48 protein-coding genes and 5 pseudogenes (1 of these 53 only partly in view) are annotated in these 57,384 nt (G+C 69.1%); 23 read left to right on the top strand and 30 right to left on the bottom strand.

Annotation, left to right across the window (positions count from 1 at the left end):
* The first annotated feature begins 503 nt into the window (after positions 1 to 503).
* From AB0D53_RS38430 to AB0D53_RS38445, 4 genes are all read left to right on the top strand, one after another.
* A complete protein-coding gene (locus tag AB0D53_RS38430; protein WP_362454012.1) occupies positions 504 to 1,067 on the top strand; it encodes an N-acetyltransferase in 564 nt (187 codons plus the stop codon).
* Positions 1,068 to 1,717: 650 nt separating this feature from the next.
* A complete protein-coding gene (locus tag AB0D53_RS38435; protein ID WP_362454013.1) occupies positions 1,718 to 4,681 on the top strand; it encodes an aminotransferase in 2,964 nt (987 codons plus the stop codon).
* A 619-nt stretch (positions 4,682 to 5,300) separates the two neighbouring features.
* A complete protein-coding gene (locus AB0D53_RS38440) occupies positions 5,301 to 6,635 on the top strand; it encodes an FAD-dependent oxidoreductase (protein ID WP_362454014.1) in 1,335 nt (444 codons plus the stop codon).
* Between the two features lie 442 nt (positions 6,636 to 7,077).
* Positions 7,078 to 7,518 carry an Lrp/AsnC family transcriptional regulator gene (locus AB0D53_RS38445; RefSeq protein WP_362454015.1) on the top strand — a complete coding sequence of 147 codons (441 nt, stop codon included), beginning with the start codon at positions 7,078 to 7,080 and terminating at the stop codon, positions 7,516 to 7,518.
* A gap of 43 nt (positions 7,519 to 7,561) precedes the next feature.
* Here AB0D53_RS38445 and AB0D53_RS38450 read toward each other — a convergent pair.
* Positions 7,562 to 8,839: pseudogene (locus AB0D53_RS38450) on the bottom strand (transposase); the annotation flags it as partial.
* Positions 8,840 to 9,004: 165 nt separating this feature from the next.
* A complete protein-coding gene (locus AB0D53_RS38455) occupies positions 9,005 to 9,874 on the bottom strand; it encodes an alpha/beta hydrolase (protein WP_362454016.1) in 870 nt (289 codons plus the stop codon).
* 366 nt (positions 9,875 to 10,240) lie between these two features.
* Between AB0D53_RS38455 and AB0D53_RS38460 the strand changes: the two genes are divergently transcribed.
* Positions 10,241 to 10,804, top strand: a complete 564-nt coding sequence (locus tag AB0D53_RS38460) for a DinB family protein (RefSeq protein WP_362454017.1) — start codon at positions 10,241 to 10,243, stop codon at positions 10,802 to 10,804.
* 176 nt (positions 10,805 to 10,980) lie between these two features.
* Here AB0D53_RS38460 and AB0D53_RS38465 read toward each other — a convergent pair whose 3' ends face one another.
* From AB0D53_RS38465 to AB0D53_RS38475, 3 genes are read right to left on the bottom strand one after another with little or no spacing between them, the layout of a single operon-like run.
* Positions 10,981 to 11,505 (bottom strand): transposase family protein, encoded by a 525-nt coding sequence (locus AB0D53_RS38465; protein ID WP_362454062.1) that lies wholly within the window; start codon positions 11,503 to 11,505, stop codon positions 10,981 to 10,983.
* Positions 11,397 to 11,753 (bottom strand): hypothetical protein, encoded by a 357-nt coding sequence (locus AB0D53_RS38470; protein WP_362454069.1) that lies wholly within the window; start codon positions 11,751 to 11,753, stop codon positions 11,397 to 11,399. Before AB0D53_RS38470 ends, AB0D53_RS38465 begins: the two co-directional genes overlap by 109 nt.
* A 59-nt stretch (positions 11,754 to 11,812) precedes the next feature.
* Entirely contained in the window at positions 11,813 to 12,040 is a 228-nt protein-coding gene (locus tag AB0D53_RS38475) for a hypothetical protein (protein WP_362454018.1), read from the bottom strand.
* A 27-nt stretch (positions 12,041 to 12,067) separates the two neighbouring features.
* On the opposite strand from AB0D53_RS38475, the gene AB0D53_RS38480 reads away from it, so the two are divergent.
* Entirely contained in the window at positions 12,068 to 12,205 is a 138-nt protein-coding gene (locus AB0D53_RS38480; RefSeq protein ID WP_362454070.1) for a hypothetical protein, read from the top strand.
* Positions 12,206 to 12,414: 209 nt separating this feature from the next.
* On the opposite strand, the gene AB0D53_RS38485 is transcribed toward AB0D53_RS38480, so the two are convergent.
* The 3 genes from AB0D53_RS38485 to AB0D53_RS38495 form a co-directional block, all read right to left on the bottom strand.
* Complete coding sequence (locus tag AB0D53_RS38485; RefSeq protein WP_362454019.1) at positions 12,415 to 12,933, bottom strand: GNAT family N-acetyltransferase; 519 nt, start codon at positions 12,931 to 12,933, stop codon at positions 12,415 to 12,417.
* A gap of 208 nt (positions 12,934 to 13,141) precedes the next feature.
* Complete coding sequence (locus tag AB0D53_RS38490) at positions 13,142 to 13,498, bottom strand: hypothetical protein (protein WP_362454020.1); 357 nt, start codon at positions 13,496 to 13,498, stop codon at positions 13,142 to 13,144.
* Positions 13,495 to 13,650, bottom strand: coding sequence for a hypothetical protein (locus AB0D53_RS38495; RefSeq protein ID WP_362454021.1), 156 nt, complete (start codon positions 13,648 to 13,650; stop codon positions 13,495 to 13,497). Before AB0D53_RS38495 ends, AB0D53_RS38490 begins: the two co-directional genes overlap by 4 nt.
* A 678-nt stretch (positions 13,651 to 14,328) precedes the next feature.
* Between AB0D53_RS38495 and AB0D53_RS38500 the strand changes: the two genes are divergently transcribed.
* On the top strand, positions 14,329 to 14,742 hold the full coding sequence (locus AB0D53_RS38500) for a hypothetical protein (protein ID WP_362454022.1): 414 nt from the start codon (positions 14,329 to 14,331) through the stop codon (positions 14,740 to 14,742).
* Between the two features lie 1,106 nt (positions 14,743 to 15,848).
* Here AB0D53_RS38500 and AB0D53_RS38505 read toward each other — a convergent pair.
* Both AB0D53_RS38505 and AB0D53_RS38510 read right to left on the bottom strand, forming a co-directional pair.
* Positions 15,849 to 16,448, bottom strand: a complete 600-nt coding sequence (locus tag AB0D53_RS38505; RefSeq protein ID WP_362454023.1) for a GPP34 family phosphoprotein — start codon at positions 16,446 to 16,448, stop codon at positions 15,849 to 15,851.
* Positions 16,449 to 17,066: 618 nt separating this feature from the next.
* Positions 17,067 to 18,233, bottom strand: coding sequence for an MFS transporter (locus tag AB0D53_RS38510; protein ID WP_362454024.1), 1,167 nt, complete (start codon positions 18,231 to 18,233; stop codon positions 17,067 to 17,069).
* 100 nt (positions 18,234 to 18,333) lie between these two features.
* Here AB0D53_RS38510 and AB0D53_RS38515 point away from each other — a divergent pair, with 100 nt between their 5' ends.
* Positions 18,334 to 19,266 (top strand): LysR family transcriptional regulator, encoded by a 933-nt coding sequence (locus AB0D53_RS38515; RefSeq protein ID WP_362454025.1) that lies wholly within the window; start codon positions 18,334 to 18,336, stop codon positions 19,264 to 19,266.
* Positions 19,267 to 19,543: 277 nt separating this feature from the next.
* Here AB0D53_RS38515 and AB0D53_RS38520 read toward each other — a convergent pair whose 3' ends face one another.
* The 7 genes from AB0D53_RS38520 to AB0D53_RS38550 form a co-directional block, all read right to left on the bottom strand.
* A complete protein-coding gene (locus AB0D53_RS38520; protein ID WP_362454063.1) occupies positions 19,544 to 20,824 on the bottom strand; it encodes a GNAT family N-acetyltransferase in 1,281 nt (426 codons plus the stop codon).
* Positions 20,825 to 21,325: 501 nt separating this feature from the next.
* A complete protein-coding gene (locus AB0D53_RS38525; protein ID WP_362454026.1) occupies positions 21,326 to 22,486 on the bottom strand; it encodes an NAD(P)/FAD-dependent oxidoreductase in 1,161 nt (386 codons plus the stop codon).
* Between the two features lie 287 nt (positions 22,487 to 22,773).
* Positions 22,774 to 22,932 (bottom strand): hypothetical protein, encoded by a 159-nt coding sequence (locus AB0D53_RS38530; RefSeq protein ID WP_362454027.1) that lies wholly within the window; start codon positions 22,930 to 22,932, stop codon positions 22,774 to 22,776.
* 59 nt (positions 22,933 to 22,991) lie between these two features.
* Positions 22,992 to 24,632, bottom strand: a complete 1,641-nt coding sequence (locus AB0D53_RS38535; RefSeq protein ID WP_362454028.1) for an APC family permease — start codon at positions 24,630 to 24,632, stop codon at positions 22,992 to 22,994.
* Between the two features lie 198 nt (positions 24,633 to 24,830).
* Positions 24,831 to 25,529: a hypothetical protein gene (locus AB0D53_RS38540; RefSeq protein ID WP_362454029.1), complete on the bottom strand. Its 699-nt coding sequence runs from the start codon at positions 25,527 to 25,529 to the stop codon at positions 24,831 to 24,833.
* A gap of 2 nt (positions 25,530 to 25,531) precedes the next feature.
* Positions 25,532 to 27,298, bottom strand: a complete 1,767-nt coding sequence (locus tag AB0D53_RS38545; protein WP_362454030.1) for a phosphatidylglycerol lysyltransferase domain-containing protein — start codon at positions 27,296 to 27,298, stop codon at positions 25,532 to 25,534.
* Positions 27,299 to 27,751: 453 nt separating this feature from the next.
* A complete protein-coding gene (locus AB0D53_RS38550; protein WP_362454031.1) occupies positions 27,752 to 28,000 on the bottom strand; it encodes a hypothetical protein in 249 nt (82 codons plus the stop codon).
* Between the two features lie 288 nt (positions 28,001 to 28,288).
* Here AB0D53_RS38550 and AB0D53_RS38555 point away from each other — a divergent pair, with 288 nt between their 5' ends.
* Positions 28,289 to 28,426, top strand: coding sequence for a hypothetical protein (locus tag AB0D53_RS38555; RefSeq protein ID WP_362454032.1), 138 nt, complete (start codon positions 28,289 to 28,291; stop codon positions 28,424 to 28,426).
* Positions 28,427 to 28,705: 279 nt separating this feature from the next.
* A complete protein-coding gene (locus tag AB0D53_RS38560) occupies positions 28,706 to 29,353 on the top strand; it encodes a dihydrofolate reductase family protein (protein ID WP_362454033.1) in 648 nt (215 codons plus the stop codon).
* A gap of 109 nt (positions 29,354 to 29,462) precedes the next feature.
* Here the strand turns inward: AB0D53_RS38560 and AB0D53_RS38565 are convergent, their stop codons facing one another.
* Positions 29,463 to 29,588, bottom strand: coding sequence for a hypothetical protein (locus tag AB0D53_RS38565; RefSeq protein WP_362454034.1), 126 nt, complete (start codon positions 29,586 to 29,588; stop codon positions 29,463 to 29,465).
* 501 nt (positions 29,589 to 30,089) lie between these two features.
* A complete protein-coding gene (locus tag AB0D53_RS38570) occupies positions 30,090 to 30,551 on the bottom strand; it encodes a GNAT family N-acetyltransferase (protein WP_362454035.1) in 462 nt (153 codons plus the stop codon).
* Between the two features lie 382 nt (positions 30,552 to 30,933).
* Here AB0D53_RS38570 and AB0D53_RS38575 point away from each other — a divergent pair, with 382 nt between their 5' ends.
* Both AB0D53_RS38575 and AB0D53_RS38580 read left to right on the top strand, forming a co-directional pair.
* Positions 30,934 to 32,079 (top strand): PP2C family protein-serine/threonine phosphatase, encoded by a 1,146-nt coding sequence (locus AB0D53_RS38575; protein WP_362454036.1) that lies wholly within the window; start codon positions 30,934 to 30,936, stop codon positions 32,077 to 32,079.
* Between the two features lie 1,742 nt (positions 32,080 to 33,821).
* Positions 33,822 to 33,974: pseudogene (locus AB0D53_RS38580) on the top strand (IS110 family transposase); the annotation flags it as partial.
* Positions 33,975 to 34,018: 44 nt separating this feature from the next.
* Here the strand turns inward: AB0D53_RS38580 and AB0D53_RS38585 are convergent.
* Both AB0D53_RS38585 and AB0D53_RS38590 read right to left on the bottom strand, forming a co-directional pair.
* Positions 34,019 to 34,582 (bottom strand): DUF4383 domain-containing protein, encoded by a 564-nt coding sequence (locus AB0D53_RS38585; RefSeq protein ID WP_362454037.1) that lies wholly within the window; start codon positions 34,580 to 34,582, stop codon positions 34,019 to 34,021.
* Positions 34,583 to 34,665: 83 nt separating this feature from the next.
* Positions 34,666 to 35,166, bottom strand: a complete 501-nt coding sequence (locus tag AB0D53_RS38590; RefSeq protein ID WP_362454038.1) for a MarR family winged helix-turn-helix transcriptional regulator — start codon at positions 35,164 to 35,166, stop codon at positions 34,666 to 34,668.
* An 82-nt stretch (positions 35,167 to 35,248) separates the two neighbouring features.
* Between AB0D53_RS38590 and AB0D53_RS38595 the strand changes: the two genes are divergently transcribed.
* The 9 genes and pseudogenes from AB0D53_RS38595 (at position 35,249) to AB0D53_RS38635 (ending at position 45,166) form a co-directional block, all read left to right on the top strand.
* Positions 35,249 to 37,375 (top strand): MMPL family transporter, encoded by a 2,127-nt coding sequence (locus tag AB0D53_RS38595; protein ID WP_362454039.1) that lies wholly within the window; start codon positions 35,249 to 35,251, stop codon positions 37,373 to 37,375.
* Between the two features lie 70 nt (positions 37,376 to 37,445).
* On the top strand, positions 37,446 to 38,177 hold the full coding sequence (locus AB0D53_RS38600) for a hypothetical protein (protein ID WP_362454040.1): 732 nt from the start codon (positions 37,446 to 37,448) through the stop codon (positions 38,175 to 38,177).
* Complete coding sequence (locus AB0D53_RS38605) at positions 38,071 to 39,543, top strand: SDR family oxidoreductase (RefSeq protein WP_362454064.1); 1,473 nt, start codon at positions 38,071 to 38,073, stop codon at positions 39,541 to 39,543. The genes AB0D53_RS38600 and AB0D53_RS38605 overlap by 107 nt, the downstream gene beginning before the upstream one ends.
* A 73-nt stretch (positions 39,544 to 39,616) precedes the next feature.
* Positions 39,617 to 39,793: pseudogene (locus AB0D53_RS38610) on the top strand (deoxyribodipyrimidine photo-lyase); the annotation flags it as partial.
* A gap of 164 nt (positions 39,794 to 39,957) precedes the next feature.
* A pseudogene (locus AB0D53_RS38615) lies at positions 39,958 to 40,340 on the top strand (cryptochrome/photolyase family protein); the annotation flags it as partial.
* A gap of 135 nt (positions 40,341 to 40,475) precedes the next feature.
* Complete coding sequence (locus tag AB0D53_RS38620) at positions 40,476 to 41,615, top strand: polyprenyl synthetase family protein (RefSeq protein ID WP_362454041.1); 1,140 nt, start codon at positions 40,476 to 40,478, stop codon at positions 41,613 to 41,615.
* Complete coding sequence (crtI, locus tag AB0D53_RS38625; protein WP_362454042.1) at positions 41,612 to 43,180, top strand: phytoene desaturase family protein; 1,569 nt, start codon at positions 41,612 to 41,614, stop codon at positions 43,178 to 43,180. Before AB0D53_RS38620 ends, crtI begins: the two co-directional genes overlap by 4 nt.
* Entirely contained in the window at positions 43,167 to 44,162 is a 996-nt protein-coding gene (locus tag AB0D53_RS38630) for a phytoene/squalene synthase family protein (RefSeq protein WP_362454043.1), read from the top strand. Before crtI ends, AB0D53_RS38630 begins: the two co-directional genes overlap by 14 nt.
* Positions 44,159 to 45,166 (top strand): DUF5914 domain-containing protein, encoded by a 1,008-nt coding sequence (locus tag AB0D53_RS38635; RefSeq protein WP_362454044.1) that lies wholly within the window; start codon positions 44,159 to 44,161, stop codon positions 45,164 to 45,166. The genes AB0D53_RS38630 and AB0D53_RS38635 overlap by 4 nt, the downstream gene beginning before the upstream one ends.
* A 97-nt stretch (positions 45,167 to 45,263) precedes the next feature.
* Here the strand turns inward: AB0D53_RS38635 and AB0D53_RS38640 are convergent, their stop codons facing one another.
* The 6 genes and pseudogenes from AB0D53_RS38640 to AB0D53_RS38665 all read right to left on the bottom strand — a co-directional run bounded on the left by AB0D53_RS38640 (position 45,264) and on the right by AB0D53_RS38665 (position 52,031).
* Positions 45,264 to 46,817 carry an FAD-dependent oxidoreductase gene (locus AB0D53_RS38640; RefSeq protein ID WP_362454045.1) on the bottom strand — a complete coding sequence of 518 codons (1,554 nt, stop codon included), beginning with the start codon at positions 46,815 to 46,817 and terminating at the stop codon, positions 45,264 to 45,266.
* Positions 46,814 to 47,554 carry a class I SAM-dependent methyltransferase gene (locus AB0D53_RS38645; RefSeq protein ID WP_362454046.1) on the bottom strand — a complete coding sequence of 247 codons (741 nt, stop codon included), beginning with the start codon at positions 47,552 to 47,554 and terminating at the stop codon, positions 46,814 to 46,816. Before AB0D53_RS38645 ends, AB0D53_RS38640 begins: the two co-directional genes overlap by 4 nt.
* Positions 47,551 to 48,765, bottom strand: a complete 1,215-nt coding sequence (locus tag AB0D53_RS38650) for a lycopene cyclase family protein (protein ID WP_362454065.1) — start codon at positions 48,763 to 48,765, stop codon at positions 47,551 to 47,553. The genes AB0D53_RS38645 and AB0D53_RS38650 overlap by 4 nt, the downstream gene beginning before the upstream one ends.
* A 2-nt stretch (positions 48,766 to 48,767) precedes the next feature.
* On the bottom strand, positions 48,768 to 49,199 hold the full coding sequence (locus AB0D53_RS38655; protein ID WP_362454047.1) for a hypothetical protein: 432 nt from the start codon (positions 49,197 to 49,199) through the stop codon (positions 48,768 to 48,770).
* Positions 49,200 to 49,598: 399 nt separating this feature from the next.
* Positions 49,599 to 50,848, bottom strand: a pseudogene (locus AB0D53_RS38660) (NAD(P)/FAD-dependent oxidoreductase).
* 196 nt (positions 50,849 to 51,044) lie between these two features.
* Entirely contained in the window at positions 51,045 to 52,031 is a 987-nt protein-coding gene (locus AB0D53_RS38665) for a MerR family transcriptional regulator (protein ID WP_362454048.1), read from the bottom strand.
* A gap of 162 nt (positions 52,032 to 52,193) precedes the next feature.
* Between AB0D53_RS38665 and AB0D53_RS38670 the strand changes: the two genes are divergently transcribed.
* Both AB0D53_RS38670 and AB0D53_RS38675 read left to right on the top strand, forming a co-directional pair.
* On the top strand, positions 52,194 to 52,802 hold the full coding sequence (locus tag AB0D53_RS38670; RefSeq protein ID WP_362454066.1) for a sigma-70 family RNA polymerase sigma factor: 609 nt from the start codon (positions 52,194 to 52,196) through the stop codon (positions 52,800 to 52,802).
* 284 nt (positions 52,803 to 53,086) lie between these two features.
* A complete protein-coding gene (locus tag AB0D53_RS38675) occupies positions 53,087 to 53,728 on the top strand; it encodes a carbonic anhydrase (protein WP_362454049.1) in 642 nt (213 codons plus the stop codon).
* A gap of 463 nt (positions 53,729 to 54,191) precedes the next feature.
* Here AB0D53_RS38675 and AB0D53_RS38680 read toward each other — a convergent pair whose 3' ends face one another.
* From AB0D53_RS38680 to AB0D53_RS38690, 3 genes are all read right to left on the bottom strand, one after another.
* A complete protein-coding gene (locus tag AB0D53_RS38680) occupies positions 54,192 to 55,205 on the bottom strand; it encodes a BtrH N-terminal domain-containing protein (protein WP_362454050.1) in 1,014 nt (337 codons plus the stop codon).
* Complete coding sequence (locus AB0D53_RS38685; RefSeq protein ID WP_362454051.1) at positions 55,202 to 56,008, bottom strand: MerR family transcriptional regulator; 807 nt, start codon at positions 56,006 to 56,008, stop codon at positions 55,202 to 55,204. The genes AB0D53_RS38680 and AB0D53_RS38685 overlap by 4 nt, the downstream gene beginning before the upstream one ends.
* Positions 56,009 to 56,878: 870 nt before the next feature.
* Positions 56,879 to 57,384 carry the 3' portion of a helix-turn-helix domain-containing protein gene (locus AB0D53_RS38690; RefSeq protein WP_362454067.1) on the bottom strand. Its footprint extends 370 nt past the window's final position, so only the last 506 of its 876 coding nucleotides appear in the window; the start codon falls outside the window, past its right edge — the gene reads right to left on this strand; its stop codon occupies positions 56,879 to 56,881.

The following is a 57,384-nucleotide window of genomic DNA, read 5'->3' on the forward strand; positions in this document are numbered from 1 at the left end:
TCCCGCGAGTGTCCAGGTTCTGTCTCAGCGATCCGGTTCCATGAAACGGCGTTGGATTTCACAAACCCCAGCTCAGAAGCCTGTACCTGACCAGGTGCCAAGAGCACTGGTCGGCAGCGGCAACCAAGGGACAACCTTGTGATCACCGCTTCCACCAAGGTGATCGGCGCAGACCGTGGGCACACTCTTCAACGGGCTCACGGCAGGTCACGTGCTGCGGCTCCGTGCTCCACCATGGCGGCACCCCGAGCCCTGACGCGTTCCGCAAACTCTTCGGCGGGGGACGTCCCGTCGTCAGCGACATCTTCGGTCGTGAGAGCGAAACGGAGCGGCTACTGCGCCGGCTGCAGTTCCTTCATCGGCCGACGACCTCGCTCGCCACACCCCGCGCTGTGCGGTGAAGCCGCCGGTCCACTGGTACGGCGCTGGACCGGCAGTGCGGTCACGGCGCGGGGCCTCGTCCGGATCTTGGGCTGGCTAGGCTGCTGGTCATGAATCCGGTCATGACCGGCGGTGCGACCGCTGAGCCAGCCGTCCTTGACGCCATGGAGCTGACTTCCGATCCGGGGCTGGAGGCCCGGTTCGCGGAGTCGGCCCACCAGATCCTGTCGCACCTGGTCAGCGGAGGTGCCGCACTGGGCTGGGTCGAACCACCCTCGCGCGATGAGGTGACGGAACTTCTCGACCACGTCTTCTCTGCGGCGCGGGCCGGGGACGCGGCCCTGCGTGCCGCATACCTCAGCCGTCGGCTTGTCGGGTTCGGCTACTGGCTCCGTTACGCCCGACCGACCCATCGGCCACACGCCGATCTGGAGAAGATCGCGGTAGATGCTGGTGCCCATGGTCGTGGCGTCGGTCGGGCGTTGACCGCCGCCTTGATCGCTGATGCCCGGCAGGCGGGTATCGAGGTCCTCACCCTGGACGCCCGTGGCGACAACACCAATGCCCTGCATCTCTACCGGTCGCTGGGCTTCACCGAATACGGTCGTCTGCCCGACTTCGTCGCCGTCGGCGAACGCCGCTACGACAAGGTCTTCTGCATGCTGGACCTCCGCCGACAGGGCTGACCGCTGCCACACACAAAGCCCCGGAGGCAACTCGCCAGTACTTCGCGACCTTTCGTACGCGGTGATCGCGATATGCGTGGCGGGATGGCCTGCTCCAGGTCGAGCCGGTCGAGGAGAAGCGGTCCCGGGGCCGTCAGAACTCTGTCGATCAAGGGGTTGGAAGCGATACACAAGGCGCGCCTGTAGCAGGCGGGAGCGTGGCATTGGACGTCCGCAGCGACCCCGCGGGCGGGACCGATGAGCCGACGAGCCGATGAGCTGGCGGACGATCTGCTCGTGGTCGCGAGGTTCGAGGTGCGGGCTCGTCCATGCGGGGGCGGCGATGACGAGCGCCGTGCAGGGGGCGCGGTCCAAGGGAAGGCCGCCATCTTCCGCCTTGCCGAGGACGAGCAGCCCGCCGCCTCCCCGCTCGGCGCCGATTCGCGGGCGATCTGCTGCGCGAGGACCTGCCGACCGACGCCGCCGCGAACGCCGGGAACCTGATGCTGCAAGGCCGCACGAGAACAATGTCGCAGCTCGTGATTCGACAGATTCTGTCGTCACGACGGTTGATTCAAGCGTGCGAGTCGGCCATTGTGCTTGAAACGCCTTCCTGGGTCGCTGTTCAAGCAGAGGACTTCCGCGCCGTCGCCCGTACCCGAGGACCCCGCATGCCGCACGACGAGTACCGAACGATCGACTTCTTCGCCGAGGACGCGCTTCCCGCACCGCGGGTGACGCCTGCCGAGGCGGAGCGCGTTGGCACCGAACTCCTCGGCCGCTCCGCCCACGCGGAAGCATTGGGCAGCCAGCAGGATGCCAACTTCCTGCTCCGCGCCGACGACGGGAAGGCCCTGGCGATCCTGAAGATCGCCAACCCTGCCTTCGGTGCCCTGGAGACCGAGGCCCAGGACACAGCGGCGGATCTCATCGCGTCGGCCCACCCGGAGCTGCGCGTCGCCACGGTCCTGCGCCACCCCGACGGCTCCCCCCGCCGGACGACGATGGACACCGACGGCGGACCGGCCGTGGTACGGCTGTTGCGCTACCTGCCCGGTGGCCCCCTGTCGGGGCCCCGGCATCTGTCCCCGGGCACCGTTGCGGCCATGGGCACGATCGCCGCGAAGGTCAGCACCGCCCTGCGCCACTACCGGCACCCGGGCCTCGACCGCGTCCTCCAGTGGGACCTGCGCCACGCCGACCGCGTGGTTGCCGGGCTCGCCGAGCACATCGACGGGCACGAACAACGGACCGCCGTGCGAACCGCGACCACCGAGGCCTGGGCTCGGATCCAGCGGCTCGCCGACGTGCTGCCGTCGCAGGCCGTGCACCTGGACCTCACCGACGACAATCTGATCCGCCGACCCTACGCCCCCCTGCCCGTACCCGACGGCATCATCGACTTCGGTGACCTGACCACGAGCTGGGCGATCGGCGAACTGGCCGTATGCCTCTCGTCCGTGCTCCACCACGACGGGGCCGAGCCGCATCACGTGCTGCCCGCTGTCCGCGCCTTCCACGCGATCCGGCCGCTCTCCGCGGCGGAGGCGGAGGCGTTGTGGCCGCTGGTGGTCCTGCGCGCCGCCGGTCTGGTCGTCAGCGGGCGGCACCAGGCCGCCGTCGACGCCGACAACGCCTACGCCACGGCCGCGCTCGCTCGTGAATGGCGCATATTCGAGCAGGCCACCGGGACCCCGCTGCCCGTGATGACCCTCCTCGTCAAGACCGCGATCGGCCTGGACGAGGCGCCCGGGGAGGCCGATGCGCCCGTGTGCCCCCTGCTACGAGACCTCCCGGCCGACCGCGTCGCTCTCTGTGACCTGTCCATCGATGCGGACTCCATGGACCACGGGGCCTGGCTCGACGCCGACGCCGAGGACCGGCTGGTGGCCGACGCGCTCGCCGGCGGTGCGTTCGCGGCCGCCACCGGCTACGCCCGTGCGAGGCTCACACGGACTCCGGCACTCTCGGCCGTCTCCGCCGCCACGGTGCCCACCGGCGTCGACCTGAGGCTGGGCCGGGACACCGTGGCGCAGGCCCCCGTAGAGGGAAAGGTCCTCACCGCGGCGCCGGGCCGGGTGGAGATCGCACACGGCCCGCGGGTACTTACGCTGTCCTTCCCCCGTACGATCCCTCCGCTGGTCTCCTCCGGCACATCGATTCGGGCCGGTGAGGAAATCGCCCACCTCCCTTCCGGGTCCTCGGTCCACGTCGCGCTCCGCGACGCCGGCGGCCCCGATGTCCCTCCCCTCGTCCGCCCGGAGTACGCCGCCGGCTGGCTTGCGCTCACCGCCGACCCCGCGCCGCTCCTGGGCCTCCCGGCCTCCGGCGGAACCGACCGGAACGACCTGCTCGGCCGACGCGGCGCCGTGTTCGCCACCGTGCAGGAGCACTACTACGCCAACCCTCCCCGTATGGAGCGTGGTTGGCGCCACCACCTGCTGTCCGCCGACGGCCGCTCGTACCTCGACATCGTCAACAACGTCACCCCGCTGGGCCACGCCCACCCCCACGTCGAGCGGGCTGTCTCCCACCAGCTGCGCCGGCTCAACACCAACTCGCGATTCCACTACGCCTCGGTGGTGGAGTTCACCGAACGCCTCGCGGCCCTCCTCCCCGATCCTCTGGACACGGTGTTCCTCGTCAACTCCGGTTCCGAAGCGGTGGATCTGGGCCTCCGGCTGGCCATCGGCGCCTCGGGGCGGCACGACGTCGTCGCGCTGCGCGAGGCGTACCACGGCTGGACGTATGCCTCGGACGCGGTCTCCACCTCGCTCCAGGACAACCCGAACGCGCTGGCCACCCGCCCGGGCTGGGTCCACACGGTGGACTCGCCCAACTCCTACCGCGGCCGGCACCGCGGGCCGGACGCCGCACGCTACGCGCCCGAGGCCGTCGCGGTGATCGACGAACTGGCCGCCTCCGGCCGCCCTGCAGCGGCGTTCATCGGTGAGACCTTCTACGGCAACGCCGGTGGCGTCGCCCTGCCCGACGGCTATCTGGCCGAGGTGTACGCGGCGGTGCGCCGTCACGGCGGTCTGGCCGTCGCCGATGAGGTCCAGGTCGGCTACGGCCGCCTGGGGCACTGGTTCTGGGGCTTTGAGCAGCAGCACGTCGTACCCGACATCGTCTGCGTCGCCAAGGCCATGGGCAATGGGCATCCGCTCGGCGCCGTCATCACGTCCAAGGCGGTCGCCGACCGGTACCGCGACCAGGGCTATTTCTTCTCCTCCACCGGCGGCAGCCCGGTCTCCAGCATCGTGGGCCTCACCGTCCTGGACACCTTGCGCGACGAGGACCTCCAGGGCAACGCGGTACGCGTCGGCAGGCACTTGAAGCGCCGACTCGAAGCTCTGGCCGACCGCTACGGCGTCATCGGCGCCGTCCACGGATCGGGCCTGTACCTCGGCCTCGAACTCGTCAGGGACCGCACCACTCTGGAACCCGCGGCGGAGGAGACCGCCGAACTCTGCGACCGCATGCTCGACCTCGGCGTGGTCGTCCAGCCCACGGGGGACCACCTCAACATCCTGAAGATCAAGCCCCCACTGTGCATCGACACCGCCGCGGCCGATTTCTTCGCCGACATGCTCGACCTGGCCCTCGTCCAGCTCGGCCACGGCCCCACCCGGTGACACCGGACTCGATGTCGGCGCTTCGCGATGCGGAGCCGAGGCGATGCTCGGTCTGCCGGCCGGCGACCCTGCCGAACCACCGTCCCCGACCTCGTACGCCGGCCGCCCGCGTCGCCGACCCCCGCTCACCCTCCATCGCATCGGCCGAGCTCTGCAAGGGCATCAGCACTCTGCTGCTCGACGAGGTGGACGCCGAGCTGGGCAGGCTCGACAACGACGATCTCCTCGCCGCGGCTCGCGCCGCCGACAGCGGCGCCCGGACGAGAGCAGGGGCTGTACCAAGTCCTCACGTACTACACATCCGCGACCTGGTGGTCGAGTTCACGGGCGGCACGACCGTGCACACCCTCACTCAGGGCCTCATGGCCCCGACCGCGACCGTCGCCGCGGACCAACCCTCCGTGCGGCACCGGCCCCGCGGGCCTCGCACCGGCTCCCGCTCGGGCTCCTGTCGGCGGAAGCACGTCGCGCCGACCGGAGAGGAGTCGTCAGCGGTGGGTATAGCTGCGCGGTGGCGTTCTCGGCCTGTCCGGGTGAGCGGCTTCGCCGTCGGCGGCACGCCTGCCTCCGACAGCTGACATGCAGATCCAACCTTGAGCACCCTGGAGAAAAAGGGAACATGATGGACACCATTGTCGTCGGCGCGGGTATCGCCGGCATCACCGCAGCTCGACTGCTCCACGCCGCAGGACGACGAGTGGTCGTGCTTGAGGCGCGAGACCGCGTCGGCGGGCGGGTCTGGACGGACCGCACTGCAGGGTTCTCCGTCGACCGTGGAGCCTCATGGATCCATGGCCTCACCGGCAACCCACTCACGGAAGTTGTCACCGCGCTGGGCATGGAGACACGCGAGTTCACCGTGGGGAGCTTCCAGGCCGGTGGGCGGCCGATCGCCGACCACGACGAATCGCAGCGCCTGCTGGACGACGACGCGACACAGAGGTGGACGGTCGACGTCGACACGGCAGATGACCTCTTGCAGCGCACCGTCGCGACGTCCGGCCCCGACGAGAGTTACGCCACCGTGGCCGAGCGTGCCCTTGCCGCGACCGGATGGGAGCCAGAACGCGCTGAAAGGGTCCGTGCGTTCTATCGGCATCGCACGGAGGAACAATGCGGCGCGGAGATCGAGCAGGTCGCCGCTCACGCCCTCGACGAAGACGCCATCGAAGGTGAGGAAGTGATCTTCCCGGGTGGCTACGATGTGCTTCCCCGGGTCCTCGCGGAAGGCCTCGACGTGCGTTTGGGAATGACCGTGACCGCCATCACCAGGTCGGCTACGGGGGTGCGGGTCGACACGGAGGACGAGTCCTTCGACGCCGCCCAGGTGATCGTCACAGTGCCGTTGGGCGTGCTCAAAGCAGGGACGATCGAGTTCACGCCCACGCTGCCCGAGGCCATTGCGGGACCGGTCGCTCGGCTCGGAATGGGCGTGTTCAACAAGGTCTTCCTTCAGTTTCCGGACCGGTTCTGGCAGGACGACGTCTACGCGATCCGACAGCACGGCCGCGCCGGGGTCCCCTGGCACTCCTGGTACGACGTCTCCGTGGTGAGCGGCAAGCCGATGCTGCTGACCTTCGCCGGCGGTGCTTGGGGGCGGGAGATCGAGCAGATGACCGACGAAGAGGTGGTCTCGTCGGTGCTCGGCTCCCTCCGCGAGATCTACGGCGACTCCGTCCCCGAGCCCGTGGCGCACTGGATCACACGCTGGGGTACCGACCCTCTCGCCCTCGGCTCATACTCCTACGTCGCCGTCGGCTCCTCGCACGACGATCACGATGCGATGGCAGGACCGGTCGACGGCGTTCTCCACTTTGCGGGAGAAGCAACCTGGGGGCGCGATCCAGCCACCGTCCACGGCGCGCTCCAGTCAGGGTGTCGCGTGGCTGAGCGTATCCTCGGCTCACCGATCTCCCTTGCCGAGCTCACACGGGGCGTGAACCCTTCGAGGTGACGCAGCAGGGTCCGGCGGCAGGACTCGCGATCACGGCTCCTCGGGCTCGACGCCCCGTCAAGTCTCGGTGCCCGGGGGCGGACCGCCGGCACCCGTGACAGCAGACACGCTCCTCGGCAGCTCGTACCTTCAGGCGTGCAGGGCAACCGGTCCCACGGCAGCTGCACGGGTGCCGAACGCCGTCCGCGGTATGGATTGCACCAGCCCCTGGCTCGTCGCGGGGGCGTGTGCCGACTCGCAGTGGGGGCAGTGTGACCCGTCCACGGTCCGGCGGCGGTTGCACGAAGGGCACAGTGGCCGGACGGCGCACTCGGCAATCGGCTTTGGCTTCGGCCCCGGTACTCGACGGAGGGCAGGCCGCCTTTGATTCGAGCGCATGGATGCATCATTGTGCTCGAAACAGCTGTACGGCTTGCCGCCTACGCAAAGAGAGAGGTGCTTCGTGGACGAAATCGACCAGGCGATCCTGCGGGAGCTACAGGTCGACGGCCGCATTCCCTACTCCGATCTCGGGCCGAAGGTGGGACTGTCGCCCTCGGCCGCGAGGCTACGGCTGCAGCGGCTGGTCGACAGCAAGGCGGTCCAGGTCGTCGGAGTGACCGATCCGATGACCATGGGGCAGCAGACCATGGCTCTTCTGGGCCTGCGCGTCGACGGCGATCCCCGAGCGGTCGCCGATGAACTGTCCCGGCACGACGAAGTCGTGTACACGGTTCTGACCGCAGGGAGCTTCGACCTGTTCGCCGAGGTGGTGTGCGGCCGGCCCCACGATCTCCTCGACTTCATCAACGACGTCGTACGCGCCGTCGAGGGCGTCGCGTCCGTGGAGAACTTCCCCTACTTCGCGATTCACACCCACCGCTTCTTGTGGCACAGCAACTGAGCTTATTCGTTAACTCTTCAACTGTTTTAGAGTGATGAGGGTCTTTATCGCGACGGACGGTTCTACCCACGTCGTAGCGTGGTGCCCGGCATCTGTCCCTCGTGCCGGAAGGCCCTCCGGGGCCGGGCCCGCGCGGGTGTGAGCCGGTGCGGTGCAGCCGACTTCTGGCGGGCGAGCCGGAGCCAGGTGTAGGTGGTGATGATCAGCCACGTCCACCGGTCCGCGGCCTCCGACTCCCGCAGCCGGGGCCGGGCCAGCCCAGGGTCTGCTTGAACATCCGGAATGTGTGCTCCAGGCCGAACCTGCGCAGGAATGCCCGCCAGACACGGTCGACGTCCACGCCCGTGGCGCCGGGCTTCGAGAACCACAACCACGCCGCCGGGGCCACCCGGTCCTTCGACAGGTGCTCGCCCGCCAGGCGGATCAACGTACCCTCGACAGGCGGAAGTTCGCGCTCGTGGTCCAGCGAGGCAGCCCGATGGGTCAGCCGCGGGTGGACCCGCCCCATGCCTGCGCGGTGGACTTGCCGTAGTTCGCCGTGGCCGTGCGAGTGGTGACGGCCGGCTCGGGCCGATCCCTGGGCTCGGCAAAGCGGAACTCCGACCCGTGCTTCGGCGACCGGCCGCCCTTCGGTCGTAGACGCGAGGCGGCTTCGGCAGCCGCATCGCCCGGTTCCCGCGGACGCGGCCGACCAACTCGCCGGGCAAGTCCCGCAGCCCCCAGACCAGGCGGGTGGTGTCGTAACCGGCATCGGTCACGACGGTGATGTCCGGTTCTCCAGGAGCCCGCTGGCCTGCTTCGGTGACCGCTCGACGACACCCCGGAGCTGGGCGCCGGTCACCGCGGGTGGCATCACCGGTAGGACCGAGCCGGACGGCTTCCAGGATCTTCGTCCAGGACGTGGCGCCCATCTCCGGCACGGCAACGAAGGAGTACGGCCAGCCGTGAACAGACTGCGGTGCCGTTCTGGCCCGGCCGTAGACGTGACAGAACAGCCGGTCCGGAGAACATGGCGTATCCGACCGCAGCCACGGCGACACATCCATGGCCGGCACCAGACACCCCTCCCGGAACCGCGGTAACGGCAGCCCGGCCGATGTCGATCCGCCCCGCCTTGAGGCCGTCGCACATCGCCCCGTGCCCACGCCGGTGCTCGGCCGGCAATGTCGGCTCAACCTCCAGCTCCAGGAGCACACAACACCGCGTCCGCCAGCTCGAAAAGCTCATCACCTCGTGCGGTCTGACACGATTACAACTCGTTCCGGAAGATGGACAATTCAGCGAAAACCTCCCCTGAAGCAGTTTCAGGCAGCAGACTCATCCTCACGGCCTTCGTCGTAGTCAGTGCACCTTGATCGGAGCGCGTGATCAGATGAAGGCCGCCTCAGCGTCCGGAAAATACCCAGGTGAGCGGCCCAGTTCGACACCGAACCCGCCCCGATGCCAACAGCCGGGGATGAAGCCGGCCAACCAACTGGCCGAAACCCTATGCATCCACAGCGCCTTGCACGAATCGCCGGAGGTGCACTCGCACGGCGTCGGGCCGCTCCAACCAGGGCTCGTGCCCGGCACCATCAATCCGCGTCAGCGGAAGATCGAGCCGAAGCGCGAGTGTTTCAAGAGCCGACACAGGACGGGGATCGTCAGCCCCGCCGAGGAGTTCTGCTCGCGCGGGAAGACACGCACGCAGCTCGGCAAGGTGATCACCAAGCGGGTCCGCGCGTCTCTCCTTGCCGAGTTCACCGTTCATGGCCCAGTTGATGGGACGACGCCGCCGGGCACCCTGCGCGGCCCAGTGCCACCCGCGTTCGGGATCGGCATGGTCGGTGAACCATGCCAGCGTAAGCAACTCGACTTCCTGCTCCTCCGAGCGGCACGGCAACTCCTCCAGCAGGCGAAGCCGCTTCTGTTGTGCTGCAGACATGCGGCGATCGCGCTCCGCCCGGTCCCCAGTACGCCAATCACCGACGAACGGCCCGCACATCAGCAGCATCGCGGCAACTCGGTCAGAGTGCGCCAGGCAGAACCGGCTTGCCAGGTCGGTGCCGTAGGAATGCCCAATCAGCACGGCGCTGGGCACGTCCCATGAGTCGAGCAGCTCGGCGAGATCGTCAACATGCCGGGCGAAGGAATGGTGGCCCCGCCACGGGGATTGGCCCGTGCCGCGCTGGTCGTACCGATACACAGGCACGAGGTCCGCGACCATGGGGGCCACATCGCCCAGATAGTCCGGCAGACCCGGACCGCCATGGAGCATGACCACGGCCGGCTGCCGAGTCGTGTCCCCCATCGCTGTCCAACGCAACTGCGTCTCGTCGGTCATCGACACAAGACCCTGCGTCTCCATTAATGTCATCGCGAAGAGCCTACTTGCGCCACCGAGACTCCACCAAAGGTTAAAGAGCAAGCTGAGTGCCGCGAGCTCGCCGGACCGCTCGTTCTGTCACACCTACAAGCAGGGGATGAACGAGCGCTGGATGATCCCAGCCGACCGTACTCGTTCGTCGCCGCTCTGAAGACTGGCCACACTTCCTGGACCGCGGCCCTGGACGCCGTCTGCCAGCCGGGTTGTCAAAGTCAAACAATGGCTCGCGACGGCGCGGCCCGAAGGCTACATCAGCCCCAGCAATATCTCCCGGTGCGGTACGCTCTCGCGGCCCACGGCCGGTGACGGCGTCCGCGAGGGGCGCAGCCAGGTTTCCGTTGTATGTAGTGTGCGGAAATGACAAGAAGCGAACGACTTGCGGACCAGCTGGACTGGCACTGGCACAAGAACCTGCGGCCTCGGCTGCACGGTCTTGCCGATGAGGAGTACTTCTGGGAGCCGGTGCGCGGCTGCTGGAGCATCCGCCCACGAGGTACGTCGGCCGCACCGATGTCGGCAGGTTCGGGGGAATGGACGATGGACTCCGCGTCCCCTGCGCCGACGCCGGCGCCGGTGACCACGATTGCTTGGCGGCTGGCGCACATCATCGTCTCCTGCCTGGGCTATCGGGTCGGATGGCACTTCGGTGGCCAGGACGTCGACTCCCAGACATTCGCCTACGCGGGGACCGCTGACGAGGCGCTAAATCAACTCGATGAGATGTATGGGAGATGGAACGCGGGGGTCCGCGAGCTCTCGGACGCTGACCTGGAGAATCCGCCCACGGTGGGTCCCGAGCGGTTTCCCATGGAGGGCATCGTTCTGCACGTCAACAGGGAATTGATCCATCACGGCGCCGAGATTTCCCTGCTGCGCGACCTCTACCGCTGGCAGGACGGAGCCGTACCGCGCCGAATATGACTCTCCGGTAACCGGCTATCGCGCTTGGGAGACCTACGTGGACTCCGTGACGCTCCATGGCTGCGAGCTTCAGTGAAGCTGCGCCCTCTTGAAGTAGCTGGTCAGGATGGTGGCGTGAGAGTCGTTCGGGGTGGTCATGCTGGTGTTGGGCGGAGGTCTCGGGTCTAGGTCATCTGTCAGCGGGCTCCTTCGAGGTTCGTCAGGACGAACAGGGCGCGCAGCAGGCCGGTCGCGCGGGCGGGGTCGGTGCGGAGCTTGGTGAGGATCTGCCAGTTCTCGAAATGGGCGAAGTCGTGCTCGACTTGGGCGCGGGTGGCCTTGAAGCCAGTGACGACCACGGGGTCATCCGGGTCGCCGTCCGGGCCGCGGAGGCCGAGATCGGCCAGGGCGCCGAGACCGACGGCGCGCGGGTAGGACAGAATGCCGTCACGGCGGGCGGCGGTGATGTCGCGAGTGCGGCCGAGCCGAGCCGCGGAGATCCAGATCATCCGGCCCCGTTCATCGGTCAGGGCGAGGACGTGCAGGCCGTGGCGGTGGTGTTTGCCGGAGTAGTTCGGCCGGTTCGCCGTCCCGGTGCGGCGCTGGGTGGGGATCAGGGTGCCGTCGGTCGAGACGACCTCGCCGCCCCGCCGGGCAATCTTCTGGCGCGGTCCAGCCGTGGGGCCTTGGCGGCCAGCAAGGTGATCTGCTCGTCGCGCCAGCGCCGGATGGTGGTGGCAGAGACGTCGTTGCCGCCGGCCATGTCGGCCAGGCGCTGATCGTGCCGCAGCACGGCCAACACGATGGTCGCGATCCTCCCGGCCGGCAGTGCCCGCCACCTGGACCGTATCGACTTCAGGTGGCCGCGCAGCAGATCGGCGAGGTAGTTCGCGGCGCGCGTGGACAGCGGCAGGCCGCGCTGGTAGACCAGGGACACGGTGTCCCCGGCATGCTTATTGGTTTTCGTCACACAATTCCAACAGCCGCCGGGAGCACCTTGGTTACGCCCCTGCCGTCCGTGCGGGCCGGTCACGGGCGGACGGTGAACTTCCCGTCGGGCCGTTTGTGCAGCCAGCCGCAGTCGGCCGGCTTCCCGCGCAGTGGCTCCACCTTGCCCCGCACCCCGGTGTCCACGCCCAGCGCCTCGCCGATCTGCCGGGTAGTGACCGGATTGCTGGCCGCCTGCACGGCAGCCAGGATGCGCTGATACTCCGCCGGCAACGCGGACTCCAAAACCAGCACCCGAACGACCCTCACGCCACCACCCTGATCAGCTACTTCAAGATGGCGCAGCTTGAGTGGACTTCGGGTGACCACGACGTCCTGATCGTGCTGGACACCGGATATGACGCACCGTGCATCGCCCACCTCCTGAGCGGGCTGCCGTCGAAGTTCTCGGACGGACACGCTCGGAGCGTGTGATGCGTCGGCCGATCCCGCCCTGCGTCTGCGACCCCGTCACCGCATATTGCGTAGCTACTGCCGCAAGGACGGTCCCGGCCTCGCGGGCAAAGAGGACAGTTGCGTGATTCGTCGCCGAAGGACACGTCGACGAGATCAGGATGCTCAAACGCCATATGTTCGGCCGAGCCGACTTCCAACTTCTCGGAAGAGAATACTGCTGTCCGGACTCAGTGTTTCTGACGCTCGGATGACAAGGTGGCTGGACGATTCAACGCGTACACGGTGACAGGGCTGCCGTCCAGCTTGTCTTGCCGACGCGGTGAGAAGCCGAGTCGCTCAGCCACCTTCACCGAAGGCAAGTTTCCCGGCCGCATGAGCGCAGTGAAGTACTCGACTTCGAGCGTGGCAAAGCCCCAGTCCAAGCAGGCTTGAGCTGCTTCGGTTGCGTATCCGTGCCCCCATTGCTCTGCTCTGAGGGTCCATCCCAACTCGATTTCGTCGAACTGCTGCCAGTACTGCAGGCCGCTTCGGCCGATGAACTCGCCGCTCGACCGAAGCTCCACGGCACACAGGCCATGACCCCGTTCAGCCCACTGCCGCTCGACTTCGGCGAGCCGTTCCAGTGCCTGCCGCTGAGAGAAGCTTCCAACGAATCGATTGACTCTCGGATCGGCATGGAGTTCGACGAACGCACGAACGTCCGAGGTCTCAAGAGGTCGCAGAGAGAGTCGCTCTGTCTGAATCACGCCTCCGAGCATAGATCTTGCTGCTATTCGGACTGAAGAAGTTCAGTCGAGTCACACAGAATGTCCTCGTCACGGAATGTGTGCCAGAACCTGAGTTCTGAAGTCACCGGGACCCTTGCCTGAGCAGCCCTCACAGCGGGTGCTGGATGTGTGCCGCCGGACGGCGCCCGGCTCGGACTGCAGGATGAGGTGGTGGCCAACGAGGGGGTCAGTGTGCCGCGTCACGACGATGTCCCGTTCCGCGGCCGACCAGGGTGAAGATGACCAGGGCAACCGTCGCCGCGGCCCCCGTGGCCAGCGCGTCCGCGACGTACCGGTCCATGCCGGGACGTAGGGCGTCGACGAGCCCGAACAGTACGACAGCCCCAGCGAGGCCGGCCGCGACCGCGGCCTGCCAAAAGCGGTGGCGCGCCCAGAACCACTGGACAAGCCCCATGCCGATGAGGGGCGCAACGGGCAGGCGCGGCTCGTCGAGGACGGCGAGCACGCCGTACCCCAGAACGCTGACCACCCAGCAGGCAACGGCCACGAGCGCCGCCTCACTCCATGGGACGGCTCGGTTCACGCCTGCCTCCCCTCATTCATGGCCCGGGCCCGACGCCGCTCCCACCGCCAGGACACGAACGCCGCCAGGATCGAGCCGACCACCAGCGGTCCGGCGACCCAGCGGATCGCGCCCGCCGACCGGCCCGGCTCGCCGCCGACCATCAGGGTCACGGACTGGATGGTGAGGCAGATCCCCAACAGCACATAACCGAGCCCCCACGCACGGACCGCCCATGCAGGTCCATGGATCGGCTGCGGTGACCGGCGCGGCCGGAGCACGGCCCGCCATCCCAACCACATGCAGCCCAGTCCCAAAGCCACGGTAAGCACGTCCACGGCCCTGTCGAACACCTCTGTCACGCTCACGAGCACCCTCGCCTTCCTCCCCTCGCATCCGGCGGACCCCAGAATGCCAGGCCCCGGCTCATCATGATGACCACCCGGACGCGGCCCCTCACCTGCCGGGCACGGCAGACGGCCTGCACGACTGCTTTCCGGCATCCGGCAATATGACCACCCTCACGTCACTGCTCAGGTCTCGATGTTCGCGTCGACCGACAGCACCACGACGTCCGCAATCGACGGGAACAACAACTCCTCCAGCCGGATCCGGATCTCATTCACAGCCACGAACTATCGGCGCAGCAGTGGCCGTTGCCGTCGCGGCCGTCGGCCCGGAGACCGGGTTCGTCGACGGCTCCGACGCGCTCTACCGGATCATGAGCAGGGCAGCCAAAAGTTGTCCCGTAAGTGATGGTCGAGGCAGGTAGGGCATGACCGTCCCGTGTCCGCTGTAGCGAAGTCGCAGTGGCAAGATGACGGCTTCGACCATCCTGAGAGGCCATCCTCGTGCCCACGCCTGCCGACTACCTCGTACTGGCGCACGCCGAGAAGGACAGCTTTGTCCTGCAGCGTCTCGTGCGGTGTCCGTACCCGTTCGTCTGGCAAGCCCTGGCCGCCAATCCCTACACTCCGCCCGAAGCTCTCCAGGAACTGAGTACGGCCCGGGACAGTGTCTGGAACGACAACAGGCTTCTTCGCCTGCTGGCAGAACACCCCGGCGCGAACTCCGTGGTTCTTCGAGCTGTCCTCGAAGCCGTTGCAGCGAAGCTCGAGGAGGGCGAACGACCCTACGCCGCCGTACTCGCTCTCGCCGACCGGCTGGAACTTGAGGTGAACGAGGTGCGCAGGCTCGGAACCCTTCGGGGTGCCTCTGCTCGTCTGCGCCACCGGCTCAACCTGCGGCTGAGCGTCCGCATCTGAGTCAACCCTCCGGCATGGTTGAGATGATCTCGGAATGACTGGTGCGATCTCGGCGTGGGAGTATTCCTGGATAGCTCCGTTCACTGGGCTTTGCCCCGCGCTTCTTCGGTAAGTACAGGTACTGGGACTACGGCAACCGGGCCGCCTCCGGCCGCACCTCAACGGCCTGATGCGACCTCGACGCGAAGGTCATCGCAGCCCAGCGCCGCACGTCATGAACCTTCCCCCGAGGGGTCCAAATGCCGCGAGCCGACGAGTCGCGGCGGCCATTCGCAGCGGCAGCGGCGGACCGAGGAAAGGCCGGATCGTGGAAGGGGGCGACCATGCAGCGGTCGGGCACAGCCCCTGCGCCGCCGTTCCCCGCCGGTGCTGTGCCTCATCAGGATCGCATGCGCTATAGTCGATCTTGAAAGTTCGCCGCAACTCGCGGTGACTCTCACTGCGTTGGTGGTCCAAGGAAAGACGCCCCGCTTCCCGCGGGGAAATGCAGGTGCAAGGCCTGCCCAGCGCTCACTCACGAGGCCCTTCCCTCCGCCAGGGAAGGGCCTCGTCACGTTCCCCTGATGCAGCCTTCGAAGAGCGTTGCCGACAAGGCCGGCCTGGATCGGCGCCTCGACATGGGCGAGGAGTTCCAGGGGGAAGGCGCGGCGCTCGATGTGCGGGCGACTTCGGCAGTCGCCGGTCGCCGGGTCCGGGTGCCGCAGAACGTCCCAGCAGATGCAGGAGACCAAGTACCGGCCCCCGGGGCGCGGGCCCGGGTCACGGGTGATGCGGCCCGTGACTGCGCGGCCGCGGAAATCGAGTCGGTCATCCCACCAGATCACCGCCTCCCCGTCCAAAACCGTGCCGGGGCGCAGTGCCATGCCGGCTGCGGCCGGGTCCTTCCAGTGCGGGGTGACGAATCCGCCGGACCGGGCGCACAGCACGACGTTGTCGTCGGCACGGCGCACAGCACGGTTCTGCGACCTTCCTTCTCCAGACTTGGCGGTGTCTCATGAGACACCGTGATCAGACTGCGGGCCGGACGCACACCCATTTCCAGGTGGGGCCGTGCGACCGGTCACCGTCTTCGTCGTACTCGACCGCACCCCCGAGGACGGGTCGGCTCATGGCCCGCGCCAGATGTTGGCGAAGGCTGCGTTCTCGATGGTCCGCCTCTGGCGTACGGCTTCCAGTTCCATCACCGCGTCGTGAACCGCAGCCACCACGGTCGTCACCGCCTCGTCATCGAGGCCGGTCTCATCGTCGGATCGTTCGTCGTCGATGCCCACGACCGAAGCGAGTGCGGCCAGGACGGGTTCCTTCTCTTCCCAGCGGTCGGCTGCGCGGCGGCGCGCGGGCGTATCGACCGGTTCCACGCGTTCCGCGCCGAAGGGCAAGCGGCCGCTTCGCTGCGGCTTCAGCTCACCGTTCTCCTCCAGGGCGGCCTGGTACGCGGCCGAGAGGTCTCGGCCCCGGCGCCACAGCCAGTCCTCGATCCGCTCGTAGGGCGCCTGCCGGGTCAGCCCTGCCGCAGCCTCGCCCATGAACCGGTCGTCCAGCGTCGGCGGTCCACCCGGCACGATGCGGTCACCGTCCACGGCGACCGCCCCCGCGCCGATGAGATCGATCAGCTCGGCTCCCGCGAGTGCGAGGGACAGGTCGCCCTGTCCCACGGGATGCTTCAGGTCCATGACGGTGATGAACAGGTCTTTCGCCGTGGTCATGAACGGCTCCCCTCGGAGACGTCGACGAGGTGCGTCCCCACCGACCGTGCCCGCGACCGAGGCCTGCCCGGCGGCGGGGTGACTGTCACGACCAGTATCGCTCCGTCCGAGCGGCCGGAACCATTTCGCAGGGCGGCGGGAGTTTCTGCCGACGGCGTCAGAACGGCGGGTCCTCGCTGTGCTGGACTTCCGAGCCGCTTCGTCCGCCTGTCCGCCGAGCGGCTGCGAACGGCTGAAGCACCGAAGGGCCGAAGAGCCAAAAGGGACAAGATCATCTGGCATGTGATGTTTTCGTACGAGTCCTCCCACTTAGAAGGCTGAGACATGGTGAAGCATCTGGGGAAACGCCGAACTCGGGCTCGTACCACCGGCCCGGCCCGCTCCCGGGCACGCTGCGCCTGCTGCTCCTGGACCTGGAGCCCCCGGATCCGGCCCCGGACCTGACGCGGCTGCCACTCCAGCCACTGGTCCGGCGCCAGTGGAACCCCGGCTCGTCAGGAGCGGCGGTTTGTTGGGGTGCGAGGCGTCCCGAATCCGGTGGGCGCGTCCGGGAGGCGGGACGGGTGCTCGGGACGCTCCGCATCGGGTGCGGCTCCTTGAAGGGCCGGCGGGAATGCGTCACGGCGTACGGCGTCGTGCCAGACGTTTCACCTGGTGCGAACCGAACCCGGCGTGGGCAAGGGCGAGCAGCGTGACGGCCCCCAGCAGCACCGGCGTCGTCGTGACGTGGCCGAGGAGTGTGAGGACGTACGGGGTGAACATGCCGAGGTACGCCGTTGCCCAGAACCAGGCTGTCCAGCGGGCGAGTTGGCAAGGCGGGGCGAGGGCCGCGGTCCGGGTGAGGCCGTAGGTGAGGGCCAGTCCGTAGCCCGCGCCGAGAACGATCGCGGCGAGGAGGGCGAGGGGCTCGTTCCCCGTCGCGGCGGCGACGGCGGCAGTCGCTGTGCCGGCCGCGACGACCAGGAGGCCCGCGGTGGGCGTGGACCGGGCTCGCCGTGCGGTGAGCAGACCGGTACCGGGGACGACGGCCGTCGCGACGCCCGTGAGGATCAGGCCGGTGTGAAGGGTGCCCGGCAGCGTGACGAAGCCGATGGTGGGGGCCGTGAAGACCCAGGGTGCCAGGGGCAGAACCGTACGCCGGAAGCGGTGGCCGGTGTGTTCGTGGCCGGCTTCGGAGCTGTGGGCCGGGACCGATCCGCCCGTCTCCGGCGCGGCCTGTGCGAGCCACCCCGCCGCCGTCCCGAGGACCACGTGCGGGAGGTACGCCGTCACCATCGGCCAGGGTGCCCACTGTGCGATGAGCGCCGCCACGAGGCCGCCCGTCGCGAAGCCGGCGGAGACGAACAGGCCGGGGCGGCGGGGCGAGTCGGAGAGTTCCTTGATCCAGGCACTGCCCGCGGCCAGCAGCGCGCCGGCACTGACACCGGTCAGGAAGCGGCCGGTCAACAGCAGCCAGGCACCGCCCCACGCGCCGCCCACCATCAGGAGCAGGGTGGACAGGACGTTGAGGGCGAGGGCCGCGAGCGCCACCCGGCGCCGTCCTGTGCGGTCCGCGAGCGGGCCCGCGATCAGCAGCGCCGGTATCAGGCCGACGACGTACACCGCGAACAGACCGGTCACCGTGGACTCGGTGAGGCCGAGGTGGCTGCGGTAGGCGCCGAGCAGGGCCGAGAACTGGTTGGCGCTCCAGCCGGAGGCCAGCATGATCCATGCGGCGCGGGCGCCCCGGGTGCCGGTGGCCGCGGGGACGGGGGCGACAGAGGCGGTGACAGGGAGTGTGGTCATACGCCCATTCGTACGTGCCCGACCGTTCGGCCCGCGCCGTACGTTCACGATTCGTGAACGGCCCGCGCCACCTGCCCGGCTCCCCGTTTACCCTGGTCGTATGGTGCTTGACCTGCGACTTCTTTCGTCGTTCCTGGCAGTCGTCGAGGAGGGGCACTTCGGGCGGGCCGCAGCGCGGCTCTTTCTGTCGCCGCCGGCTGTCACCCAGCACGTGCGCCGTCTGGAGAGCCAGGTCGGCGCGCGGCTCCTCGACCGGTCCGGCTCCCCCGTCGTGCCGACGGCCGCCGGCGTGCGGCTCGCCGGGCACGCGCGCACCCTCCTGGACGCCGCGAATGCCGCACTCGACGACCTGGCGGACGTCACGCAGAAGGCTGATGGCGGGCGGCCGCTGCGGGTGGGGATCATGGGGCACGGTTCGGCGGAGCTGACACCCGCGGCCATCAACGCCTACCGGCGGGCGCGGCCCGAGGTGCGGGTGGAGATCCGCCAGCTGGACTTCACGGAGCATGTGACCGCGCTGGTGGAGGACCGGGTGGACGTGGCTTTCGTGCGGCCGAGCCCGGACGACGAGCGGCTCGTCGCGGATGTCCTCACCACCGAGCAGCGGATCGTCGTCGTGCACGAGCGGTCGCCACTGGCCGACGCACGGAGATCCGGGGTCGGCGTCGCGGACCTCGCCGAGCTGCCGCTGTTCAGCGTCCCGGGGCACACCCCGCACTCGTTCACCGAGTATCTGTACTTCGACGACCGGGCCCAGCGCCGCAGCTCCGAGTTCGCCGTCACCCCGCAGGAGGTGCTGACCGGCGTCGTCACCGGTCGGTCCGCGGGCTCTGGCCTGCGCTCGTTCGCGCGGTACTACGCATGGCCGGGCGCCGTCTTCGTACCCGTCCTCGATGCGCGGTGGGAGAGCAGCTATCTCGCGGTGCGGGCCGGTGACGACAACCAGGAGGTACGGATCTTCCGGGCGCTCGCGGTTGCCCTCGCGAAGGACATGGGACCCGGGATCAACTCCCGTCCGCTGGGCTCCGATTGACGAGCGCGTCACCCAGGACACCGGTCCTTTCACCCTGCGTGTCTCCCGCTCGGCCCGCTCTGCCTGCTTCTCGATGCTGCGGAAGTTGGTGGCCCTGTGTGCTCCGTGCCAGTCATGTCGTGGGCACGGGGCATGGCAGTGACGGTGGGAAAACTCGCTCGGGCACCGGAATGGAGGAGCACCCAGGGAAGTGGACGCAGGACGACCGGGAAGCACGTCGAGAATCCGGCAGCATGGGAGCCCGGGCCGCTCAGGTCCGCGGTGGGTCGCCTCGGTGTCACATCCGCAGGTACTTCTCGGTGTCCTCGGCGAAGTCCTCCAGTGCCTGGTCGGTGAGTGTGGGACGGGTCTGCGCGATGGCCTGGAGGTAGTCCTCCGTGCCGGCCGGAGCGCCCTGCCCCTGGGCGACTTCGCGTTCGAAGGCGGTCTGGGCGCCCTTTCGGGCGGCGAACTCGATATCGGCCGGTGTGAACATTTCGCTCGCTGCTACCAGACGGTGGAGATCGACATGGCCGGTGGCGGGCCCGAGGTAGCGCCGCCAGACCGCTGAACGGGCCTCCGGATCCGGCGGGCCGACAGGGATGACGTAGTCGAAACGGCCGGGGCGAAGGAACGCCGGGTCGAGGGAGCGAACTGAGTTCGTGGCACAGATCAGGAGCCGGTCGTCGTGGTCACGGAAGCCCGGGATCAGCTTGAGCAGTTCGTTGGTGACGCCGTGGCTGGGATCGGCAGCCGTACCGGAGCGGACAGAGGCGATCTCCTCGACCTCGTCGATGAAGAGCACCACCGTCTCCAGCTCGGCCAGCTCGCCGAACACCTCCCGCAGTGAGGCCGCCAGTCCTCCCTCCCCGGTCGAGGCAAGCCGGGAGGGGAAGAGTTCCACGAACGGCCACTGCAGCCGCGAGGCAACCGCCCGGGCGAAGCTGGTCTTCCCGGTGCCCGGCGGCCCGAAGAGGATGACCGCCTTCGGCGGCCTCACCCCGTACTGCTCGGCCAGCACGGGCCGGGCCAGCGGCAGCACGATCCGCCGCTCGATGGATTCCTTCACCGCTTCCATTCCCGCAAGGCTGTCCCACAGACCCCCGGGAAGTATCCGTCCCCCCAGCTCTGCGAGCAGGCCCGCATCGCTCGCACCGAGATGCTCGACCTTCTCGTAGAAGACGAGCCCGGCCCGGGAACGGTAGCCGGAGTTCTCCAGCGCGGCGCTTCCCGTCGCGCCCGGCGTCAGGAGCGCTCCGATCCTGCGGACGCCCTGCGCCCGCAGGCGCCGCTCGAGCTCGGCGACCAGGGAACTCCCGACACCGCGGTTGCGCCATGTCCCGGCAAGGGCGACCAGGGTGATCCAGCCCCTCTCGCCGCACGCCTGCGCGACGGCCACACCCACCAGCTCGCCCCCGACCACCGCCACCACGGCCGGCCCTCCGGACCTGGCCGCAGTCACGACCTCCGATACGGGGAAGACGGCAGGCGCCTCGTCCGCCTGCTGGTTCTGGTCCCAGATCTGGATGGCCCGGTCCAGATCATCGTCGTGGAAGTCCCGCAAGCGCCACGCCGGCATCACAGCCACCTCCGCGAACGGGGGCCGCACCACTCCTCGGGGCAGGGCGTGATGCTCCCCGGCCATGAACTCTTTGCTCCATTCTCCGCATGCACGCCGCCCGAGCGCACATCGAATGGGCCCGACACGGGCGCTGGCCCCCTGCGATGCCCGGCTGTACCGGGCCCATGGGCCGTCCCCTGCCCGGGATCGGCTTCCGTCCGCTTCGCGCGCCTGAGGCCGCTTCACCGGTAGGCGGCGGACCATGGCCGGCACCGACGCCCGTCCGATGATCTTTCCGCGCACCCCCGGCGCAGCCCACAGCCGGTGCGCCGGCCCACCAGGAAGCCGCATCCCCGCAGGCGCATCCCCGCACCCCGCGCCTGCTCGGCATCGATCTGTGCGACGACCTGATCCGCATCGTCCGACTCCGCACCACCGACAGCACCGGCCACCTCGCCTACATCCCGCGCGAGGGGCCGAACTCGCGAAACGATTCCGCGCCGCTCCCACGCGTGGCCGTCAGGAAGGCTGGACCTCGTCGAAGAGGGCGAGGGCTTCGGAGGGGTCCGGGCTCACGAGGCGTTCCAGACCAGCCATCGTGATGTTCGCCCACCTGTCGGCTCGTGCCCACATCTGTTCCTCGAAGGCACGGACGGCCTCGTCCAGATCTCCAGGGCCGCGGGCGGCGACGATGGACTCGGCGAGTTCGGCGCCTTCCAGCATCGCAAGGTTCGCGCCCGCCCCCAACGGGGGCATCAGGTGGGCGGCGTCGCCCAGTAGCGTCGCCCCGGAGACGTGGGCCCAGGTGTGGGGCACGGGAAGGGCGTAGAGGGGGCGGTGGACGAAAACGGTGCCGTGGCGGAGGAGGTCGAGAACGGGCGCGGCCCAGCCGTCGAACAGAGCCAACAGGCTTGACCGCATGGTCTCGACGTCGGCCAGGCCCAGGCCCTCGCGCCGGCTCAGGCCCGTATGCCGGTCCGGGTTCGTGTACCAGTCCAGCGGCACGCGGAACTGGGCGTATACCTTGACGTGACCGCCGCTGTTGCGCTGGGCGACGAGCGCGCGGTTCACGCCGTACACGGCCACGGAACCGTCGCCGACCAACCGGGCGAGGTCGGGGTGGCGGGTGTCGATGTCGTCCAGGGAGGTCTCGACCAAGGTGACGCCGGTGTACTGCGGTGTCGCGGCCGAGACCGCCGGGCGGACCCGGGACCAGGCACCGTCCGCGCCGATCACGAGGTCGAACATCCCCTGTCGCCCGTCCGCGAAATGGACCAGCACACCATCCCGGCTCTCCGGCACTACCTCCGTCACGACCCGCCCCCACTGAACGTCCAGAGGCCCGAGCAACAGGTCACGGAGTTGCCCGCGGTCGATCTCGGGATTGGCCCGGTCACCTGGACGAGGTTGCCAGTCGCGGAGGACGGTCCCGTCCGTGTCCAGGATGCGCATGGCCTGCCCCTCGGGGCGGGACAGCGCCTGGAACTCCGCCAGCACTCCCGCCTTCTCCAGCGCCAGCTGGCCCAGCCCCTCGTGCAGGTCCAGCGTGCCGCCCGCGGGACGGGCGTCGCGGGCGGGGTCTCGTTCGAGAACGGTGACAGGGTGACCATGCCGGTGCAGGACGCGGGCGGCGGCAAGGCCGGCGGGGCCGCTGCCGATCACGGCGATACGGGGTCTCATGTCGATACAACGTACGGTCCCTGACCGAGCCGGTCCCGCCCCGTCACCGAACCGAGACAACTGCGTGAGCCGGCGAACGGATGATCCGCGTCGTGCTGCCTCGGGAGCCGGGGGACGAGACAGCGTTCCGCATTGCGCAGCGAAGAGCGGCGCGAATCCGCACTGCTTGTTCCCCAGCTCGTCACCGCACTGGGACGGCCCCCTGGATGCACGGCGCCCCGCCGAACTCCCCGACGAGGTTGACCACGCCCTTGCCTCCAGGGGCGGCAAGACGCGGATGGTCGTCATCAACCCGTTGTCCCGGCTCCATCGGGGGGCGGGCCACCACGCACGCGGCCCGTGAAGAAGCCGTTGAGAACGCCCGTCGCGATCTGCTTGCCCTCGCCCTGCGAGCGTCTCTGCCAGTCGTTGATCAGCAGGTGGAGGGTTTCGGCCAGCGGCGGCACCGGTGCTCCAGCCGGTTCCACGGCAGCGGCAAGGACAGAAGCCGGCGGCCGGCCGGTCGTCAGTGGCCGGGCAGTACGTCGACCGGGCCGATGTACGCCTGGGTCGCCTCGTCCGGGAGCCGGACGGCCTGCGCCCAGAAGTAGATCAGCAGGCTGAACGCGGCGATGATCGCCATGTCCCACCACAGGGGAATGACGCCGGTCGCACCGCAGGACACCTTCGACGCCGGTCCTCCGCTGCAGTAGCCGCCCTGCCAGGAGATCAGGCCCAGACCCACCAGATACACCGGCAGCCACTGGGCGGACCGCCAGTCCAGTCGTGGGGCCCTCGGGTTCAGCCTGAGGAGTGCCGAGCCGCCCAGCAGCAGATATCCGAGGACGATTGCCAGGCCGAGTCGCCACAGGGTGTCCCAGCCGGCCCAGTAGATGATCAGGTTGGAGACGACGAAGGCGACGGGGGCCCAGAACAGACCGCCGGGCAGCCGGTACGGGCGGTGCCGGTCCGGGTCCTGCTTGCGCAGACACCCGAGAGCGAGCGGCGCGCCCGCGTACATCAGCACGCTTGCGGAGGTGACGAAACCGACCAGCTTCTGCCAGGTGGGGAAGGGCAGGAAGACGATGAGCCCGACAAGGAAGGTGAAGAGCAGACTGAACCAGGGAACCCCGCGCGCCGTCGTCCGTTCGAAGACCGCGGGCACATAGCCGTTGCGGGAAAGCCCGTACGACACCCGGGAAGCGGCGGTGGTGTAGATCAGGCCGGTACCGGTCGGTGAGACGACCGCGTCGATGTAGATCAGCACGGCGAGCCAGCCGAGCCCGGCGGACAGGGCGAGTCCGGCGAACGGGCCCGCCTTGTCGACGAAGGTCAGATCGGCCCAGCCGTGAGCGAAGGAACTCTGTGGCAGAGCCCCGATGAAGACCACCTGGAGCGCCAAGTAGACGAGCGCCCCGATGAGGATCGAGCCGATCACCGCCCGCGGGATGTCCCGTGCCGGGTTCCGGCTCTCCCCCGCCAACTGGTCCGCCTGTTCGAATCCGAGGAGAGCGAAGATGATTCCGCTGGTGCTGATGGCGGACAGCACGCCCTCGACGCCGAACGGGGCGAAGCCCTGGTGGCCGAAGTTGCTTTGGTGGAAGGTGGTCCCCGCCAGGACGGCGATGGTGAGCAGGGGGATGGCGAGCTTCCACCATGTGGCCGCGCTGTTGGTGTGGGCGAGCCAACGGATGCCGAAGAAGTTGACGAGGACGAAGAAGGCCATGAAGGCGACGGCCAGCCCGTATCCGGCGGCGGTCAGCTGGTTCTTCTCCGTCTGTACCCAGGTGGCGTGGACGCTGAGGTAGTTCAGCGACGCCATGACCTCGATCGGTGCCGTGGCGACAGCCTGGAGCCAGGAGAACCAGCCGAAGGAAGCCCCGGCGACGCTGCCGAAGGCGTAGTGCGGGAAGCGCGCGGTGCCGCCCGAGACCGGGTACATGGCCCCCAGCTCCGCGTGGACGAAAGCCAGAACGGTGATCGCGAGGGCTCCGATCCCCCAGGAGACGAGGGCGGCCGTCCCGGCCACCTGCGCCGCGAACAGCGCGCCGAACAGCCAGCCGGATCCGATGATGGACCCCACGGAGGCCCAGATCAGTCCGATCAGGCCGATGTCTCGCCTCAGCCCCGGTTTCCGGGACAGCTCGGGTGCGGCCGGCGTCGGCATCTGACAGGCAACCTCGCTCCGGTTTCGACGGGACACACGCAGCCGTTCCGGCGCGTCCGTCGGCATCCTCTCCCTATCCCGGTGCCGGCCCGGCCCGGCCCACTCCGGCACGGCAAGAGTTGCTCCGAACGGAGGCCCCGGGAGGCAGCGGGCCACTGCGGTACGGCTGGGCCGCCGGCCCTTGCGAACAGCCGCCTTTCAGCCCCCGGCCGGCGGCACGGCGGGCCCGCCCCCACCACCGTCGCCGTCGGACGGGTACCGGTGGCGCCGGGCCGCTGATGCACACAGCACCAGCGCGGCCCCGATCGCCACGAGATGCTCCGTGCCGGCCAGATTGGGCTTGACGATCACCTCGACGATCAACGCCACGACCACCAGCGCCACGGTGAACCACGCCCCCGTACACGCACAGACGCAGACCGCGAGCCCCGTGACCGCCACCGACGGACCGGTGTCGACGATCCGTGCGTCCGAGGCCGGCAGCCCGAGGAGGCCCTCGGGTCCGACGGCGATGCCGAACCGCGCGTAGAGAGTCCCGGCGAGAGTGCAGACGTAGGCGATGACGAGGGTACGCGGCCGGCCCAGAGTGATCTCCGCGACGCCGAATACGACCAGCACCTGCGCCATCGCGCCCCAGACGGGCAGGCTGAGCGCGGGCACGAAGAGCGAGAGCGGGGTACGGAGGAGGGCGAGCCAGAGAGGGTCCTCGGCCCGGACGAAGCCGATGTCCCGGATCAGGCCGTATCCCCAGCTCTGGTCCTGGACGATCTGGCAGAGCGCGATGAGACAGACCGAGGCGAGCGTCAGCGGGACGGCCCGCCACCCACGGGTGGCCAGGGTCGTCCGCACGGTCGCGTAGAGGGGTCCCCACTCGCGCCGGGCGAACGAGGCAGCCATGTTCAACGGCGAGTCTCCAGACGTCTGCGGTGCAGCCACTTCGGCAGTCCCGGCGCCTCCAGGAAGCCCTCGGCACGTGCGCTGGCGAGAGCGATCCGCGGCAGATCGGTGCTCTGGGCGTACAGCAGGAAGCGGGGCTCCCAGATGGGCCGGTACTTGGCGTTGGCGTGGTACAGCGACTCGATCTGCCACCAGCGGGAGAAGAAGGTCAGCAGCGAACGCCAGAGCCGCAGCACCGGGCCCGCGCCGATCCGGGAGCCGCGTTCGAAGACCGCGCGGAACATCGCGAAGTTCAGCGAGACCTGGGTGATACCGAGGTCGCCTGCGCGCCGGATCAGTTCCAGCACCATGAACTCGAACAGGCCGTTGTCAGAGTTCCGGTCACGTCGCATCAGGTCCAGGGAGAGCCCGTCTGCGCCCCAGGGGACGAAACTCAGCAGGGCACGCGGCCGGCCTGCTGTATCACGACAGACCAGCATGATGCAGCGACCGTCCTGTGGATCGCCGAGACGGCCGAGCGCCATGGAGAATCCCCGCTCCGTCGCTCCGTCACGCCAGTCGTCGGCCAATGCGATCAGCTCGGTCATCTCGTCCGCCGACACGTCCTCGTGCCGGCTGACACGGACGGTGTATCCGGCGCGCTCGATACGGTGGTGTGCCTGGCGGACACTCCGTATGGCACGGCCCTCCGTGGTGAACTCGCCGATGTCGACAATCGCCTCGTCGCCCAGTTCCAGAGCGTTCAGTCCGTGCCGGGTGTAAATGATGCCGCCCTCTTCGCTCGCCCCGATCACAGAGGGTGTCCAGCCGTGCTCACCGGCCTGGACTAGCCAGCGGTCGATCGCTCCCGGCCAAGCCTCCGGATCGCCGATCGGATCACCGGACGCGAGCGAGACCCCGCCGACCACTCGGTAGGCGACGGCCGACTTGCCCGACGGCGACCAGATCACGCTCTTGTCGCGGCGAAGGGCGAAGTAGCCGAGGGAGTCGCGGTCGCCGTGCTGCTCCAGCAGCACGCGCATCTCTCGCTGGTCCTCTTCGGTCTGCGGGTCGACGGCGCGGCGGGATCTGAAGGCCGCGTACAGGACCAGCAGGATCAGCGCCGTACTCATCAGATTGATCAGCACATTGGCCCAGCCGGGGGTGGCGATCCCCTCGAAGCGGATGTCGTCGTAGGCGAGCGAGAACATGCGCAGCACGCCGTAGTGCCAGCGCTCCAGGAAGTCGGAGCGCCCGGCGTCCGGGGCGGTGTTGCTCACGGTGACCATGGTGGTGGCAAGCAACGATCCCACCGTCAATCCGACCACACCGACCACCGCCGCCAGTTTCGGGTTGGCGCGGTCGCCCTTCGCGTGGAACTCCCGCCGCCCGGCGAGCATGGCGGCGACGAAGAACGTGGTCAGCAGGACCGCGATCCAGTTCTCGACGTGCTGCCGGTACACCGGCAGTTCCAGGGCCAGGGCCGTCAGCACCAGCGTCAGCCCGGCCAGGGCGAGGTTGAGGATCCAGGCGGCACGTTTGCGCCGCCGCATGGTGATCGCCAGAAACGCGGAGAGCACACCGGAGAAGAACCCGGCAGTCAGCAGATAGGGCGTGAAGAACTCGTCGTCGTTGTGCCGCCGGATGTCGTTTCCCAAGGACACCCACACAGCGCCGAGGAAGTTGATGAAGGCAACGGCCCGCAGATACCAGACCGCTGAGAGGTATCCGCGCCGTGACCACTCGCTGCGGTCCGCGCCGGGTTGCGGACTCCGTCGGACGCGCCCCATACGAACGACCCTAGGTGTTGCGGGGCCCTTGGAGGCGCTCCGCGGAGTGCGGTGAACGGGTGAACTCGCCAAGGCGGGCCCGGACGCGTTCAGCGCCGCGTACCGGGCGGCCGAGACGGCGGTCGCCGTGTACATCGGCGTCGAGCGCCGCGGACGGCGGCGTACGGCGGTGCAACCGACGGCGCGACGGCCCCTCGCCGTCCCATACGGCGTATTCGGCCTTGGAAGTCGAGCACTTCCTGCTCGACGTGCTGCCGGAGGATTTCGACCAGCCTTAGGGCACCACCGGCGAGGCTCTGCTCACCCTCACCCTCACCCTCACCCGTTGGACTTTGATGCACATTCCATTGAGCCCTCTTTCTGTCGCATAGCAGGTTCGATCCGACGTCCGTGGGTCGAGGTAGTGCTCTGCGGTGTCCAGCCTGGTGGTGACCACCAGTGGTCTCCGGAGGCCTATCGGCTCCAGGTTCCTCCGGACTCGGAGGCCAGCGCGGACGTGCTGACCCAATGGTGGCTCAGAGCCTCCGCGACGACCGGGGCAGGCATCTCCAGCACGTGCTGCCCGATCGCGGCAGTGCGGCCGGCGGTGACGGGAATGCCGCTGTCCTTGACAAGGGCCCCAAGGACAGCGAGGTGGATCGGCTGCCCGGCTCGGCTGTCGAGGAACAGCCACCGGCAGGCGTGGTTGGTCGCGGCGTTCATATTGTCCTGGCTGGCGATCCAGCGGAACAGGAGCTCCGCGAGCGGGTCGGCACGGGAGATGGCGGCTCGCCGAACCGCAGAAGGGTCTGGTGTTCGGAGCGGGTGATGTCGTCCAGTGTGGGGCGGACGACGCGGCTGGGCGGCTGAGCCCCGTCTTTCGTGGGTCGCTGATTCGGCTGGAGAGCGGGGCCGGACACTATCCGGCACGGGCACGTCGACGTTGGTCCGAGTGTGTCGATGACTTCCCGGGTTCCCGCGGCCACGGCGGAACGCCCCCGTATGGAGTGCGTGATCGAGCCCGTGGTGACCGAGCGTTCGGGCGCTATGCCCGTCGCTGCCGAGTTTCTTGCGCCGCTGGATGTTGTGGGGATCATCGATGCCCTTTGGCCGCCCGATCCCTGGGCGGAGCTGACGCACGATCACTGACGCACGATCAGGTGATCGAGGTACGGTGGCCAACCGGGAGCTGGCCCGCCAGGCCGCGGCCTCCCGCGACGAAAGCAAGGGTCGGAAGACCCGCCGCTGCCGCTGGACGCTCGCCCGGTGATCCGCAGGTGGTCACGCCGGGGGACGACCACCGGGGAATCGTCGCCCGGGCGGCCGTGGGAGCTCGATGAGAGCTGCTCGACATAGCGATGAGTTTTCCCGGCCCGGCCGGTCTACCGTTCGTCAAGTGATCAGAAAGCGCGAAGCAGGAGGAGCAACGTGAGCCAGTTGCTGCGGGTCCAGAACTTCACCGTCTCGGGCGACGGGTTCGGCGCCGGCGAGGGCCAGAGCCTCGAGAAGCCGTTCGGCCATGCCGATCCGGGGCACATGTTCGCCTGGGCCATTGCCACCGACCACCCACCCATCAACCGCTCCGAACGCGGCGGCAGCCGAGGTCTGGACGACTACATCACGCGGGACTACGCCCGCAACATCGGCGCCGAGATCATGGGCCGCAACAAGTTCGGGCCGCAGCGCGGGCCCTGGCAGGACCACGAGTGGCAGGGGTGGTGGGGTGACGAGCCCCCGTTCCACATGCCGGTGTTCGTCATGACGCACCACAAGCGCCCGTCGTTCACGCTCTCCGACACCACGTTCCACTTCGTCGGCGGTGACCCGGCCGCGGTGCTCGCCCAGGCGAAGGAGGCGGCGCAGGGCCGGGACGTCCGGCTTGGCGGTGGGGCCACGGTCATCCGGCAGTTCCTCGAAGCCGACCTCGTCGACACCCTGCATGTGGCGGTCGTGCCGACGAAGCTCGGATCCGGGGCCCGGCTGTGGGAGTCCCCCGATGAGCTGCTCGATCGGTTCCACCAGGATGTCGTGCCCAGCCCGAGCGGCGTGACGCACCACCTGTTCTGGCGGAAGTGAGGCCGGACCAGCCGGCCGACGCGGGTTCCCTCACCAGCACCAGCGGCATGGAAGCCGCTCAGTGGCGTCCTGGCCCCGCATTTCGCGGGTCGCTGCGAGTGAGTGCTGTTCAGGTCTGCAGCCAGCGTGGACGCCGCACGTCGAGCCCCAGCAGATCAAGGAGGTCGGCCTGGACGACCCGGCTGAGGATGATGACGGTGGGCGGGTCGGTGCCCCCGCGGATGCGTAGCTGCATCGAGTGCAGAGCCGTGCTCGGTGGAGCTTGTCCTCCGTCCAGCAGCGAGAGCATCGTCCGCGGTGGCCCAGGCAGCCTGCAGACCGGCGCCCGGACAGCGACGGACCGTGTCCCGGGCCAGTTCGCCCTTGGTCGCGAAGCCTCGCTCGTCGGGGACCTACGCCGCCTGGCCCGAGCCGTTCAGCGACGTAGTCACGGACGTCGTCACGCAAGGAGTCCTCGTCCCAGGCACTGCTGTTCAACAGCTGCCGGAAACCGTCCGGGGCGGTGGCCCGCCCGATCCGCGAGTCGCCGGTGTTCTTGCGTGTCGCCCGCCCAGCAGGCCACGGACGTGGGCACGCATCCGCCACCATGGATCAGCCCGACCGAACCTGCCCGCCACCCGCGCGAAAGCCGACTCCAACTCAACGGCCCGCAGTCGACTTCAGTCATCCCATCCATACCCGGGCAACGACAATCACCAGCTCAGCACACGAACCGCTGCTGGAGTACCGAGATCCGTCAGTGGTCGTCGTCGAGCACCAGCATGATGTGCTCGTTCTCGGCGTACCAGACCGTCTCGGTGCGCCGGAAGCCGTGCTTCTCCAGCAATCGCACGGAGCCAGTGTTCCCGAGGAAGGGATCGGCGTGCAGGGGGCGGGCCTTCTCTCGCTCCAGGAACAGCGCCAGCGCCCGCGCACCGATACCCCTGCCCCAGTACCGCCGACCGAACCAGTACCCGATGAAGCGCCGGTCCTCGTCCCACCACGCCACAAGGTTGCCCGCCAGTACCCCGTCGACGGTGACAGCCTGCACGAAGACAGCCGGGTCCCCGAGGACCCTGGTCGCCCAGTGGGTCATGAAGGCATCCCGTTCCCGGGGCGGGAAATTCGACCGCCGCGCGGCCTCCGGGTCATGCTCCTGCGCGAAGAACACCTCCAGATCGGCCAGTTCGACATCTCTCAAACACACCTGGTCACTCATGCCGCGGAGTCTGCCACCGACCACTGACAATCCCGGGGGCCGCTGCTCGCCGCCCATGCCCGTGACCGAAGAGCGGCGCCCGATGGCGAGGAAGTCACGCTCGACGCACCGGGCTCGCTGCATTCTGTTAGGGCGCGTATCGGTTCGTGACCCATGATCATCGCAGCCCGCAGGGCGGTGCCCGTCGAGTGCGCGGGGCCGGTGATCTGCGGCTGCGCCGTATGGGCGCGAGTGACCGTTCCAGTCATTCCACGGGGTGGGCTGCTTGGTGGCGGAGGCGACCTGTTGGGGGTTTTTGCCTGTGTTCGCGCCGATACTCGAATGATGGCGGGCGGTTGTGCGTGCAACTGCGGGGCTGCCGGGTCGGGTGTAGGCAGGAGGTATGCAATTGTGGCGGCGGTTCACGCAGCGTCTTCGACCAAGACAGGCCGGTGACGCCCTGCTGGCACTCCCGCTCGGCCTGATCGTGGTCATCGTGCTGGTCGACGTACTGGCGGCCCGCTTGCCCCTGGGGCCGTCGCTGCTGATCGTGGCGCCGGCGCTCACCGCATCCTTCGCCTCGACCCTCGTCACCGGGGCGATCGCCGCCGTCGCGGTGGTGGGCATGCTCATCATCGGCCTGGACTCCCACCTGCTCGGCACGGTGGACTTCGGGTCACAGTTCTTCGCCCTGCTGGTGGTATCGGGGGTCGTGACGGTCTTCTGCTATCTGCGCGAGCGGCGCGCCCGTGAGCTGGCGCTGGTACGGATGGTGTCGGAGGCCACCCAGAGGGCGGTGCTACGGCCGCTTCCGCGCCAGATCGGCCCGCTGCGGGTGGCGTCCATGTACCTGGCGGCACAGGAACAGTCCTTGATGGGCGGCGATCTGTACGCGGCCATTCGCACCCCCACAGGTACGCGGCTGATCATCGGCGATGTGATGGGCAAGGGTCTGACCGCGATCAGCGACGCCGCCCTGTTGCTGGGGGCCTTCCGGGAGTCCGCGCACCGCCAGGCCGACTTGCCTGAGCTCGCGGCCTACCTGGACCACAGCGTGTGCTGGAACCTGGCCGAGCCGTCCGAGGTGGAAACGGCCGGAGAGTGCTTCATCACCGCCGCACTCCTCGACATCCCCGACGCGCTGCCACTCATCCACGTGGTCAGCTGCGGGCACCCGCCCCCTTTGTTGCTGCGCGCCCGGCAGGTCTCCGCGCTGCGCGCCACCAAGCCCGCCCCGCCGCTGGGTCTGGGCGAACTGACCGCTGCCGTCTACCACGTCGACACCTTCGCCTTCGAGCCCGAAGAGCTGCTGCTGCTGCACACCGACGGGGTGATCGAGGCCCGGGATGCCCGAGGCGCCTTCTACCCGCTGGCCGAGCGCGCCTCCTCCTGGACCCTCCACAGCCCTTCCGCGCTGATCCGTCACCTGCGCACCGACCTGCTCGCCCATGTCGGTGGCCACCTGACCGACGACGCCGCCGTGATCGCCGTCCAGCACACCTTCCGCCAGACACCCACCGTGGTGCGTACCACCGATGACAGCGCCTGACTGAACGGACACGCGGTCCGGACCTCGGCACGTCAGCGTCCGCGCGCGTGACAAAGTACTGCTCTCCCGGCGCGGCGGCTCGTACGGCTACGGCGGCCGGCACCTGCCGTCCGGCAAGTTCGCCCTGCACGAGTCTGTCCGAGGACATCATCGAGTACCCCCGGGGGCCATGATCAGGCCGACGTTCCCAAGTGGCCCCGGACGGGCAGACTGCCGCGGGAGGAGGACGGCCCGTGGTGCTTGCCACCCGTACGGCCTGGTCTGCCTCCAGATAGCGCTCCTGCACCGCGACGGCACCCCCACCCGTGGGGGGCTCGGCCGGGCGTTCAAGGACGGCGCGTACGTGGTCGACGAACACGAATACGCGGCCTGGCCCACAACCCATTCGCCGCGTACGTCCTCGACATCCACCTGTTGCGAGCCGACGCCTGCGCGTACATGACGACGGACCACCCCAAGCACGAAGCCGGGGCCGGCCGGCGCATGGTCTCGGTCTCCAAGAAACCCCGGCCACGCCTGCGGGGCCACTACGCCGCTCGCTCGGTTCGAACGGTTCCACGGCGCTCGCGGCATCGGCCTCGACCCACGTCCCCTGGGCTGCGGTGCACCATCCGAGAGTGACGCATCGATCTCCCCCGCAACCTGATCAGGGGCGCCGCCGCTCCCCCGGCACAGCCCCGTCCCCTCCCCCGTACGAAGGAGCGTTGCCGTGCAACCGATGGCCTTCAGCGAACTCACCCGCGCCGTCGGCAGGGTACTGGCCGACATACCGGACCCCTCCGCAGGCATCAACCAGCCGGCCGCGTACGACTCACGGCAGGTGAAGTCGGGCGGCCTGCCCCTCACCTCACCCCGGCCGCCACCGCCACCCACTGCCTCGTCCTGGAGATGGGCGCCCGCAGTCTCGGCCACATCCACAACCTGACCCACATCACGCCGCCGGACATCAGCGTCCTGACGAAAGTCTGCAGTCTCTATGCCTGCGGCAACGAGCCCGGGACGACGGCGTCGAGGATCAGGCGCTGGAATTCGACCGGCTCCAGCGCCTCCACCTCCCACTGTGGAGGCGCTCCTCGCCGGATGGTGCGACGGTTCCGCCGGCATCGGCCTGGATCAGGTCCTTGTCATAAACACCACCATGTGGCCCGGGGGATCCGGCACGCGGGGGCGCAGGCCTGCGGTTCCGTCGACTCGCGAGGAGTCCCCGATCGGGATCGAAGAGGTCGGTGGTCTCGTCAGATTGCTGTTCCTGGGCTGCACTGTTCACACCTGCTGCGATCGCGGCAGCACAAGCAGAAATAAAAAGGAGGAGGCTACCGAGCACGTATTCATGGGCAAGGCCGAAAACGAGGGCACTGGGCAGGTAGGAGGCGGAAAGAATGAGTTCGTGCCGTGCGGAATGATTACGGGTGGACCGAATAAGGAGAAAGAGCGCGAGGGCAGGAAGGAGAAGCAACGCGGAGGCGATGCTGCTCAATGCGTGGTCGGGAATGGAAATGCCACCTTTCGAAAGGCTGTCCTTGCCCGACCGGCCGCAGATGTCGCTCGGCCACCGGGCGCCGAAACGTGTTTGCGTACCGCCTTCCGGCTCACGCCCGTATCTCGCGCGATGCCTGAACGGTTCGGGCGGCAGGTCCCCATGACGTGGATTCGTTCATACGAGCCGAGCCCTGGCCGACACTCCAAGAGCCTCGGGAAGACGGCTTGTACGGCATCGAACTCGTACGGCATCGACGACGCGGCTGTACTTCCTCGGTCTGGACGACAGTAAATGCGTTCATCACGGGCAAGGGATCGTCCCGGCCTGTGAGAAGGTCTTCGACAAATAGCCGCCCAACAGCGAACCGCAGATGCAGGCCGTCCTCGACAAGCCGGCCGCGGCGTTCGGCACCGTGCCGTCAAAGCCTTACGCACATGACCACGTGCTTCTGCACTGCTGTCATATTTCTTCATCCGTACCGACCGGGTTCGAAGGACGTGGCGCCCGCCGGTTCCGTACGGCGACTGGCAGGGCGGCTGCCGCCCCCCGTTCCCGTTCCGCCTGTTCGGGATGCCTCCGCTGCCAGTAGGGGTTGTCGTGCGAGAGCTTGCTGGAGACCCGGCCGTACATGCCGAACGTCGCAATGACCAACCCCATGATGAAGCTGAAGATCACGTTGATCAGGCCGAAGCCGAGGAAGTTGGCGGGGCGGTCCAGGACGAAGGTGTGGAAGAAGCCGCTCAGAACGAACAGTCCGCCGACCGTCATATTGAGAGTGGAGGCGAAGTTGCCGCCGACCACAGCTCCTGTGAGCAGAGCCAGACCGACCACGGTGGAGATGACGCTGAGCGTGACGTTGGTGGTCATGCCTGCGATCGTGTCGCCGGCCGTGTCGAAGGGTCTCAGAGCGTCGGCGAAACCCAGACCGGCGAATGCGAGCAGGACAAGGCCGCAGAAGCCTGCGCCGTAGCGGTAGACGGTGGCCAGATGGTGATCGACGGGGAGTTCGTCCTGTAGCTTCATGCCCTTTCTTCGCTGGTCACGTTCGCATCGGATGCAGTGCCCGCTGCACCGGCGGCAGGCCTGCCGCCACGACGGTGATCACTTCAGTTCGAGTCCCGACGGAGGATGGCAAGCTCTCGGTTCATCTCGTCGAGGAACCGGACGACAACCGCTAGTTCGTCGGCGGTGAAGTGGCTACGCGCAGCGTCGGTACTGCGGGCCAGCGGCCGGAAGTAGTCCCTGGCCAGATCCTTGGCCGCCCCTGCATAGTGCAGGTGCACCACGCGACGGTCGTCGGCCGCTCTCACGCGCCGAATGTGCCCCGTGCGCTCCAGCCGGTCGAGGCAGGCCGTCACCGCGCCGGATGTCAGGTTGAGCTGCTTGCGCAGGCGGCCGGGCGTCATGGCTTCCTCCGACGCAGGAGCGTTGGCGTCCAGGATGGCGATCAGGGCCTGCACATCAGTGAGATGCAGGCCCTGTGCCTGGGCGAATTCCTGGGCGATGCGGTTGAACTCACCGTTCATTCGACGCAGCAGGACAGCGAAGGACTGCAGCCCCGTCGGGTCGTCTTCAGGCGGAGGAGAGGGCGCACCGGAACCGATCATGCCCCTACTATAAGATCACTCAATCATTGAGATACTTGATCAGTGAGTCACTTCGCCATTTCGCCTACTGCTGGGGATGCTCATGAGAACCACACCACGCGGGGCACGGTGGCTCGTACCCCTCGTTCTGCTGTTCGTCTGGCTGGGGATCGGCGGAGCGCTCGGGCCCTTTGCAGGCAAGTTGGGCGATGTCGCGACCAACGACCAGGCCGCGTTCCTGCCGCAGAGCGCCGAATCCACCAAGGTGCTCAAGGCGCGTAAGGCGTTCGACCAGTCCGAGACACTGCCGGCCATCGTGGTCTGGACAACGGACGGGCAGCGGATCACCGAAGCCCAGCAGAAAGCTGCAACCCGTGCCGTGGCCGGACTTGCAGGAAACGCAGGTGTCGTCGGCAGTCCGTCGCCGGCCTTGATTTCCGGTGATGCCGAGGCCATGCAGGCCGTCGTGCAGCTGAAACCGGACCTCGGCGACGATCTGTCGACGGTCCTGGACCAGGTGGCTCACGCGGCGAAGCGTGTACCGGGCGCTACGGCGCAGATCGCCGGCCCTGCAGCGAGTCAGGCCGACCTGTCGCACGCGTTCTCGGGCATCGACGGGCTGCTGCTGGGCGTGGCCCTGGGGGCCGTGCTGTTGATTCTGCTGCTCGTCTACCGGAGCGTACTGCTGCCGTTCATGATCATCCTCGGTGCCGTCTTCGCTCTAGGTCTCGCCTGTGCGATCGTCTACGCGCTGGCGGCCCGCGACGTGGTCCGGGTCGACGGCCAAGTGCAGGGCATCCTTTCCATCCTGGTGATCGGCGCGGCAACGGACTACGCCCTGCTGCTGGCCGCCCGCTTCCGCGAGGAACTTGCCGTGCATGGCGATCGGGCCGCGGCTGCGGCCGAAGCCGTGCGCAGGTCCTTCGGCGCGATCACTGCGAGCGCGGGCACCGTCGCGCTCGGATTGTTGGCCCTGCTCGCGAGCGATCTCACGAACAACCGTGCTCTAGGACCTGTGGGCGCGATCGGCATCGTCTGCGCCGTGCTTTCCACGGTCACCTTTCTGCCCGCCGTGCTGGCCCTGCTGGGGCGCGCCGCGTACTGGCCCTCCCTGCCGAAAGCCGCGGACGCGACTGTGGAAGGTCACAGCGTGTGGCGCCGTGTCGCCGCGACGGTGAACCGCCGACCGCGACGGGTCTGGCTGCTCACCGCGCTGGTGCTGGCCGTGTTCGCAGCGCTCTCCCCCTCTCTGTCTGCACGGGGCGTGCCGCTCGACGAGATCTTCGTGCACGACGCGCCGTCCGTGTCCGCTCAGGAATCGCTCGGCAAGCACTTCGCGGGCGGCTCCGGAAATCCGGCCGTCATCATCACTGACGCCGACCGTGCCGGGCAGGTGGCCGCCGCGGCGAGGAGCGCCGAGGGCGTGGCCTCGGTCGGCGCCGTCTCCGCCTCGGGGCGACCTGGAGCAGGCGAGCCGCTGGTCGTCGACGGGCGGGTGCGCATCGACGTCACCTTGAACGCCGCTGCGGACAGCGACGCCGCCAAGAAAACCGTGGAGCGGTTGCGCGGGAACGTGCACGCGGTCCCAGGAGCCGACGCGCTGGTTGGCGGCTATACGGCACAGCAATATGACGCCCAGCAGACGGCGGCCGAGGACCGCATCCTGATCATTCCGATCGTGCTCGGCATCATTCTGCTGATTCTCGTGCTGCTGCTGCGCTCCGTGCTCGTGCCCGTCCTGCTGGTAGCGACCGTCGCACTCAACTTCCTGGCGACGCTCGGCGTGTCGACGCTGGTCTTCGAGCACCTCCTCGGGTTCAGCGGTACGGACGCGTCGGTGCCGCTGTACGGGTTCGTCTTCCTGGTGGCGCTCGGTGTCGACTACAACATCTTCCTGATGTCCCGGGTGCGGGAGGAGGCGCTCGTGCACGGACCACGGCAGGGTGTGCTGCGCGGGCTGACCACTACCGGCGGAGTGATCACGTCCGCGGGTGTCGTGCTCGCCGCGACATTCGCCGCTCTGATGGTCATCCCATTGGCATTTCTCGTGCAGATCGCCTTCATCGTGGCCTTCGGTGTGCTGCTCGACACTCTCGTGGTCCGCTCGCTCCTGGTGCCGGCACTAATGATCGACATAGGTCCCCGAGCCTGGTGGCCGAGTTCCCTGTCCCGGACGAAGGCCGAGGCAAGCGGCCTGGATGCCACTGCCACGCCGAGACCCGTGGCGTGACGTAGGTCGGCATTCGATGCCGCTCCGAATGATGAGTTCGTGCCGCCGGTCGGCCTTCGGCGCCGCTCCGATGACGAGTTCCTACTGCGCGTCGAAGGCGGGCGTCGACTCGTTCACCCGCGTGCTGCGGGCGGAGGCCGCCCGTCGACGCGTGGGTGCCGGGATCGCCCATATCAACTGGACGGACACGGACATGATCCGCGACGCAGACCGGTTCGGGTGCCGCGTGAGCTTGGCGGACGCATGCCGCCGCCGACGCGCAGGGGTACCTCGTGGCGCATGTGGCCGACCGCTCGGTCATTGCCGTGCAACGACGACGTCCGTCCGTGTACGTGTCCTGGCGGATGAGCGTGGCACAACTGGTGCGGGCAGCCATGCCGCGGTGGTCACGATGCTGTCCCGGCGCGAGCTGCCGAGGCTCGCCGCCACGGAGCGGTTCGAGGCCACCGGGCTGCTCGACGCCGGCGGCCCCGGCCGACCAGGCAGGCTCCCGCGACAGGAGCAACCCGAAGTCCGCGCCGGGAGCAAGGGCTGCTCGAGCCCGCGCCGGAACGTGCTGTGCATCCGTGCGCGCCGGTCCGCCCGAAGTAGTTGCGTGGTCGGTTCGGGCCACAGCCCGCGTCTCCTGGTGGGAGAAGCGCATGAACGGTATGGCAGAGGACGGGACGCAACGAGGTCCGGAAGGGCTGCGTTGCCTGGTCACCGGAGCGTCCGGATACATCGGCGGACGTCTGGTGCCGGAACTGCTGGGGGCCGGTCACCGCGTCCGGTGTCTGGCACGTACCCCCAGCAAGCTGCGTGACCACCCCTGGGCCGGGGAGGCCGAAGCCGTGCGCGGGGACGTGACGGATGCCGAGTCGATGGCCGTCGCACTGCGCGGCATCGATGTCGCGTACTACCTTGTGCACGCGCTCGGAACCGGCTCGGGTTTCGAGGAAACCGACCGCCGCGCAGCGCGGCTTTTCGCCGAGCAGGCGCACGCCGCCGGCGTACGGCGGATCGTTTACCTGGGCGGGCTCACTCCGCGAGGCGTGCCCGAGCAGTCCCTTTCTCCGCACCTGCGTTCCAGGGCGGAAGTGGGGCGTATTTTCCTGGACTCGCCTGTGCCTGCCTCGGTGTTGCGGGCCGCGGTCGTCATCGGTTCGGGATCGGCGTCGTTTGAGATGCTGCGGTATCTGACCGAACGTCTCCCCGTCATGGTCACCCCCAGCTGGGTGCACACCCGCACGCAGCCCATCGGGGTGCGAGACGTGCTGCGCTACCTCGTCGGCTCGGCAAGCATGCCGGACGGCGTCAACCGGACATTCGACATCGGCGGGCCAGACGTTCTCACGTACCAGGAGATGATGCGCCGCTACGCCGCCGTCGCCGCACTGCCGCGGCGGATCATCGTACCGGTGCCGGTCCTCACTCCCCGATTGTCCAGCCACTGGGTCGGGCTGGTGACTCCTGTCCCGGCCTCCATCGCCCGGCCGCTCACCGAGTCGCTGCGCCACGAGGTTGTCTGCCACGAACATGACATCGCCCGGTACGTTCCCGACCTTCCCGGACGGCCGTTGCCGTTCGACGAGGCACTTGCCCTGGCGGTACGGCGGGTGCGGGAGGCCCAGGTCGCCACACGCTGGTCCTCGGCGGCCCTGCCAGGTGCACCGAGCGATCCCTTGCCCACGGACCCCGACTGGGCGGGCGGCAGCCTGTACAGAGACGAGCGTCATCTGCCTGTCGAGGCCTCTCCTCAGGCCCTGTGGAAGGTGATCGAGGGTATCGGCGGCGACAACGGCTGGTACTCCTTCCCTCTGGCCTGGGCGGTCCGTGGCTGGTTGGACCGGTTCGTCGGCGGGGTTGGCCTGCGCCGTGGACGACGCGACGCCGAACACCTGCGGGCCGGCGACTCGCTGGACTTCTGGCGGGTCGAGGAGATCGAGCCCGGACGGCTGCTGCGACTGCGCGCGGAGATGCGGCTACCGGGCCCGGCCTGGCTGGAGATGTACGTCGAGACGGACGACGGGGGGCACACGCGTTACCGACAACGCGCTTTCTTCCATCCTCACGGGCTGCTCGGCCACGCCTACTGGTGGTCCGTCTCCCCCTTCCACGCCGTCGTCTTCGGGGGCATGGCCCGCAACATCGCCCACGCCGCAGGCAAGGGCACCCGGACCGTCGTGTAGCCCGCCGACTGCATCCGACACGCCGGGGGCGGCGAAGAGTTCGGCAGTAGCGGACAGAGCCTCGCATCACGGCATCAGGAGTGGCGATCCGACTGTCGCGGTCGTCCTGTTCACCTCGGGCCTGCGTCTGCGCGACCAGCCGCCGCTGCACGCCGCATTGCGAGCGGCGGACGAGGTGGTTCCGTTGTTTGTGCGCGATTCCGGGGTGCACGCGGTCGGCTTCGACGCGGCCGATCGGCAGGCCTTCCTCACCGCCCGGCTGGTGCGTTCCGTGCCCCGGGTCACCGTGGGTCCCGCGCGAGGCTTCATGATGCCGATGAGCGGCTTCGCCACGTGGGGGAACGAGCACGGCGGCACCCGGCTGCGCCGGACAGGCAGACGCCGCCGGACGGTCGATTCCGCGGACTGCCGCCCCTGAAGCGGGGCCGGGACCCGGCCGCAGTCACGGACTGGTCCCACCGCTGCGTGACTGGATACGGCTGGGTCATGACCCCCATGTCATCGGCATGGCCCAGTACGCCGACGGCGGCCGGACGACAACGAAGCACTACACGTCGGGCGACGCCTGCGTGAATCGTATGAGCGACTCGTGCGGACCGTGCCGCTGCCGGACCGGCGACCGGACGGGTGTGCATGCCCGCCCCTGCACGGCCGGCTACTGGGCGCTTCTCGACCACCGCCGCGGCCGGCTGCGCCACAACGACCGCACCGCCCGGCCCATGTATCGGCTCGACCGGATCGGTGACCTGGACGAGGCGCTTCGACGGGAACGCGCACGGGGTGACGCGCCGCCATGACCGCGCTGCCGATGGCCCGGTGGGGTGACCGCTCCCGGATCCCACGCACACACGGGCATGGATCAGTGCATCCGGCCCAGGACCCTCGACAGAAGTGCCGGTGTGCAGTCGACCAAGAGTGAGAAGGGGGTGTCCATGCTGGGACTGCGGCCCGCTGTTGCCGAACCGGCCGGGTCGGCCGACGATCCGCTCACCCGCGACGTCGTACGTGCCGTCGAGGTGGAGCTCGGGCGGATCCTCGACGAAATTCTGTGCCGGGCCCATGAGACGGATCCCGTCTTCGCACGGGAGGTGGCCGAGCGCGTATCGGCGTTTGTCCGGCGCGGCGGGAAGCGGCTGCGTACGGCTTTCGTGTGGTGCGGGTGGCGGGCAGCGGGCGGTGCGGGTGGCATCGCGGCGGTCGTGAGCACGGGAGCGGCCCTGGAACTGGTCCAGGCGTGCGCACTGATACACGATGACGTGATGGACGGGTCGTCGTTGCGCCGGGGCGCACCGGCGATGCACGTGGAATTCGCGCGCATGCATCTGGCAGCGCAGATGAACGGTCCATCCAGAGCTTTCGCGTCCTCGACCGCGGTACTCGCCGGCGATCTCGCGCTGGCCTGGGCGGACGACCTGCTGACCGAAGCGGCACTCGGCTCGCCGTACGGTATCCGGCTGCACCGGGAGTGGCAGTCGATGCGCACCGAGATGGTCGCCGGTCAGTACCGGGATCTCCGGGCGCAGGCCACCGGATCGGCCGGACTCGAGGAGGCGTTGGCCATCGCCACACTCAAGAGCGCCCTGTACACCATCGAGCGCCCACTCGCTCTGGGAGCGGCCCTGAGCGGGGCCGACGCCTCGCTCACGAAGACGCTGCGCTCCGCCGGACGGTGTGCCGGTCTTGCCTTCCAGCTTCGCGACGATCTGCTCGGCGCTTTCGGCGACCCGGACCTGACCGGCAAGCCCGCCGACGACGACCTGCGGACGCGCAAGCTCACCTACCTGCTCGCCGTGGGCCGCGGTCTCGCCGACGCCTCCGGTGACGAGGCAGCAGCGGACACGCTCAAGCCGGGCACGGCCCCGCTGTCGGACGACGCCGTACGGCGTATGCGGACGGTGCTGGAGCGGACCGGCGCGCGGGCCGTTGTGGAAGCGAAGATCGGCGAATTGGCAGCGGCGAGCCTGCGGCATTTCGACCGGGCAGGTGCGGAGCCCCTCGTGGGACGGGAGTTCGCCGCGCTGGTCGAACGCGTATCGGGCCCGACGTCGAAGTGCTCCGGGGGGCCGGTGTGAGGACCGTACCGGGGCCGACGGATCACGTCGTCGTGGTGGGTGCGGGGCTGTCAGGTCTGGCCGGCGCTCTGCATCTGCTGGGTGCAGGACGCAGGGTGACGGTGATCGAACGCGACGCCGGCCCCGGCGGCCGGGCCGGCCGCGTTCGCCTCGGAGGCTATGAGGTGGACACGGGGCCCACTGTGCTGACCATGCCGCATCTGGCGGACGAGGCATTCGCCGCCGTGGGCGACAGCTTGGACCGTCACATCGAATTGACGGCCCTGCACCCCGCCTACCGGGCGTGCTTCGCGGACGGCAGCTCACTCGATGTCCACACCGACGGAGAGGCGATGGAGGACGAGGTCAGGCGGTTCGCCGGACCGGGCGAGGCAGCCGGATACCGAGAACTGCGGGACTGGTTGAGGCGGTTGTACCGGGCGCAGATGCGACGCTTCATCGACACGAACTTCGACTCCCCGTTCCAGCTCCTGCACCCGGACCTGGCCCGCCTCGCGGCCCTGGGCGGCTTCGGGCGACTGGACCGGCGTATCGGCCGCTTCCTAGCCGACCCCCGTCTGCGCCGGGTCTTCTCCTTCCAGGCCTTGTACGCGGGAGTCGCGCCGGCCAGGGCCCTCGCGGCCTACGCGGTCATCGCCTATATGGACACCGTCGCCGGCGTCTGGTTCCCCAAGGGCGGGATGCACGCACTGCCCCTCGGGATGGCCCGTGCGGCGGCCGACGCGGGTGCCGACTTCCGCTGGTCGAGCGAGGTCACGGCGCTGGAACGCTCGGCGGGCCGGGTCAGTGCCGTACGGCTGGCCTCGGGCGAGCGAATTGCGTGCGACGTGGTGGTGCTTACCTGTGAGCTGCCTGCCGCGCACCAGCTACTGGGGCGCATTCCACGGCGCCCGGTACGTCTACGTCACTCACCGTCAGCCGTCGTCCTGCACGCCGGAACCGACCGCACTTGGCCTGGCCTCGCGCATCACACACTTTCCTTCGGCGCGGCGTGGGAACGCACCTTTCACGAACTGACCTGCTCGGGGCGGCTGATGAGCGACCCGTCGCTGCTGATCACCCGGCCTACGACACATGATCCCGGCCTGGCACCATCCGGCAGACACCTCCACTACGTCCTGGCTCCCTGCCCGAACACGGAGGTGGGCCCCTCCGCCACGGACTGGAGAGACCTGGGCCCCCGCTACCGTGACAGTCTCGTCGCCGAGCTGGAGCGGCGCGGTCTGGACGGTTTCGCGGACAGCGTCAAGGAGGAACTGTTGGTGACGCCACTGGACTGGGCGTCACAGGGACATGCGGCCGGCAGCCCCTTCTCGGTCTCCCACACCTTCGCCCAGACCGGTCCCTTCCGGCCGCACAACCTGGTGAGGCACCTGGAGAACGTCGTACTGGCGGGTTGCGGCACGACCCCCGGAGTCGGAGTGCCGACGGTACTCATCAGCGGCAAGCTCGCTGCCGCACGCGTCACGGGCGGCGCCCGAGGACCGCGCATCCCGCACGTCCGTCCTGCATCGCGCGTGGCACGTGCCGCCCCCACCGTAAAAGGCGGCCATGACCCATCGTGAACTGGACGCCGCCGGGATCACCGACCCGGCTCTACGCGCCGACTACACCCGGTGCCGGAAGCTCAACGCCCGCCACGGCAAGACGTACTTCCTGGCCACCCGTCTCCTTCCCGTGGAACACCGGTCCGCGGTGCACGCCCTGTACGGCTTCGCCCGCTGGGCCGACGACATCGTGGACGACCTGGACCGGACACGGAGTCCGGCGGAGCGTGACCGTCTGCTGCGGTGCCTGGAGAGCGACCTGGAGCGCGGACTGCTTTCAGGCCGCGGAGCCGAACCCGTCGTCCGGGCCGTCGCCGACACAGCCGCGCGCTATGGCATCGGACACTCGCTCTTCGCCGATTTCCTGGTCTCGATGCGCAATGACCTGCACGTCACCGATTATCCGACCTATCGCGATCTACAGGCCTACATGCACGGCTCGGCAGCGGTCATCGGCCTGCAGATGCTGCCGGTGCTCGGCACAGTCGTACCCCGTGAGGAGGCAGCGCCGCATGCGGTGGCCCTCGGAGTGGCGTTCCAGCTGACCAACTTTCTGCGGGACGTGGGCGAGGACTTGGACCGGGGCCGTGTGTATCTGCCGGCCGACCTGCTCGCAGCCCACGGCGTGGACCGGCCGCTGCTGCAGTGGAGCCGTCGTACGGGCCGCCGTGATCCGCGGATCCGAGCTGCGCTCGTCACCGCGGAGGCCATGACGAGAAGGGTGTACCGGCTGGCGGAGCCGGGCATCGCCATGCTCGATCCGCGAACACGGCCCTGCATTCACGCCGCGTTCACTCTCTACAGCGGCATCCTCGACGCGATCGCGGATAAGGACTACGCGGTGCTGCATCGCCGCGCGGTGGTGCCACGCGGGCGCCGGGCGGCCACGGCCGCTGCCGGAGTGGTACGCATCGCACATGCGCGGTGGCGCGCCCGCGTCACACACCGGGCGCCCTCCACCAACGGCGCCACGGTTCCGATGGAAGGACCTGTGCAGTGAGCGGACGAGTGAACCGGGCCCACTGGGTGTCTCCGTTGCGGCGTCGCCGGCCCTCGGGCTGGGCGACACAGAAGCCGACTTGGCGTGAGGCACGTCCGGCGCTGATCTCCGACGTGCTCAAGCGGGCTTCGGCCCGTCCGTCCGGCAACTGGTTCGTCGTCGGTGCTTCCCGGGACGTGCGCTGCGGTGGCCGTCCCCACGGCAGGACGGTGGGCGGTGTAGAGGCTGTCGTGTGGCGGTCGGAGAGCGGTGAGCTGCACGCGGGGCCGGGCGTCTGCCCGCATCTCGGTGCGCCGCTGCGCGACAGCCGGGTGGTGTGCGGCGCGCTGGTGTGTCACTGGCACGGTCTGGCCCTGGACGGCAATTCGTTCGCGGGCTGGGACCCGTACCCGGTCCATGACGACGGCGTGCTCGTGTGGCTGCGGCTCGACACGGTCGGCGGTGAGGAGCCGTCCGAGCGTCCCGTGGTACCGGTACGGCCCGCGGCGGGCAGCGGGGTGGATGCCGTGTTCACGTCGGTCGGACGGTGCGAACCGGAGGATGTGATTGCCAACCGTCTCGACCCTTGGCACGGTTCGTGGCTCCACCCTTACGCGTTCTTGGACCTGACAGTGACTCGGCCGCCACTCGGTGACGAGGACGACGCCTTCGTCGTGGACGTCTCCTTCCGGGTGACCGACCGCCTGGTGGTTCCGGTCCGGGCGGAGTTCACCGCGCCCGGACCACGCACGGTCGTCATGCGCATCACGGAAGGTGAGGGCTCTACGTCCGTGGTGGAAACGCACGCGACACCACTGACCGGCGAGAGCGACGCAGCACCGAGGACAGCGGTGATCGAAGCGATCGTCGCGGCCTCGGACCGGAGGGGATTCGCGCTGGCTCGCGCAGCCGCACCCGCCCTGCGCCCGTTGATGCGCCGGACGGCCGCCCGGCTCTGGCGCGACGACCTCGCCTACGCCGAACGTCGCTGGGCACTGCGCCGCGCAGGCCGCTTCCCCGGATGAACCCGCCACGGCAGGAGGACCGACGTGTGCGGCGGGGTTCCCGCGGCCCGGCTGCCAGGGCGTACAGCCGGACCGCACCACGGCGGGCGTAGGCCGATCAGGCTGGTGCCCATGCCGCCAGAGCCCGCAACACGGGTGAACGCCCGGCCCTGGGCACCGTCCAGAGCATCTGCCCTCGAACTCCCCATTGAGCGAGGAGAACCCCAGCGGCAAGGAACCCGGTGGTGGCCGCCCGTTCCATGAGGGCGACGGGCAGCCCGCAGCGGATCGCGTCGCCTGCGAGCGTCACTCGGTGGTGGGGGGTCAGCACCGGGGGCCGCCGCCGGTACGAGCCGACAGGGAAGTGCGGGCAGTCGGAGCGCCACTCGTGCCGGGCGTCCACGATCCGTGCGTCCCGGGTCTCGGGAAAGACCCGGTGCAAGCTGTCGAGCAGGCGGTTCTGCACCGTCTGCGGTGCGGCATCGGCGGCGACGGCGTAAGCATGCAGTTCCACCACCGAGCCGCCGGTCCGGGCGGCCCAACGGGCGGCCTCCCCCTCGTAGTGACTCAGGACACTGATGTTGTCGAGACCGTCGTAGCCGCTGGTGCCGAGGAATCCGGGGCGGTCTGTGTGAACCGGGCGGTCCAGCCAGAACCGGGAGACGAGGAAGGGCGGGGCGGTCCGCAACGCGGCAATATCGTGCCGCCACGCGGGATCACCCAGCCCGGGCGACGACGCGACAAGACCGCGCAGGGCTCCGGGGTCGAGGGCGAGCACCGCCCCGTCGTAGAGGTGTTCGCCGGTGTCGGTCAGCACCCGTACTCCCCCCTCGTCATGCGGGTGCACGCCGCGCGCGGGCGTGCCGGTGCGCACGGTCGTCCCGAGGCGCTGGAGGTAGTCGCCGAGCGGCTCCCACAGGGCCTGCGGAAAGGGCTCGGCGGGCACGTCGAAGAGCAGGCCCTCCGCGGAGCCGAGGAAGTAGATGTGGAACATCAGCAGGAGTTCCGCGGCGGACAGTTCACGCGGGTCGGCGAAGAAGCTGCGTGAGAACACCTCGAACGCCAGATGGTGCGCCGCTTGCGGAAATCGGACACGTTCCAGGAATTCGGTCGCGCTGACCGTGTCGAACCGGTCGTAGACCTCGGGCACCCGGACGTCGAGGAGTGGAAGCGCCGCCTTGGCGTCCATGGCGGCAAGGTCGCGCCAGCCGAAGGTCGGGCTCCGGGCGACGAATCCGAGCGCGCTGAAGGGCGGTGTCCGGGGAACGCGGGCGAAACCGTCGGTCAGTCCGCTGCTGTGTCTGAGGGGATAGTCGGGCAGAGGCCTCAGGCGGTCGAGTCCGGGGTCGGTCCGCCGCAGCAGGCCACGCAGGTTGTAGTACTGCCGGAAGAAGGCGTGAAAGCCGCGGCTCATGGTGGCCTCGGAACCGTCGGCCAGGCGGACGCGCTTACCTGCGAGTCGGCCGCCGAGTACTTCGTCGCGTTCGTAGAGGGTGACGCGGGCGCCTCGCTCGGCCAGCAGGGTGGCCGCGGCGAGACCGGCGATGCCGCCGCCGACCACCGCGACAGCGGGAGCGTCCTCGCGCGCGAAACGCTCCCGGCCCGGAGCGGGCACCCATCGCTCGGCCTTGCGGTCCCGGCCTCGCCGGGCGGCCCGGTCGCGGGCGTTCACAGGACGCCTCCGGCCGCCGCGGGGGTGAAGCCAGGGGTTCGGGCGAGGAAGGTGTGCACGATGCCGGTCTGCCATCCGGCGACCGGGATGACGCGGACGTCGGCGAACCCCGCACTGTTGAGACGGGTGATGAACGCGTGCGCGGTGTCGAAGTCGAGGACGCTGCGCCACAGGTGACGGTAGAGGGCCTGATCGCCGCTCAGTGTGCCGGCCGGGATGATGACGCCGCGGCACACCGCCGTCCACAGGGCGCGGTACGCCGGCGAGCCTGCGAGGCTGTACTCGTGCACGGCGAGGCGTCCCCCCGGCCGCAACAGGCGGGTGCGGACGGTTTCGAGGACTGCGTCGGGGTCGGTGACGTTGCGGAACAGGTAGGCGGCGAACACGGCGTCGAAGGGGCCTGCCTGCGCCGCCGCCACTTCCTCCGCAGCCAGGTGGAGAAAGCGCACCCGGGCCGGCCACGGTTTGGCCCGCGCACGGCGCAGCATCCCGGACGAGGCGTCCACCGCGGTGATCCTGGCACGAGGCGCGGTCCGCAGCAGGGCCCGGGTGGAGGCGCCGGTTCCGCAACCGAGGTCGAGGACGTGCAGTCCGGCTCCGTCACCGGGCAGCCGGAGGCGGCGCGCCGAGCGGAGGAGGTCGGTGCGGTAGCCGGGGTTGAAGGCGGTGAGCCGGTCGTAGGTGCCCGAGGCGTGGTCGAAGGCGCGTGCCAGGTCGTGGTCGCGCAGCAGTGTCATCGCTTGTTGCCTCCCATGCGTGGGACGGGGTGGAAACGGCGGGGCAGGAAGGGGAGTTCGATGGCGGACCGCATCATGGGGCCGATCGGGGTGCGCAGGCCGATGCCCCACTCCTCCCAGGGTGAGGTGTCGCCGTCGAGGAACCTCAACAGGCGCTCCGGTGGGACTCGGCGGAAGAGGCCGGTGAAGAAGTCGGGGCCGTCAATGCGCCCGGTGTCCAGGGCTCGCAGCAGCACCGCGTCCATGGCGCGTGCCCGTCCCCCGTGCGGTGGCGGCACGACGACGTGGCCGTCGTGGAGGCCTGCGGCAATTGCCCGGCTCTGTCGTTGGATGGCGGCGAAGGTGTAGCCGGTGGCCGGGCGGGTGGCACCGCCTGCGGCTCCGATCCGGAAGACGGCGGGCCCGATCCGGTGGGCGAAGCGGGCATCCGTCATCGGGATGACACCCTGCTCCGTCGACTCCACGGTGAACGCACCGAGTTTCAGAATGTCGCGGCTGTAGTTGGTCAGGGCCGCGTCGTACACCGCTGTGTGCAACGGGGTCCGGGAGAACTCCGTGTACTCGACGAGCGCCCGGTCCGGCGCCAGCGGCAGGGTGTAGCCGAAGGCGAGCCCGTGCCGCGGCTGCGGAACGCGGAAGTCCATGAGTTCGGCGACCGCCGGGTCGAACCGTTTTGTGTCCGTGCGCACGAACCAGCCGCGGAAGTGCTGCACCAGTTGTGTCCGTGCTGGTGGCAGGGTGTGCCGGGGGCGCGAGTCGAAGACGTGGCGGGCACCCAGTGTGAGCGTCCGGCCGTCGGGGGTCGTACATCGGGCTTCCGCACCGCCGGCCGTGTTGCGCACGATGTCCGCCGTGGCGCGCAGGATACGTCCACCGGGTGAACGGGCCACCCGGGCGTGCACCAGCCGTTCGAATGCCGTGGACCGGAGCATGCGGTAGCTCAGCGGGGCGGGGTCCACGGTCAGCTCGTCGCCGTCGGTGCCATGGATCCGCAGCAGCGGCCATGAGGTGTGAACCGCCTCGTCGAAGCCGCCCGTGCCCCGCTCCCAGTAGCACCAGGTCCGTTCCGGCGGGCGCCGCGGTCCGTCCGGCGGCTCCACGAGAATGAAGGTGACGGCGCCGCTCTCCGCCAGACAGTGGGCGAGACTGAGGCCCGCCGCTCCGCCACCGACGATGACCACATCGGACCTGCCGACCGTATGTCCGGGCACGGTCACCGGGCCCGCCCTTCGACGGTGGGTGTTCCATGAGGGTCGGTGCGCAGCAGCCCGGCGTCCGTCTCCAGTGCGTCCGCGACGGTTCCAGCGACCTGGCGCGGGTCGCCCCCGGGAGGCATGGGTGCGGCCGTGCCTGCGACGGCTCGGCCCGCGAAACCGGTTTCCAGGGGTACCGGGCAGATGTCGAGCACTCGAGCACCGGTGCTCCGTTTCTCGCGGCGCACTGCACGGAGCCAGGCGCTCGACGCCGCCTCGGACGCGCTGTGGTCCGCTGCCTCGGACGCGCTGTGGTCGGCCGGGTTCCGCCGGGGCCGCCCTGCCACCAAGGCCGTGACAGCGGCGATCACCGATCCGGGTGCAAGGGCCCCGGGCGCGGTACGGAGTAACTCGGCGGGGGCGAGGGCGTTGACCGTCAACGAATGTTTCATGCCCTGCTCACCTCCCTCGTCCGCGGTGCCGGACGCCAGCACCCCGGAAGCGACGACGACTGCGTCCGGGCCATCAAGGACAGCCGAGGCATCGTGTGCCGTGCGGGCGCGGGAGTCAGGGACATACGCGTCGCGGGTGAGGACGGGCGCGCGAGGACAGTCCCGTGCGGCTCTCCGCGGCCGGCCGGCGTCGCGCCCTGCGAGTGCCGGACGCGCGTCCCCGGCCACCAGTCCGGCGAGGAACGCACCGCCGAGGGTGTCGGTGGCACCGGCCACCGGGACACGAGCATCGCTGATCTTCACGTCTTACTCCGGGCTGAGGGGTTCACAGGTCTTCTCCGTCAGCATCTCTTCGCAGTATCGGTGGCCTGTGGATGCGATCGACGCGGCGTCGCAGAGTCACCCTCGTGCCAGGTCGGCGAGTACCTCCCGTGCGGCGCGCGTGCCCGACGCCAGCGCGCCCTGCACCGATCCTGTCGCCCGGTGGTCCCCGCACACGTACCTGCCCGTACCGAACCGGGTCGTGCGGCTGAGCTGCCAGGGCGGCAGCATCGCGGGCAACGCCCCTTTGACAGTGCGTGCGGCGAGCTGCGTCCAGTCGCTCGTGTCCCGTCCGTAGAACTCGGCGAGGCGCCCGCGCACCGCTGCGGCCGCACCAGGCAGGTCGGCCCCCAGAACGGACGTGGAGACCAGAGCGGTGCCCGGCGGTGCGTAGGTGGGCGCCACCTCGGAAAGTACGCAGGTGTTCAGCACCACTCCGGCGCTGTCCACCATCAGCGTCGGTTCGGCCAACGGCGCGGTGCCGGTCGCGTGGTAGTAGGTGGTGACCGTGCGTCCTTCCGGCACTGGCAGCCCTGGCAGCAGACGGGCTGCCGCGGCGGCGTCCGTCGCAACCACAACGCTCGCGGCCGGTACCTCTCGGCCGTCAGTCAGGAGAACGCCTGCAGTGGTCACCTCGGCGACAGTTGTCTCCAGCCGCAGCACTCCTTCGGGCAGGGCGGCGGCCAGCTGTGCGGGCACAGCTGGCCGATACCGTCGGCGGGAAGGCAGAGAGTCCCTCTGATCATGCTTCGCCACACCAGATGGAAGAAGCGGGCGGAGGTCTCCAGCCGGTCCTCCAGGAACACCCCGGACAGGAACGGCCGCAGGACTCGCTCGACCAGGTCGTCCGACAGTCCTGCCGCGGCCAGTGCCGCCGAGGTCGGGCGATCCTTGCGCCGTTTCAGCCAGACCGCGGGCAGCAGGACGTCCTGTGCGGTGAGTGCCGCCAGCGCGGCCAGATCGCCCACCCCGACGGCGCGCGCGGCCTGCAGCACGCCTGTCCCGGTCGGGTGCCGGGTGGGATCGCTCAAGCGCATCGGCCCTCGCGACGTGTGCGCGATGACGCCTGGCGTGAAGGGCCGCAGGCGAAGCCGTCGAAGGTCGAGTCGGCGTTTCGCCTGGGGGTAGGAGGTGTTGAACACCTGGAAACCGCGGTCCAGCAGATATCCCTCGTGCCGGTCCGTTCTCATCCGTCCGCCCGGCCCGTCTCCTGCCTCCAGCAGAACCACCCGTCGGCCCGCACAGCACAGGTCGAGGGCGCAGGCGAGACCGGCGAGACCCGCACCGACGACCACGATTTCCGAGCCTTCTCGACAACTGGTGCGCATGCCTCTCTCCTTTTCATCACGCAGCGGATCGTCTGTCCGTGAGCTTCCTTCCTGTGGGCCACTGCCCGAGTACGGCTGTGCGCGGCCCGCGGCGCCGAGCACGTGGCGGGACGCCTCGGGCCTCACCCGTCGAGTCCACGGCCGTGTCGCACAGGAGACGGCGGCCTGCCATTCCGACCGGTTCACAGAACGCGTATCACGTCACCACAACCGATTCCAGGACAGCGACCGCGTCCGCCAGCGCCGACGGTCGCCGCAGACCGGAGATGGCCCGGCCGGCCCAGCCCGGGCCCAGCATCAGCACCACCGGCTTCCTTCGGGCGCCCCTCACACCCCACTCCATCGCAGCCACATGCTGGGCGAGTGGCCAACTGGCGGTGGTGCGGGACTGTGCCCACAGCGCCACCGCCGCCGGGCCGGTTCTGCGCACCGCCGCGACGAGTGACTCGGCCGGCAAGGCGCCACCGAACATGCGTACCGGCAGTTCGCGTTCGGTCAGGGCGGCGGTCAGGACTTCGAGGGGCAGCGTGTGGTACTCGCCGGGCATGCAGGCGAGGACCGTCGTGGCTCCGGTGCTTTCAGGAGGTACGGGGGGTGCGCTGCGTCGCAGTGCACCGGAGATGTGCCAGGAGAGGAAGTGCTCGACCTCGACATATCTCTCGCCCGAGCTCTCCCATTTGCGACCGACCGCCTGGAGCGTCGGCACGATGATCTCTGTCCAGGCGTTGACCAGGCCATGCTCGGCAATCGCGGTCAGCAACAGCCGGTCCAGCGTGGCCGCGTCGAGCCGCAGTGCGGCACGAGCCACCCCTTTGCACTCCCGGCGCGCGTCACCGAGCCTGAGACCGCTGCCGGCCCGGCTGTGACCAGGGACCGGCGACCGTGACGGGGCGCGGGAGGCCGGAAGCACCGCCGATGAAGTGCCGCTGAGCGCGAGGCGTGCGGCCTCGGCGGGCGGCAGGCCGGTCGCGGTCAGCGAGCACATCCGTTCGAGCCGCGCCAGGTCCGCGGTGGTCCAGCGTCGGTGCCGGCCGCTGGTGTGCGTGTCGGGACCGAGCCCGTAGCGGCGGTCCCATGAACGGACCGTGGTGGGCGCAACCCCGAGACGCCTGGCCACCTCGCCCGTGGTCAGCCCGCCGTCCGTGCGCGGGTCCCGGCCGTCGCCGTCGTCCTTCACATCCATATTTCCCACCGTACGACGCACAAACGACGCGTGTTGCTTGCATCGTTTGTGCGTCCAACCATGGATGTTGTGCGGCCGGTCGTCGCGGCCTCCAGGTACCGGCGCGATTCGGCCGACGTCTTTCCGTTCCCGCAGATGATGCACGGCAAGAGGAACCTGGCCATGACGACGAAAACGCGATCTGCCGCGGCTCTCACGCCACCGGTGGAGACGACGCGGAACGAAGAGGAGCTGGCCCGTGGCCTTCATGCCTCGGACGAGGCGGCGTTCGCGGCGATCTATCGGCGATGGGGGGCCCTGGTCCACACCATGGCGAACCGCTCACTCGGTGACACGCAAGAGGCGGAGGACGTCACACAGCAGGTGTTCATCGGCGCGTGGCGCGGCCGCGAGGGGTTCCGACCGGAGCGTGGCGCGCTCGGCGCCTGGCTGGTCGGAATCACCCGCCGTAAGATCGTCGACGCGCTCGCGGCCCGGACAAGGCGTCTGGCTCTGGTCGACTCCGTATCTCTTCTCGTCGATGTCTCCCGGCCCGGCGAGTCGGCAACCGATGCGGTTCTGGAGCAGGTGCTGCTGGTGGACGGGTTGTCGCAACTGCCCCGCCGCCAGCAGGAAGTGCTGTGCATGGCCTTCTACGAGGATCTGACCCAGGTCCAGATCGCCGAACGGACCGGCATGCCTCTGGGCACCGTGAAGAGCCACTCCCGCCGTGGGCTGCACACGCTGCGCCTGGCGATCGAGCGGTCCCGTGCCAATGATGCAGACGCGTAGGCACACCGGAGAAAGGGCGTCGCCCGCGCATTCGGGGCGGCTCCTGCCACTGACGGACAGGCTTCGTCGGCCCCGCGTCCAGGAGGCGCTCCGGTCACCGGGTCGGCTGCCGGCCGGCTCCGTCCAGTCGTCCGGACGGCTGCTCGGCCCCTCGCGGCTTCTGCTGTCGGGGGCACTCCCACGTGCCCGCTGTTCGCCGGGCGGCAGCGAGACCTGCCGTATCCGGACTCCCGTATGGCCTGTCCGCTGGAGCTCAGTGCTCGCTCACCGCGTAACCTGGGGCCATGGCTGATGACTCGAACCTGACTCCCGACGGTGCCTTCAATCTGCTGATGGACGGCAACCGGCGGTTCGTCGCCGGCACCCCGGAGCATCCCAATCAGGACGCGGCCCGGCGTGCGGCACTGACCTCGGTGCAGCAGCCCTTCGCGGTGCTCTTCGGCTGCTCCGACTCCCGCCTCGCCGCCGAGATCATCTTCGACCGCGGCCTGGGAGACCTGTTCGTGGTGCGCACGGCCGGACATGTGGCGGGGCCCGAGGTTCTCGGCAGCATCGAATACGGCGTGGGCCTGCTGAACTGCCCGCTGGTGATCGTCCTCGGTCACGACGCGTGCGGTGCGGTGGCCGCCACCCGCAGCGCCGTCGAGGACGGAGTGACTGCGGACGGGTACGTACGCGATGTCATCGAGCGCGTCACGCCGAGCGTGCTTGCCGCCCGCGCCGCCGGTCTCACCGACAACGGTGAGATCATCGCGGCACACACCCGCAACACCGTGGACCTGCTCCTCGAACGCTCCAGGGTGCTGGCGGAACAGGTTTCGGCCGGAAACACTGCGGTAGTGGGCCTCACTTACAGCCTGGCGGACGGCAGCGCCCATCTCGTCGCGTCCCACGGCCTGCGCCGCACGGAACCCGCAGGTCTCTAGGCATTCTGTTCAGGTCCGTTCGCGGTCCCTGGTGAGTTCGGCGCCCGGTCCAGCCTGCCAGGGACCACGTGCGGGGGCGTGGCCGGTGATCGGCACCACGCTCCCAGGCAGATCGGCCGCGACCTGGACCCTGGCCTGCCTTGACGCACCGCTTCGAAGCGTCCGGTTCAGGGCTCCGGCGGCATGCCGGCAGGCGCGGACGGCAGTGGACTCGACCGACTCAGTCGGCCGAGTCCCCCGGCCGCGTGGGCCATTGCCCGGGTGGCCCGCAGCATCCGTTCTCACGGACGAGGGGCTGACCGATGTCGAAGACGGTCCTCTTCGCCGGTGCACCCCACGGGTGGCATCGAGTACGACGCAAGTACCCCTGCCGCAGCCGATGGCCGCACAACAGGCCCCTGCGGGCCCCTGCCCAACGATGATGTGTTGATGGCTTGAGCTCGCCAAGGTTGCTTGACGGCCGTCAGGGTCGGATCCCTCTCGTGGTCTCACTCCCCAGGCAGCTGAGCGCCTGCATGGCCTCTCGCTCTATCCGTGAAAGATCGCCGAGGATCGAGCCGGCCTGGACGAGGCACTGCACATTGCCCGATTCGCCAGCTTTCTTGATCAGTGCTGCCGCTTCCGTCCACAGACCGGCTGCCTCGGTGTACAGCGTGTGGCCGGTGCGCAGATGGCTGCTGTCGAGCAGATCGGTGCATTCGGCGAGGAAGTCGCGGTAGAGATTACGGAACAGGGCACCTCCGGTGCCGGCCTTCTCCATCAAGCGGGCGGCCTGCGGCAGGTCCCGCTGCGGGGCATCGGTGCGCTGGAGCCATGTACGCACCAGTTTGCCTGCCTTCTCCACGCCCCGGTGACCGAGGTTGGCAATGGGCGGGTTGAGGAAGGCGTCGGCGCAGGCCGTGATGGCGGGAATGATCTGGCCCTGCGGGGAGGGCGGGTTCCTAGGAACGGTGAGCGTGAAGGAGCGGTGCTTGGCGGTCATCGGGCCACGCGCGCCCCTGGCCTGGGCGAGGCCCGCCAGGCTGGTGGATACCGCTCCGCCTTGTTGGTCGGTGTCCACCAGGTAGGCGTTGTGGTCGTCGTAGCCGTACATGGCTACGACGTGGCCACCGAAGTGGACCTTAGAACTGAAGTAGTCCAGGTAGTAGCTGTCGAGCTGCAGCCCGACCGGGCGGCCGGCGTCGATGGAGGCCACCACGTTGCCCCATGCCTTGCGCGGGGAGGTGGTCTCCTGAACCAGGAGCTCCAGCCCGAGTCCGGTGGCCAGGTTTCTGGTGAGGTCAAAGGGCTTGACCCGTCCCCCGAGGAAGGGGAAGCCCATGTTCTTGCCGTCCCAGTAGATGAAGGACAGACCAGAGCCGAGGCCGAACAGCATGGGCTCGGACAGATGCAGTCCTTGGTGCCGCAACAACACCCCCAGCGCTGTCGTCTCGCAGTGCTGCATACCGCGGGCATCGATGTCTATTACCTGGGTCATGTCGTGCTCTCCTGGACGGGGATGATCAGTCGGGTCATCAGTTCTTCATGCGGCGCCTCTGCCGGTCCGACGAGATACGCCTCGCGTACGGGTGCCCGCGGGCGCAGTCCACGCTCGTGGATGGCGGCGAAGAGCGCGTGGTAGGCCAAGGGCAGTTGCTCGTAGGGCCCGATGTGCATGGTCTCGGCAACGAGTCCGCCGGTCAGCACCTCGAATTCCAGGCCAGGCAGGCCTTCTCCCTGCGGGACCTGTGCTCCGACGGTGATCTCCATTCGCTCTTTCAGATCCAGCGGGTACAGCCCCCACAGCGGCGGCTCCCACGCGATTCCCGCCATACCGAGCAAGGGCAGCAGTCGGCCTACGCACTCCTCGACCACGCCTCCGATACCCGCAGGGGTGCAGACGGCACGCACCACTGCCAGCCGTCGCTCCGGCTCTCTGTTCAACGTCACCTCATGGCCGGGCAGACCGGCTTCCGCCAGCCGTTCCAGGAGCCCCAGCCGGGCCCGGTCCTTGCTGATCCGCTCGGCCAGCCGGTCCCGCTCCGCGCGCAGGACCTGTGCCCTGTGCTCGGGCTCGGCAGCCAGCGCCTGGGCGATCACGGCCAAGGGAAGGTCCATCTCGCGGAGCAGGGCGATGGTCAGGGCATCACGCGCCTGGTCGGGCGCGTAATAGCGGTAGCCCGAGCCGACGTCCACGCGGACCGGAGCCAACAGTCCTATTTCGCCGTAGTGCCGTAGCTGCTTGACGCTGAGGCGGCACAGACGGGCGAAGCGCCCGATGGTGAGAAGTTCGTCTTGCATACCCATCATGCTGGACCCTCCCACGATGGGAGAGTCCAGCGCCGCCTCGACAGTCTCAAGGACGCCCTGTGCGCCAACGTCATCGATTCGGACGTACGGGCCATACGGCGGGCACAGCCCCCGGGCAGCGAGGCGGCGCAGGGACCCATCCGGACACGGCGTGGTGGTCGGGGCCGAACTCCGCGTCGCGGTACGCGGCTCAACTCAGTAGGCGCGGGGAACCACAGAGATGGAACGTCACGTGATGACCACGCCATGATGCGCATCGGATCGGGTGTGGGTGTGAAGAAGTCGCGCCGAAGCCAGAATCCTGGCAAACCGTCACCACTCGGGCCGAGGGGCAGGCCGACGACCCGCATGCGCTACAGTTGATCTTGGAAGTTCGCCGCAACTCGTGGCGACTGACAATGCGTTGGTGGTCCAAAGAAAGACGCCCCACTTCCCGTGGGGAAATGCAGGTGCAAGACCTGCCCAGCGCTCACCCGCGAAGCCCTTCTCTCCATCAGGGAAGGGCTTCGTCATGTCCTCCTGATGCGACGATCTACAGCTCAGCGCGGCCGACGCGCCATGCAGCGAGTACGCCCTGGCTGCTCGGCCGATTCGGGCCCTGGCACCCGCCGCACGACCTGGTGGCCCAAGGCCTCTCCCAGCTCCCCCACCTCGCTCCGGGGGGCACCTCATGACCGGCTCTCTTGCCGGCGTCCCCAATACGCCGGTCGTCGTCCTTACCGACGACGGCGCCCCCTCTTTCCCACGCGCCGCACAGGTCCTGACCCGCCGCACGGACCCGCAGATGTTCAGGATCGAGGACATCCACAACACCACAAGACTCCACGCCCTCCGGGAGGCGCTCACCAAGGCCGGCGGCGTTCACAGCGGTGGCCGTCTCATCTCCGGACGGCGACCGAGCCGGAGGTCCCTGGAGCCGTGGGGCATGAGGGTTGTTCCGCGACTGGGCCATGCGATGTCGTCGACGGCGAGGAACGGCTCGCCGGCAACGGTCGCGGGGGTCGCCCCGGTGAACGCCATGACGTCCCGATGGAGGTGCGACTGGTCGGCATAGCCGGTGTCGGCCGCGACTCGGGCCGCGCGTTCACCAGCGACCAGGCGGTGGGCGGCATGATCGAAGCGGACCAGTTTCGCGGCCCGCTTGGGCGGCAGGCCGAGCTGCGAACGGAAACGGGACCACAGCCGTTTGCGGCTCCACCCGACCTCGGCCGCCAGTCCGTCGACCCGGGTCAGGCCATGGCTCACGACGATCTGACGCCAGGCCCAGGCCACCTCCGGGTCCACCGGCGGCCTCGCCTCATGCCGACGGGCGAGCAGCGCGTCCGTCAGCAAGAAGCGATCCTGCCACGACGAGACCTCGCCGAGTT

The organism is Streptomyces sp. NPDC048295 (assembly GCF_040652135.1).
Classification (GTDB): Bacteria; Actinomycetota; Actinomycetes; order Streptomycetales; family Streptomycetaceae; genus Streptomyces.

Excerpts from the sequence above, each read along its gene's own strand:
- AB0D53_RS38430 (WP_362454012.1), top strand. The coding sequence starts at position 504 with ATGACCGGCGGTGCGACCGCTGAGCCAGCCGTCCTTGACGCCATGGAG.
- AB0D53_RS38435 (WP_362454013.1), top strand. The coding sequence starts at position 1,718 with ATGCCGCACGACGAGTACCGAACGATCGACTTCTTCGCCGAGGACGCG.
- AB0D53_RS38440 (WP_362454014.1), top strand. The coding sequence starts at position 5,301 with ATGATGGACACCATTGTCGTCGGCGCGGGTATCGCCGGCATCACCGCA.
- AB0D53_RS38455 (WP_362454016.1), bottom strand. The coding sequence starts at position 9,874 with ATGACATTAATGGAGACGCAGGGTCTTGTGTCGATGACCGACGAGACG.
- AB0D53_RS38460 (WP_362454017.1), top strand. The coding sequence starts at position 10,241 with ATGACAAGAAGCGAACGACTTGCGGACCAGCTGGACTGGCACTGGCAC.
- AB0D53_RS38480 (WP_362454070.1), top strand. The coding sequence starts at position 12,068 with ATGGCGCAGCTTGAGTGGACTTCGGGTGACCACGACGTCCTGATCGTG.
- AB0D53_RS38505 (WP_362454023.1), bottom strand. The coding sequence starts at position 16,448 with ATGACCACGGCGAAAGACCTGTTCATCACCGTCATGGACCTGAAGCAT.
- AB0D53_RS38510 (WP_362454024.1), bottom strand. The coding sequence starts at position 18,233 with ATGACCACACTCCCTGTCACCGCCTCTGTCGCCCCCGTCCCCGCGGCC.
- AB0D53_RS38515 (WP_362454025.1), top strand. The coding sequence starts at position 18,334 with ATGGTGCTTGACCTGCGACTTCTTTCGTCGTTCCTGGCAGTCGTCGAG.
- AB0D53_RS38520 (WP_362454063.1), bottom strand. The coding sequence starts at position 20,824 with ATGCCGGCGTGGCGCTTGCGGGACTTCCACGACGATGATCTGGACCGG.
- AB0D53_RS38525 (WP_362454026.1), bottom strand. The coding sequence starts at position 22,486 with ATGAGACCCCGTATCGCCGTGATCGGCAGCGGCCCCGCCGGCCTTGCC.
- AB0D53_RS38535 (WP_362454028.1), bottom strand. The coding sequence starts at position 24,632 with ATGCCGACGCCGGCCGCACCCGAGCTGTCCCGGAAACCGGGGCTGAGG.
- AB0D53_RS38540 (WP_362454029.1), bottom strand. The coding sequence starts at position 25,529 with ATGGCTGCCTCGTTCGCCCGGCGCGAGTGGGGACCCCTCTACGCGACC.
- AB0D53_RS38545 (WP_362454030.1), bottom strand. The coding sequence starts at position 27,298 with ATGGGGCGCGTCCGACGGAGTCCGCAACCCGGCGCGGACCGCAGCGAG.
- AB0D53_RS38550 (WP_362454031.1), bottom strand. The coding sequence starts at position 28,000 with ATGAACGCCGCGACCAACCACGCCTGCCGGTGGCTGTTCCTCGACAGC.
- AB0D53_RS38565 (WP_362454034.1), bottom strand. The coding sequence starts at position 29,588 with ATGCAGCTACGCATCCGCGGGGGCACCGACCCGCCCACCGTCATCATC.
- AB0D53_RS38570 (WP_362454035.1), bottom strand. The coding sequence starts at position 30,551 with ATGAGTGACCAGGTGTGTTTGAGAGATGTCGAACTGGCCGATCTGGAG.
- AB0D53_RS38575 (WP_362454036.1), top strand. The coding sequence starts at position 30,934 with ATGCAATTGTGGCGGCGGTTCACGCAGCGTCTTCGACCAAGACAGGCC.
- AB0D53_RS38585 (WP_362454037.1), bottom strand. The coding sequence starts at position 34,582 with ATGAAGCTACAGGACGAACTCCCCGTCGATCACCATCTGGCCACCGTC.
- AB0D53_RS38590 (WP_362454038.1), bottom strand. The coding sequence starts at position 35,166 with ATGATCGGTTCCGGTGCGCCCTCTCCTCCGCCTGAAGACGACCCGACG.
- AB0D53_RS38595 (WP_362454039.1), top strand. The coding sequence starts at position 35,249 with ATGAGAACCACACCACGCGGGGCACGGTGGCTCGTACCCCTCGTTCTG.
- AB0D53_RS38600 (WP_362454040.1), top strand. The coding sequence starts at position 37,446 with ATGACGAGTTCCTACTGCGCGTCGAAGGCGGGCGTCGACTCGTTCACC.
- AB0D53_RS38620 (WP_362454041.1), top strand. The coding sequence starts at position 40,476 with ATGCTGGGACTGCGGCCCGCTGTTGCCGAACCGGCCGGGTCGGCCGAC.
- AB0D53_RS38630 (WP_362454043.1), top strand. The coding sequence starts at position 43,167 with ATGACCCATCGTGAACTGGACGCCGCCGGGATCACCGACCCGGCTCTA.
- AB0D53_RS38645 (WP_362454046.1), bottom strand. The coding sequence starts at position 47,554 with ATGACACTGCTGCGCGACCACGACCTGGCACGCGCCTTCGACCACGCC.
- AB0D53_RS38655 (WP_362454047.1), bottom strand. The coding sequence starts at position 49,199 with ATGAAACATTCGTTGACGGTCAACGCCCTCGCCCCCGCCGAGTTACTC.
- AB0D53_RS38665 (WP_362454048.1), bottom strand. The coding sequence starts at position 52,031 with ATGGATGTGAAGGACGACGGCGACGGCCGGGACCCGCGCACGGACGGC.
- AB0D53_RS38670 (WP_362454066.1), top strand. The coding sequence starts at position 52,194 with ATGACGACGAAAACGCGATCTGCCGCGGCTCTCACGCCACCGGTGGAG.
- AB0D53_RS38675 (WP_362454049.1), top strand. The coding sequence starts at position 53,087 with ATGGCTGATGACTCGAACCTGACTCCCGACGGTGCCTTCAATCTGCTG.
- AB0D53_RS38680 (WP_362454050.1), bottom strand. The coding sequence starts at position 55,205 with ATGACCCAGGTAATAGACATCGATGCCCGCGGTATGCAGCACTGCGAG.
- AB0D53_RS38685 (WP_362454051.1), bottom strand. The coding sequence starts at position 56,008 with ATGCAAGACGAACTTCTCACCATCGGGCGCTTCGCCCGTCTGTGCCGC.